The organism is Thalassotalea sp. Sam97, assembly GCF_041379765.1.
GTDB classification, from domain to species: domain Bacteria; phylum Pseudomonadota; class Gammaproteobacteria; order Enterobacterales; family Alteromonadaceae; genus Thalassotalea_A; species Thalassotalea_A maritima.
The window spans coordinates 1,671,721-1,729,391 of sequence record NZ_CP166919.1; the positions used below are offsets into that span (position 1 = coordinate 1,671,721).

At 42.4% G+C, this 57,671-nt stretch carries 55 protein-coding genes, 4 tRNA genes and 1 pseudogene (1 of these 60 running past the window's edge); 24 read left to right on the forward strand and 36 right to left on the reverse strand.

Going from position 1 to position 57,671, the window contains the following annotated elements:
* The 4 genes from yejK to ACAX20_RS07490 all read left to right on the forward strand — a co-directional run.
* Positions 1-934, forward strand: partial view of a nucleoid-associated protein YejK gene (gene yejK, locus ACAX20_RS07475; protein WP_371185075.1) — the 3' portion only. 218 nt of this gene lie to the left of the window's left edge; the window shows 934 of its 1,152 coding nt (coding positions 219-1,152); its start codon lies off the left edge, out of view; it ends in the stop codon at positions 932-934.
* A gap of 64 nt (positions 935-998) precedes the next feature.
* Positions 999-2,030, forward strand: coding sequence for a dihydroorotase (gene pyrC, locus ACAX20_RS07480; protein ID WP_371185077.1), 1,032 nt, complete (start codon positions 999-1,001; stop codon positions 2,028-2,030).
* 18 nt (positions 2,031-2,048) lie between these two features.
* Positions 2,049-2,927, forward strand: coding sequence for a 6-carboxytetrahydropterin synthase (locus tag ACAX20_RS07485; protein WP_371189608.1), 879 nt, complete (start codon positions 2,049-2,051; stop codon positions 2,925-2,927).
* A gap of 52 nt (positions 2,928-2,979) precedes the next feature.
* Entirely contained in the window at positions 2,980-3,807 is an 828-nt protein-coding gene (locus ACAX20_RS07490; RefSeq protein WP_371189609.1) for a M23 family metallopeptidase, read from the forward strand.
* Positions 3,808-3,892: 85 nt separating this feature from the next.
* Here ACAX20_RS07490 and ACAX20_RS07495 read toward each other — a convergent pair whose 3' ends face one another.
* The 14 genes from ACAX20_RS07495 to ACAX20_RS07560 form a co-directional block, all read right to left on the reverse strand.
* Positions 3,893-5,188 carry a site-specific integrase gene (locus ACAX20_RS07495; protein ID WP_371185079.1) on the reverse strand — a complete coding sequence of 432 codons (1,296 nt, stop codon included), beginning with the start codon at positions 5,186-5,188 and terminating at the stop codon, positions 3,893-3,895.
* Between the two features lie 518 nt (positions 5,189-5,706).
* A complete protein-coding gene (locus ACAX20_RS07500; RefSeq protein ID WP_371185080.1) occupies positions 5,707-8,709 on the reverse strand; it encodes an MlaD family protein in 3,003 nt (1,000 codons plus the stop codon).
* Positions 8,702-9,349, reverse strand: coding sequence for a paraquat-inducible protein A (locus ACAX20_RS07505; RefSeq protein ID WP_371185082.1), 648 nt, complete (start codon positions 9,347-9,349; stop codon positions 8,702-8,704). The genes ACAX20_RS07500 and ACAX20_RS07505 overlap by 8 nt, the downstream gene beginning before the upstream one ends.
* On the reverse strand, positions 9,346-9,945 hold the full coding sequence (locus ACAX20_RS07510; RefSeq protein ID WP_371185084.1) for a paraquat-inducible protein A: 600 nt from the start codon (positions 9,943-9,945) through the stop codon (positions 9,346-9,348). Before ACAX20_RS07510 ends, ACAX20_RS07505 begins: the two co-directional genes overlap by 4 nt.
* A 121-nt stretch (positions 9,946-10,066) precedes the next feature.
* Positions 10,067-10,633: a macro domain-containing protein gene (locus ACAX20_RS07515; protein WP_371189611.1), complete on the reverse strand. Its 567-nt coding sequence runs from the start codon at positions 10,631-10,633 to the stop codon at positions 10,067-10,069.
* Entirely contained in the window at positions 10,602-11,060 is a 459-nt protein-coding gene (locus ACAX20_RS07520) for a hypothetical protein (protein WP_371185086.1), read from the reverse strand. The genes ACAX20_RS07515 and ACAX20_RS07520 overlap by 32 nt, the downstream gene beginning before the upstream one ends.
* Positions 11,061-11,138: 78 nt before the next feature.
* Complete coding sequence (locus tag ACAX20_RS07525; RefSeq protein ID WP_371185088.1) at positions 11,139-11,702, reverse strand: phosphoribosyltransferase; 564 nt, start codon at positions 11,700-11,702, stop codon at positions 11,139-11,141.
* A 237-nt stretch (positions 11,703-11,939) separates the two neighbouring features.
* A tRNA-Ser gene (locus tag ACAX20_RS07530) sits at positions 11,940-12,030 on the reverse strand.
* Between the two features lie 187 nt (positions 12,031-12,217).
* A complete protein-coding gene (locus ACAX20_RS07535; protein ID WP_371185090.1) occupies positions 12,218-15,145 on the reverse strand; it encodes an FAD-binding and (Fe-S)-binding domain-containing protein in 2,928 nt (975 codons plus the stop codon).
* Between the two features lie 316 nt (positions 15,146-15,461).
* Positions 15,462-15,917, reverse strand: a complete 456-nt coding sequence (locus ACAX20_RS07540) for a hypothetical protein (protein WP_371185092.1) — start codon at positions 15,915-15,917, stop codon at positions 15,462-15,464.
* Positions 15,918-16,199: 282 nt separating this feature from the next.
* The gene (locus ACAX20_RS07545; RefSeq protein ID WP_371185094.1) at positions 16,200-16,373 is read right to left on the reverse strand and encodes a DUF3012 domain-containing protein; all 174 of its coding nucleotides are present in this window, start codon (positions 16,371-16,373) and stop codon (positions 16,200-16,202) included.
* A 156-nt stretch (positions 16,374-16,529) separates the two neighbouring features.
* On the reverse strand, positions 16,530-17,570 hold the full coding sequence (locus ACAX20_RS07550; RefSeq protein ID WP_371185096.1) for an alkene reductase: 1,041 nt from the start codon (positions 17,568-17,570) through the stop codon (positions 16,530-16,532).
* The gene (gloA, locus tag ACAX20_RS07555; protein WP_371185098.1) at positions 17,570-17,959 is read right to left on the reverse strand and encodes a lactoylglutathione lyase; all 390 of its coding nucleotides are present in this window, start codon (positions 17,957-17,959) and stop codon (positions 17,570-17,572) included. The genes ACAX20_RS07550 and gloA overlap by 1 nt, the downstream gene beginning before the upstream one ends.
* A gap of 29 nt (positions 17,960-17,988) precedes the next feature.
* Positions 17,989-18,738 carry a nitroreductase family protein gene (locus ACAX20_RS07560; protein ID WP_371185100.1) on the reverse strand — a complete coding sequence of 250 codons (750 nt, stop codon included), beginning with the start codon at positions 18,736-18,738 and terminating at the stop codon, positions 17,989-17,991.
* A gap of 90 nt (positions 18,739-18,828) precedes the next feature.
* Here ACAX20_RS07560 and ACAX20_RS07565 point away from each other — a divergent pair, with 90 nt between their 5' ends.
* Positions 18,829-19,740: a LysR family transcriptional regulator gene (locus ACAX20_RS07565; RefSeq protein ID WP_371185102.1), complete on the forward strand. Its 912-nt coding sequence runs from the start codon at positions 18,829-18,831 to the stop codon at positions 19,738-19,740.
* A 51-nt stretch (positions 19,741-19,791) separates the two neighbouring features.
* On the opposite strand, the gene ACAX20_RS07570 is transcribed toward ACAX20_RS07565, so the two are convergent.
* From ACAX20_RS07570 to ACAX20_RS07580, 3 genes are all read right to left on the reverse strand, one after another.
* Complete coding sequence (locus ACAX20_RS07570; protein WP_371185104.1) at positions 19,792-20,535, reverse strand: PhzF family phenazine biosynthesis protein; 744 nt, start codon at positions 20,533-20,535, stop codon at positions 19,792-19,794.
* A 95-nt stretch (positions 20,536-20,630) separates the two neighbouring features.
* Positions 20,631-21,479 (reverse strand): alpha/beta fold hydrolase, encoded by an 849-nt coding sequence (locus ACAX20_RS07575; protein ID WP_371185106.1) that lies wholly within the window; start codon positions 21,477-21,479, stop codon positions 20,631-20,633.
* A 92-nt stretch (positions 21,480-21,571) separates the two neighbouring features.
* Positions 21,572-22,168, reverse strand: a complete 597-nt coding sequence (locus tag ACAX20_RS07580) for a TetR/AcrR family transcriptional regulator (RefSeq protein ID WP_371185108.1) — start codon at positions 22,166-22,168, stop codon at positions 21,572-21,574.
* Between the two features lie 305 nt (positions 22,169-22,473).
* On the opposite strand from ACAX20_RS07580, the gene ACAX20_RS07585 reads away from it, so the two are divergent.
* A complete protein-coding gene (locus ACAX20_RS07585; RefSeq protein WP_371185110.1) occupies positions 22,474-23,562 on the forward strand; it encodes a hypothetical protein in 1,089 nt (362 codons plus the stop codon).
* Positions 23,563-23,615: 53 nt separating this feature from the next.
* Here the strand turns inward: ACAX20_RS07585 and ACAX20_RS07590 are convergent, their stop codons facing one another.
* The 4 genes from ACAX20_RS07590 to ACAX20_RS07605 form a co-directional block, all read right to left on the reverse strand.
* Positions 23,616-24,989, reverse strand: coding sequence for an L-cystine transporter (locus tag ACAX20_RS07590; protein WP_371185111.1), 1,374 nt, complete (start codon positions 24,987-24,989; stop codon positions 23,616-23,618).
* 320 nt (positions 24,990-25,309) lie between these two features.
* A tRNA-Ser gene (locus ACAX20_RS07595) sits at positions 25,310-25,400 on the reverse strand.
* An 83-nt stretch (positions 25,401-25,483) separates the two neighbouring features.
* A tRNA-Ser gene (locus ACAX20_RS07600) sits at positions 25,484-25,574 on the reverse strand.
* Positions 25,575-25,657: 83 nt separating this feature from the next.
* Positions 25,658-25,748 (reverse strand) — tRNA-Ser (locus tag ACAX20_RS07605).
* Positions 25,749-25,892: 144 nt separating this feature from the next.
* Here ACAX20_RS07605 and ACAX20_RS07610 point away from each other — a divergent pair.
* From ACAX20_RS07610 to ACAX20_RS07645, 8 genes are all read left to right on the forward strand, one after another.
* Positions 25,893-26,498, forward strand: coding sequence for a DNA-3-methyladenine glycosylase I (locus ACAX20_RS07610; protein ID WP_371185113.1), 606 nt, complete (start codon positions 25,893-25,895; stop codon positions 26,496-26,498).
* Positions 26,499-26,695: 197 nt separating this feature from the next.
* Entirely contained in the window at positions 26,696-27,364 is a 669-nt protein-coding gene (locus ACAX20_RS07615; RefSeq protein ID WP_371185115.1) for a Bax inhibitor-1/YccA family protein, read from the forward strand.
* Positions 27,365-27,500: 136 nt separating this feature from the next.
* Entirely contained in the window at positions 27,501-27,875 is a 375-nt protein-coding gene (gene tusD / locus ACAX20_RS07620; RefSeq protein ID WP_371185117.1) for a sulfurtransferase complex subunit TusD, read from the forward strand.
* Positions 27,872-28,240, forward strand: a complete 369-nt coding sequence (gene tusC / locus ACAX20_RS07625) for a sulfurtransferase complex subunit TusC (protein WP_371185119.1) — start codon at positions 27,872-27,874, stop codon at positions 28,238-28,240. Before tusD ends, tusC begins: the two co-directional genes overlap by 4 nt.
* 11 nt (positions 28,241-28,251) lie before the next feature.
* Positions 28,252-28,539 carry a sulfurtransferase complex subunit TusB gene (gene tusB / locus ACAX20_RS07630; protein WP_371185121.1) on the forward strand — a complete coding sequence of 96 codons (288 nt, stop codon included), beginning with the start codon at positions 28,252-28,254 and terminating at the stop codon, positions 28,537-28,539.
* The gene (locus ACAX20_RS07635; RefSeq protein ID WP_371185123.1) at positions 28,530-28,862 is read left to right on the forward strand and encodes a TusE/DsrC/DsvC family sulfur relay protein; all 333 of its coding nucleotides are present in this window, start codon (positions 28,530-28,532) and stop codon (positions 28,860-28,862) included. The genes tusB and ACAX20_RS07635 overlap by 10 nt, the downstream gene beginning before the upstream one ends.
* A 196-nt stretch (positions 28,863-29,058) precedes the next feature.
* Entirely contained in the window at positions 29,059-29,529 is a 471-nt protein-coding gene (locus tag ACAX20_RS07640; protein WP_371185125.1) for a (2Fe-2S)-binding protein, read from the forward strand.
* On the forward strand, positions 29,529-31,784 hold the full coding sequence (locus ACAX20_RS07645) for a molybdopterin cofactor-binding domain-containing protein (RefSeq protein ID WP_371185127.1): 2,256 nt from the start codon (positions 29,529-29,531) through the stop codon (positions 31,782-31,784). Before ACAX20_RS07640 ends, ACAX20_RS07645 begins: the two co-directional genes overlap by 1 nt.
* Positions 31,785-32,005: 221 nt before the next feature.
* On the opposite strand, the gene ACAX20_RS07650 is transcribed toward ACAX20_RS07645, so the two are convergent.
* Positions 32,006-32,896 carry a LysR family transcriptional regulator gene (locus tag ACAX20_RS07650; RefSeq protein WP_371185129.1) on the reverse strand — a complete coding sequence of 297 codons (891 nt, stop codon included), beginning with the start codon at positions 32,894-32,896 and terminating at the stop codon, positions 32,006-32,008.
* 132 nt (positions 32,897-33,028) lie between these two features.
* Between ACAX20_RS07650 and ACAX20_RS07655 the strand changes: the two genes are divergently transcribed.
* Both ACAX20_RS07655 and ACAX20_RS07660 read left to right on the forward strand, forming a co-directional pair.
* Complete coding sequence (locus ACAX20_RS07655) at positions 33,029-33,721, forward strand: type 1 glutamine amidotransferase domain-containing protein (protein ID WP_371189612.1); 693 nt, start codon at positions 33,029-33,031, stop codon at positions 33,719-33,721.
* Between the two features lie 149 nt (positions 33,722-33,870).
* On the forward strand, positions 33,871-35,019 hold the full coding sequence (locus ACAX20_RS07660) for an iron-containing alcohol dehydrogenase (RefSeq protein ID WP_371185131.1): 1,149 nt from the start codon (positions 33,871-33,873) through the stop codon (positions 35,017-35,019).
* Positions 35,020-35,283: 264 nt separating this feature from the next.
* Here ACAX20_RS07660 and ACAX20_RS07665 read toward each other — a convergent pair whose 3' ends face one another.
* On the reverse strand, positions 35,284-36,453 hold the full coding sequence (locus tag ACAX20_RS07665; protein ID WP_371185133.1) for a MerR family transcriptional regulator: 1,170 nt from the start codon (positions 36,451-36,453) through the stop codon (positions 35,284-35,286).
* Positions 36,454-36,762: 309 nt separating this feature from the next.
* Between ACAX20_RS07665 and phbB the strand changes: the two genes are divergently transcribed.
* Positions 36,763-37,485, forward strand: coding sequence for an acetoacetyl-CoA reductase (gene phbB, locus ACAX20_RS07670; RefSeq protein ID WP_371185135.1), 723 nt, complete (start codon positions 36,763-36,765; stop codon positions 37,483-37,485).
* 98 nt (positions 37,486-37,583) lie between these two features.
* Positions 37,584-38,054, forward strand: coding sequence for a GNAT family N-acetyltransferase (locus ACAX20_RS07675; protein WP_371185137.1), 471 nt, complete (start codon positions 37,584-37,586; stop codon positions 38,052-38,054).
* A gap of 13 nt (positions 38,055-38,067) precedes the next feature.
* Here the strand turns inward: ACAX20_RS07675 and ACAX20_RS07680 are convergent, their stop codons facing one another.
* From ACAX20_RS07680 to ACAX20_RS07690, 3 genes are all read right to left on the reverse strand, one after another.
* The gene (locus ACAX20_RS07680) at positions 38,068-38,568 is read right to left on the reverse strand and encodes an N-acetyltransferase family protein (protein WP_371185139.1); all 501 of its coding nucleotides are present in this window, start codon (positions 38,566-38,568) and stop codon (positions 38,068-38,070) included.
* Between the two features lie 279 nt (positions 38,569-38,847).
* Entirely contained in the window at positions 38,848-39,915 is a 1,068-nt protein-coding gene (locus ACAX20_RS07685) for a helix-turn-helix domain-containing protein (protein ID WP_371185141.1), read from the reverse strand.
* Between the two features lie 71 nt (positions 39,916-39,986).
* Positions 39,987-40,274: a hypothetical protein gene (locus ACAX20_RS07690; protein WP_371185143.1), complete on the reverse strand. Its 288-nt coding sequence runs from the start codon at positions 40,272-40,274 to the stop codon at positions 39,987-39,989.
* Between the two features lie 113 nt (positions 40,275-40,387).
* Between ACAX20_RS07690 and ACAX20_RS07695 the strand changes: the two are divergent.
* Positions 40,388-41,541, forward strand: a pseudogene (locus ACAX20_RS07695) (IS110 family transposase).
* 794 nt (positions 41,542-42,335) lie between these two features.
* Here ACAX20_RS07695 and ACAX20_RS07700 read toward each other — a convergent pair.
* The 10 genes from ACAX20_RS07700 to lrp form a co-directional block, all read right to left on the reverse strand.
* Entirely contained in the window at positions 42,336-43,256 is a 921-nt protein-coding gene (locus tag ACAX20_RS07700) for a hypothetical protein (RefSeq protein WP_371185145.1), read from the reverse strand.
* A 502-nt stretch (positions 43,257-43,758) separates the two neighbouring features.
* Positions 43,759-44,214 (reverse strand): hypothetical protein, encoded by a 456-nt coding sequence (locus ACAX20_RS07705; RefSeq protein WP_371185147.1) that lies wholly within the window; start codon positions 44,212-44,214, stop codon positions 43,759-43,761.
* Positions 44,215-44,885: 671 nt separating this feature from the next.
* Complete coding sequence (locus tag ACAX20_RS07710; protein ID WP_371185149.1) at positions 44,886-45,227, reverse strand: hypothetical protein; 342 nt, start codon at positions 45,225-45,227, stop codon at positions 44,886-44,888.
* A gap of 168 nt (positions 45,228-45,395) precedes the next feature.
* Positions 45,396-45,911, reverse strand: coding sequence for a GNAT family N-acetyltransferase (locus ACAX20_RS07715; protein WP_371185151.1), 516 nt, complete (start codon positions 45,909-45,911; stop codon positions 45,396-45,398).
* A 119-nt stretch (positions 45,912-46,030) separates the two neighbouring features.
* Complete coding sequence (gene serS / locus ACAX20_RS07720; RefSeq protein WP_371185153.1) at positions 46,031-47,311, reverse strand: serine--tRNA ligase; 1,281 nt, start codon at positions 47,309-47,311, stop codon at positions 46,031-46,033.
* Between the two features lie 13 nt (positions 47,312-47,324).
* Positions 47,325-47,708 (reverse strand): fluoride efflux transporter CrcB, encoded by a 384-nt coding sequence (crcB, locus tag ACAX20_RS07725; protein WP_371185155.1) that lies wholly within the window; start codon positions 47,706-47,708, stop codon positions 47,325-47,327.
* Positions 47,701-49,047: a replication-associated recombination protein A gene (locus tag ACAX20_RS07730; RefSeq protein WP_371185157.1), complete on the reverse strand. Its 1,347-nt coding sequence runs from the start codon at positions 49,045-49,047 to the stop codon at positions 47,701-47,703. Before ACAX20_RS07730 ends, crcB begins: the two co-directional genes overlap by 8 nt.
* Positions 49,048-49,073: 26 nt before the next feature.
* The gene (lolA, locus tag ACAX20_RS07735) at positions 49,074-49,712 is read right to left on the reverse strand and encodes an outer membrane lipoprotein chaperone LolA (protein ID WP_371185159.1); all 639 of its coding nucleotides are present in this window, start codon (positions 49,710-49,712) and stop codon (positions 49,074-49,076) included.
* A 9-nt stretch (positions 49,713-49,721) separates the two neighbouring features.
* Positions 49,722-52,451, reverse strand: coding sequence for a DNA translocase FtsK (locus ACAX20_RS07740; protein WP_371185161.1), 2,730 nt, complete (start codon positions 52,449-52,451; stop codon positions 49,722-49,724).
* Positions 52,452-52,676: 225 nt separating this feature from the next.
* Complete coding sequence (lrp, locus tag ACAX20_RS07745; protein ID WP_371185163.1) at positions 52,677-53,150, reverse strand: leucine-responsive transcriptional regulator Lrp; 474 nt, start codon at positions 53,148-53,150, stop codon at positions 52,677-52,679.
* 222 nt (positions 53,151-53,372) lie between these two features.
* Here lrp and ald point away from each other — a divergent pair, with 222 nt between their 5' ends.
* From ald to infA, 5 genes are all read left to right on the forward strand, one after another.
* Positions 53,373-54,488, forward strand: a complete 1,116-nt coding sequence (gene ald, locus ACAX20_RS07750; protein WP_371185165.1) for an alanine dehydrogenase — start codon at positions 53,373-53,375, stop codon at positions 54,486-54,488.
* Positions 54,489-54,720: 232 nt separating this feature from the next.
* Positions 54,721-55,683, forward strand: coding sequence for a thioredoxin-disulfide reductase (trxB, locus tag ACAX20_RS07755; RefSeq protein ID WP_371185167.1), 963 nt, complete (start codon positions 54,721-54,723; stop codon positions 55,681-55,683).
* Between the two features lie 9 nt (positions 55,684-55,692).
* Complete coding sequence (aat, locus tag ACAX20_RS07760) at positions 55,693-56,421, forward strand: leucyl/phenylalanyl-tRNA--protein transferase (RefSeq protein WP_371185169.1); 729 nt, start codon at positions 55,693-55,695, stop codon at positions 56,419-56,421.
* Between the two features lie 156 nt (positions 56,422-56,577).
* Complete coding sequence (locus ACAX20_RS07765; protein ID WP_371185171.1) at positions 56,578-57,294, forward strand: arginyltransferase; 717 nt, start codon at positions 56,578-56,580, stop codon at positions 57,292-57,294.
* Positions 57,295-57,407: 113 nt separating this feature from the next.
* Positions 57,408-57,626, forward strand: a complete 219-nt coding sequence (infA, locus tag ACAX20_RS07770; protein ID WP_011043571.1) for a translation initiation factor IF-1 — start codon at positions 57,408-57,410, stop codon at positions 57,624-57,626.
* Positions 57,627-57,671 lie beyond the last annotated feature (45 nt).

Here is a 57,671-nt window from a genome sequence, read left to right on the forward strand (position 1 = left end):
GCTAATGCAAGACTACTTAGATGACCAGACACAGTTTATTCCATTTTCAAATCAGGCGGTGATGCGTTTGAAGCAGGAGCTGGAAAAATATGACTTGGCTGAAACAGGGTATTTAGTGACCTGTCATTATGAAATGCTAGGTGGTCGCTATTTATTCGTTTGTTTGTTGCCGGTATCTGAGCATTATTATGTAGATGGCGAATTAAATATCGCTGCCGATAGTCACATTGACACCACAAAAATGCAATTGGCGGCCCGAATTGATCTGTTTGAATATCAACAGAACCCGCAATCAAATCGTTGCATTAGTTTTATAAAAGGTCGCGCGGGGCGCAAAGTCGCAGATTTCTTTCTAGAATTTTTGGGCTGTGAAGAAGGCATCGATGCCAAACAACAGTCTCAGTCCCTCGTTCAGGCGGTTGAAGACTTTGTCAATGTGAACCAGCTTAACCCTGAAGAAAAGCAAAATACCCGCAAAGAGCTTTTATCTTATTGTAAAGAGCAAAAAGAGCTGGGCCAGGACGTTAAACTTAAAGATGTTGCTGCCGCCATTAACGTTGATGACAACGGCGAAAATTTTTACCAGTTTTGCCAGCAAAATGATTATGCTTTGGAAGAAAGCTTTCCTCACGAGCAATCGGTCATTAATAAAGTAACTAAATATTCGGGTTATGGCGCTGGGATCAGTGTGAGCTTCGAGCGCTCACATTTTGGCAGTGATGTGATTTACGATGCCGATAAAGGCACGTTAACGATTCACAAAGTGCCACCAAACCTAAAAGATCAACTATTGAAGTTATTAGCGGAGCCTTCAGTTAACTCGCAACACGACGATGCGAGTCAGGCACCTGCATCAGACGATGCGAGTCAGGCACCTGCATCAGATGATGCGAGTCAGGCACCTGCATCAGATGATGATAGTGCACCGTTTTAACACAAACTTTTAAAGTTACAGTACGTCTGTAACTGATTTTAACAATAACGTAGTAGAGAGACCCATGACACAAACCTTAACCATTACCCGACCTGACGATTGGCATGTACACTTACGTGACGGCGAGGCATTAAAAGATACCGTTCGCGATATCAGCCGTTACTTTGGTCGAGCTATTGTTATGCCAAACTTAGTGCCACCGGTAATGAATGCAGAACAAGCAAAGGGTTACTATGACCGTATCCAGGCTGAGAATAACAGCGCACACTTTGAACCACTCATGGTGCTTTACCTAACCGACAATACCACCGCTCAAGATATTAAAGATGCGGCCGAAAGTGGTATCGTTTATGCGGCTAAATTATACCCAGCTGGTGCGACCACAAATTCCGCATCAGGTGTTACTGATGTGAAGAATATCTACCCAGTGCTTGAAGCAATGCAAACTCACGATATGCCGTTGCTAATTCATGGAGAGGTGACCGATCACCATATTGATATTTTTGATCGTGAAAAGCAGTACATCGAAACCATTTTAACGCCGCTAGTAAAAGCTTTTCCAAACCTACGTGTTGTGCTCGAACACATCACCACGAAAGACGCTGTCGATTTTGTAAATCAAGCTGGCGATAACATTGCCGCTACAATTACAGCACATCATTTAATGTATAACCGCAACCATATGTTAGCCGGTGGTATTCGCCCACATTTTTACTGTTTACCAATTCTTAAGCGCAATATTCACCAAAACGCGTTGGTAGAAGCGGCAACCAGTGGTAGCAAAAAATTCTTTTTGGGTACGGACTCTGCACCACATACGAAAGATAAAAAAGAAGCAGCGTGTGGCTGTGCAGGCGCTTATACGGCACATGCCGCTATTGAACTATACGCAGAAGTTTTTGAACAAGAAAATGCGCTAGAGTACCTAGAAGCGTTTGCGTCATTCAATGGTCCAGACTTTTACAAGTTACCACGTCATACAGAGACTATCACCTTAGTAAAAGAAAGCTGGGATGTACCACAAACCATGCCATTTGGTGGTGACGTAGTGGTGCCAATTAAAGCGGGTGAACAAATTCACTGGCAGGTAAAATAAGGTAACCTGATGAAAAACATGCAACTGTTCGTTAATGATCTAACGGTAATCGACTTTTCATATTTGTGTGAAAGCAGGGGCGTTGTCGGTGAAAGCTGGATCGTTGATGTGCTATTAGCGGGTGATTTAAACGCCGAAAGTATGGTTCTAGATTTTGGTATTGTAAAAAAACAAATAAAGGCCATTATTGATGACAGTGTTGATCATAAATTGGTTATTGCAGAGCAAAGCTCAGCCCTAACGGTGAGTAATTCTCATCGAGATGATCACCTATTTGTCGATTTTATTGATAATGACGTTCAGTTGTTTTTGCAATCTCCTTCTCAAGCATTTGTTTTTATCGATACCGACAAAATCACCGAAGAGTCAATAACGCGTTACTTGGAAAATGTTATAAAACAACAACTTCCAGAAAACGTTCAAGGATTAAAATTGACCTTGCGGGCTGAGAATATTGATGGTGACTACTACCATTACACCCACGGCCTAAAAAAGCATGATGGTAATTGTCAGCGTATCGCGCACGGACACCGCTCAACAATTGATATTTTTTGTGACGGTGAGCCGTCGCCACAATTAGAGCATTATTGGTGCCAGCGATGGCAAGATATTTACCTTGCCAGTGAAAGTGATACCGTAACTGTTAATGAAGTTGAGTTATCAGCACATGCACGTCAGCATTTAGCCGATGACCACCAGTTTTTCAGTTACTATGCTCCGCAAGGCCGTTTTGATATTGCTGTTCGTTCGGCGGTGTTGGAAGTGGTTGATTGTGATTCTACCGTTGAATTGTTAGCCGATTATATCGCACGGCAATTAAAACAGCGTGATTCAAAGCATAATTACCAAGTGGTCGCCTATGAAGGGGTTGGAAAAGGAGCCATTGCCTGTGCCTAAGAACCAATTAAAATCGTTTGTTAAACCACTCATTAAGCCATTAAGCAGTGTTATGCTGGCGTTATTGTGCTCTGCACAAGCGCTTGCAGACGTATCGTTGCGTTTAGAAGGTGAATTAACACAAGGCGGTTTATTGGTTGGCCAAACCGAGGCGGGTAATAAAGTATTCCTTAATGACAAACCATTAAAGGTTTCTCGCCACGGCTTGTTTGTCTTTGGTTTTTCTCGTGATGATACCGCGACACATGAGTTGAAAGTTATTGGCGACAATGGCGAGCAACGTGTTAAGTCGCTCACGCCAAGTGCTCGTCAATACAAGATCCAGCGTATCGAAGGCATTGATCAAAAAATCATGGAGCCAAGTAAGGAAGCATTAGCGCGAATTAAAAAGGATAATAAACAAATTCGCGCTGCTCGGGCAACAACGTCTAATCGCATTGATTTTGCTCATGGTTTTAAAGCACCCGCAACCGGGCCAATAACCGGTGTTTATGGTAGTCAGCGAATTTATAATGGTGTCCCGAAAAATCCGCATTATGGCATTGACTACGCAGGCCCCAAAGGCACGCCGGTATTGGCTCCAGCAGCTGGTGAAGTCGTACTTTGGGTACCCGACATGTTCTTTTCGGGTGGTACCTTAGTGATTGACCATGGTCATGGCATTACTTCGAGCTTTATTCATTTGAGTGCAGCTAACGTAAAAGTGGGTGATAAGGTTCTTCAAGGTCAACAAGTTGCTGAAATTGGTTCGACAGGGCGGTCAACTGGCCCGCATCTAGATTGGCGCATTAATTGGTATAATGTTCGTCTTGATCCGGCATTAGCACTGAAACTACCGAATTATCATACCTTTAAGCAAAAGACTGAACTATCTCAGTAGTATTAAGTTTACAAACATTGATATTAAAAACCGCCCAAGATAAGTAAATCATTTGAAGGCGGTTTTTTATGCCATTTATCGTCTGTTAGCGGCTTTCAATAATACGATTTTTACCGGACTTAGCACGTTCAAGATGATCGGACTGTACGTAAACTCGGTCAGTCGTGCCCATGCTGGCATGACCAAGCTCGTCAGCCATATGTTTTAATGGGCGAGAATCAATATCCATAGAGGCACCGGTGTGTCTTAACCAGTGGGTGGTGGCTTCTTTTAATGCTTGAGCTTCTTCTTTAAAGCCTTCACAAATCATTTGCTGGTAAGCATTATCAAAAGCCTTTTGGACGATACGACGTAATTGTCGAGAGGTCATGCCACCAGAGCCTTTTAATTTGTGCACTAAGGGATCTGTTTCGCTCGACAAAGGGTATCCAGATAAGCCACGACTATGGCGATACTGTTCTAGAAACGGTAAAAACGCTTTAGGAACCGTAACATCGCGTTGTTTTGCACCTTTACCAAACACTTTAAACCAGTGGTTTTTGTCTTTGTCTTGCCAAAAATGGCCCATAACAGGTGTCCAATTCGGGCGCTCAGATAATTCTGAAACACGTAAATACAAGGTTTTTAAGCAGGCTATGACAAATAATGTACGCTGGTGATCAGGGTTCTCCGCAGCCAATTTTTCTGTCGACTCCAAGATAAAATCCCATTGCAACGACGATAAGCGTTTAACTTCGGTATAGGAAGTATTTTTAATCAAATATGGACAATCTTTTTTAACTGAGGCGATGGCATTACCAAAAGCATAATCTTCAGTAACGAGATAATCGTAATACACGTTGAGTACCGAGAATGTAGCTTTTAAGGCATCTTGCGAGCACTGATAATTTTGCTTTTTTTTATTAAAATCAATGTCGTCAGCTCGCTGAGATTTCGGGATCTTAATCGTGAATGGTCGCCATAAGGGATTTATATCACGAATGCCGTTACGTTGTTCAAAGCGTCGATAGACATTATCCGAAATCCATTCAACCGGCGGTTTATGGATAAAATCGATATACGATTCTAAATCACGGCGCTTTAAATGCACCACAGATTTTTTACAGATCAACCAGCTCCAAAGTAATAGTTTTTCTGTTTCACCACGAAACAAATTATAGGTCGCTTCGTTACGACGTCCTTTAGACTGCAGGAACTCTTTGGTGGCGCGGTAATCTTCAAGTGCGCCATTTACTGAACAATCTATCTCTGTGACAAAGTGTTTAACATTAGGCGTGTCATCATTAAACAATTGGTTTTTAGTTAACAATTGAAAGTAGCGATGCGAGTCGAACAACGGCTCGGCGATAAACAGTTTGTTATCAGTTTTTTGATGAGACATAAAATAAGTTCGTTATAGTTATTAATATCGTAAAGAGATCACAATCCATACGCAAAATAATTAACGCGCATAGACGCATGATGAAAGACGTATCGTTAAGTTACTGATATCTGATAATCATCATCATAAACAGCGAACATGAACACAACGTGTAATAACGTCATAATAACAGCCAAAATCCAAATGTCCACTAATTAACATTAACGGAAATTTGATTGGGTGAAAGCATGCCCTGTGGCTATGTATATCACTAAGTCTGTGTTTGGCTGTTTATGCGTTTCTCTATAAATCAGCAAATTAAAATTAACCTCAAATATAACATGCATTTACGCGCGTCTGTGTAAAATCTGGGTGTGATGACAGCCAAAACAATTTTATTTTTTACGTACAAGCGCGCAAATTCATCCTAAAAAGCTCTTAATGTGTTGATTTTATTAGCCTACAGCAATATTTATAAAGATTTGAATGACCCTTTATTTAGGTCTATCCTGTCGATTACGTGGTTTAGGCGGCCATTATCAGTTAACGGGTTTGGTTAGTACTGGTTGCCACTCTAGCCATTGAGACTGCGGTTTGTCGTGTAACCAAAATTGATGACCAGAGTCGATTCCGTCTGTTTTACCATTTGGTGTGACAAAAGCAATGCCACCGGCAAGCAAGCTGTCGATACTTTCGGTTGACACTTGAACACCTGATATCAAGCTGGCATCAATGTCGATACCACTGACATTGTAGAATTTGCTTTGCAAACGCAACAAATGCGCATGTTCTTCATAAATATGCGCATAAATTCGCACACCGTCAGCAAAATGATTCAGCTCAACCCCGAGCACTTCGCCAACCTTGATTTGCCTATAGTATATTGGGCTTTCTCTGTCTATCGATCCTCGGTGCGACGCATTTACAACCACATTTAAGCCATGTGTTAATGAGGTAACAACAGGCTCTCGTAATAGTCCGGTAAACTCTATTGCAGTGTTGGCACCGTTACCTGGCAAAACTTTGATAAAGTTGCCAACAAAGTATGCGATGGGATCTTTTACTTTGGCAATATTCACTTCTGGTGTCACCAACCAATATTTAGCGCCATGGCGAGTGAGTCCTTGATATTTATCATTGATGAGCGCGGTAACTTTGGTCTTTGTTAATTGTTTATTGAGAACAACATCAATGACTTTACCTACCACATGATCTTGATATTGTATTTGCGCATTAGCTTTTACATCAACCACTTGGTCAAAGTTTATGGTGATTTTATTACTACCATAGCCAATCGAATCGAATGAGGAATACAAAGTAAACGACTGCATCTCTTGTGCAAGTTCGTTAGCGCTTTCGTTTTCACCGGAAACACTTGGCAGATATAACGCGATACCACCACGTATTATGGTATCTAAACTGTCAGTTTTCACATCGACACCTTGCAAGTTTGCATTGAATGAAATGCCGCTAGCATTATAAAAACTCGATGATTGTCGTACTAAATGTCGGTAAGCCTCATCTATTGTTAAAGAAATCACCACATTTGAACCGTCCTCATTCAGATCAACCTTATCTACCTGACCAATGACCATCGATTTATATGTGATAGGCGTTCCGCGTGTTAATCCATACGTACTTTCGGCGTGCAATATCAACTGCAATCCCGTATCACTCGGTTTATTATCGGGTACCTGGCTCAACAAGGAAAATTGTTGTTTTAATGCGCCGTCACCGGGTTTGAGTTGTAAAAATGCTCCTTCTATAAAGGCATTTAGTCCGGATATATTAGCGCTACTCAGCTCGGGTTCAACAATCCATATTTGACTGCCCTGCCGAAATAATGTTTTGTAATGAGGGCGATAACCCACCGTAACAAGGTTTGTATTTGCATCCTTGGCTTTGACATTGGTGACTATACCTATGTCTTTTTCACCGTATTTTAATTTGGTGATGCCTTTGATCAGAGGATATTGATTAGCCGCTTCTAGGGTTATATATTGTGAATTTAACGCGTCATCTAAGCTTGAACGCAATACAAATGTGTGACCATCATTGATCGATTTAGCCTGATTAAAATCAAGGGTTTGAAAGCCAATTCCGCCTGAAATTAATGACTCTAACGGTGCTGTTCGAAGCTTAAATGAACGAAGAGTACCTGACAATTCAACCCCCCCTTGCTCAAAAAATACGCTACTGGCATTGACTAAATGTGCGAATTTAGGCTGGATATGGATGTGTGTAGTAAATTGCTGTTTATCATCGTTAAGGCGATGTCCCTGAACCGTGCCAACAGGCATGTTGCGATAGTACACTGTAGCGCCAACCGGAACCGACTCAATATTATCAGTGAGCAAATTGACGTGTAAGCCTGGGGCATTGAATGTTAACGGCGGTTTCGTTGCTAATACCGTGAATTCTCGTCGTGGCTCGCCTTTACCAGTAAGTCGGAACGTGACGTAGGGACCACTCAATAAATGTTCTATATTTTCAATACCTTGCAGGCTTATTGTTGGTTTTTCTAACCAAAATTGCATCGTTGATAATAAATAAGGTTCTAACCGAGGATCGAGTAACACGCGTGCCGTCAAGCCCCCATGGGCTGCACTATAAGCAAAATCGACCACCTCACCGACATCGCCCCCTTCAAAAATAACTTTGGTAGACTCCGCTTTGATCCCCGAGTTTGGCGGAAAATGCATGGTTACTAATACACCTGCTTTTGCATCGTCAAAGTCTTTATAAAGACGAAAATCACTAAAATCCTCAACTTCATCAGCGCTTCTCGCTCGCGGCGTATGAAAGGCTATGCCACCACTGATCAGTGCAGAAAACGACTCTGTACGCACCTTGAACCCAGATAAATCGCCGCTAAACTCGACACCACTGGCGTGGTAAAATTTAGAATTAGCCGCCACTAAATGTTGATATTCCTCGTCAATTAACACATTGATGGTTAACAGATCGTTATCTTCTGATAATCGGTAGCCGTATACTTCCCCTACTTTAATTTGCTTATAAAAAACGCCGGTGCCGTGGGATATGGAGCCAAGTTCTCTGGCATATAGAGTCAAGTGCAGTCCCGGCGCATCGGCCGATCGTAGCGGTGGCCGTTTTAGTGCGTCATATTGGCGTACAGACTGAACACCATCGCCTGGCATAAATTCAAAATAATTCCCGGTTAAGACAGTGTCTAAACCAGAAATACCAGATAAACTGATCTCTGGCTTAACTAACCAAAGTTTGCTGTTTTCGGTTAAATAAGGTTTGGTTGAGGCGTCCATTTCAATGGTCACTAGTACGGTATCCAGATCTTCGAGCTTAAGTTTCTTAACGAGACCTACAGCGATACCCTTATAACGAACCTCGGTTTTATTTACGACGATTCCATCGGCACTGTGAACTCGAACTTGGATATCTATCCCCGCGTCACTGTATGATTTGAAAAGCAACCAGATACCAATCAACGCGGCAATACTTGGCAAAAGCCAAATTGCAGATAAACGCGATTTACTGGTGATGACGGCTTGTTGTTTACTCATAATTATTTTCTAGTGATTCGAGTCCATCTTGCTGATCCCAAAGTAATCGCGGATCAAAACTGTTTGCGGCAAATATGGTTAATATGACCATGATGCCGAACGCCGTTGCGCCAGGTCCCGCGACTACGTTAACCACGCTACCAATCTCTACTAGCGCAACCAATAATGCCACAACAAACACATCCAACATTGACCAACGCCCAAAAAATTCAATCAGTCGGTACAATATGGTACGCTGTTTTTGGCTTAGCCGGCTTGGTCGTTGTAGCGAAACGAGTAACATAAAAAGGCCTAAAATTTTCGCTAATGGCACAACAAAACTGGCAATAAATACAATTATAGCAATGGGATACATCCCTAGCTTAGTTAGTAACAAAATCCCTGATAAAATGGTGTCTGGTTGTCCTTGACCAAAATATAATATGGTCATAATGGGGTACGCATTTGCTGGGAAAAAGGCGATCAGGGAGCATATCGTCCATGCCCAGCATTTTTGCTCTGAATCGGTAATACGTTGCTGTACTTTTGTGTGGCAGCGGGGACAACGAGTCGCCTTAGATGATGGCGATTGAACCAATTGCTGACATACGTGACAACGAGCAAGCCCTTTTTCCATTGCTGAAGTACAGTGCTGGTTCATGCTACTTTATCCCAAATCAACTGTTTGTCTAATGTGACTTTCAACGATATGACACATAACATGACAGCGACGAAGCACACTAAGCCACTGTCGTAATGCAACTCGGCAAGATCCTTGAGTTTAAACACCGATACCAATATGCCGATAAGGAAGACTTCCAGCATTTCCCATGAATCAACATAGTGGTAATACACCATAAAATGATTAAACCAGGGCCGCTTAGTTTGTCGATACTTTACGCCTAAACTGACAACCAGTGCCGATAGTAATTTTACGAACGGGGTTAACACACAAAATAAGAATACCAACACCGAAACAAAATATAGCTCGCTTTGCCATAGCGCTTGGATACCCGCTAAAATACTCGCGGCATTCTCTACGGATAATACTTGTAAGGACATTAATGGATAGCCGATTGCGGGTAAAAATAGCATTAATCCGGCAATTGATAGCCCTATCGTTCTATTGATCGGATTATGCTTGCGATCAAGTATCAAATGGTTGCACCGCGGACACAACGCAACTTGCCCTTCTTCAAGAACGTCTATTTCGACTAATGCATCACATTGTTCACAGGCATATTGCGTTTGTTGCATCGTGTAGTTTGTTGATCATTTTCGGGCGATATATCTTCAGTGTGATGCAAAGCTTGACAATAGCAAGTCTGAGTCATTGGTATCACAAAACACTCCACACAAACCGACCACATAACTACAGTTAATATTGCCTCAACTGTTTGCACCATATCTCGTATACAGCTCTGTCAAAAAGATAAAAAGTACAGCGAATATGTTGATATTGTATTGCCGTGCATGCTTGAAAAGCGATATCTGCCGCCTCGTGTGCTGGGTAGTTATAGACGCCACAGGAAATAGCGGGCAAGGCAAGTGTTCGGCATTGATGTTGTAATGCTAATTCTAATGTACTGATGTAGGCTGAGTATAGTTGCTGCGCCACCCTATCATTTTGTCGATGATAAACAGGCCCTACGGTGTGAATAACAAACTTAGCGGCGAGGTTTCCCGCCACTGTGATCCGTGCTTGCCCCGTTGGACAGCGAACGCCTTGATCAACGTTTAGCTTTTTACACGCAGCCAAAAGCTCTGCGCCTGCGGCTTTGTGAATAGCGCCATCAACACCGCCACCGCCAAGCAATGTTGGATTGGCAGCGTTAACAATCGCATCGACTTGAGCCGTTGTAATATCAGCAAAGATCAGCGTGATATTGTGTCTTGTTGTTTCATGGTGGTCGTTAATTTTTATCCAAGCTCCTATTAACGTGATTTGGCGACAGGCTCAGCCAAACCTTTTGACCGTAAGCGATACCGTCAATGTATGGCGCGAGTACCTCAACGATATGAGCTGGATGAAAGTGAGCTGGTTTAGTTTCTGGATGCGGGTAATAAATAAGAGCTTGGTAGCATCGCTCGGCAAAAGCTAATGAACAATGACAGAAGCTAAATGTTTCAGGCTCAACACCTGGGTACCATGCTAATTTTTCAATTTGCTGATCGGGGTGTGTTAAAGCGAGTTGATAAGGCGAGATATCGATATTAATCGTACCTGAATAAAGACCCGTGATATCAATACCGATACGTTTAAAAAAGGGTAATTGCTGGCTAATACTACCGCCAATATAAGGGCAATCGCGAGCTTTTCCCGATGCGATTTGATGGCCTTTTACAATAATCCCAGGAATAACAAGGTTCACGTTATTTGCTAAGTCCTTTGTACATATTGTCGACTTATTTTAGGGTAATAAAAAAGGAGCCGAAGCTCCTTTTAATCATTATTCTTCAAATAATAAATCCATGATGTTGCTAACATCGGACTTACCTTTGGCAATCTCTTCGCGCGATAAACCTGATAGCTCATGCGGAAATACCAACCACTCATCAGATTCATGTACATAATAATCCGGTACTAAATCAACCTTGCTGTTTTGTGGCTTGTACCAAGGTGTTGCTACACGGATATCGGTTGGCGTGTTTAGGCGCATTAACTGTTGAATTTGTTCAATTAAGGCAACAACACTGCGACCTGAATCAAACACGTCGTCAACAATTAATAATTTATCGCCTGCGTTGGCATTTTCAACAAGATAGTGTAAGCCATGTACGCGGATTTCTTTTGATTGTTGGTTAATCCCATAGTACGAAGACGTGCGCACCGCAATGTGATCGGTTTCTATTTTACGAAAGTCGAAATACTCTTGAACAGCGATACCAATAGGTGCACCACCTCGCCAGATCCCAATAATAAAATCTGGTCGAAACCCGTCTTTATATACTTTGTGTGCTACGCGGAACGAGTCTTCTAATAATTCTTGTGCGGTAATAAAACGTTTATCCATCTTACTAATAACCTGTAACCTGATAAAACAAAATTTAATAAGCGAATTATAAACCATTTAGACAACAACGCTTGCTGATTAATGCGTTCGAAGTATTACCCGTTGAACTTACAACGAATGCGGTCGACTTATACTTCATAATCGAGCTAACTATTTAATAGCGTAATGTCTAATGCTTGTATGCGTGGTTAATTCGCTAAAAAAGAAAAAGCCTCGCAAATAGCGAGGCTTTCAATATGGCGGTGAGATAGGGATTTGAACCCTAGATACGCTACAAACGTATGCCGGTTTTCAAGACCGGTGCTTTCGACCACTCAGCCATCTCACCTGAGAAGTGCTGCGAATATTAAAGTCACTTTGCCTCGTTGTAAAGAGCAAAACGAAAAAAAAGTGTGTTTTTTTGTCCAAACCACACTGTTTGCACATTATGTAAGCAACCAATATTGTGGTCAGTATATTTATTATCCGTAATCCGCTCTCGAATACTCTTGTGACTTTCACAGTTCACAAAACATTTAATCTAATACGCGATCGAGCAAATAGAAAATCGACTGAAATGACATACCAGTATGCCGAGATAAGCCAATTTCACAACCGATATTGTTACTGTAGCCATGGTCACATACTGGATTAACATCAATATGTCGTAGCGCGTGGCGGTTAAGCTCAGGGTAATAAAAACCTTTATCTCCAGCAAACGCACAGCACGTGACATCTTCGCTAACTTGCACGTGTTCTGCACATGCACTGGCAACCGCCATTAAGCTATCTTGTGTATGCAGCCGTTTGCTACTACAACCAAGGTGTAACATGACGTCTGACGACCGTTTATTAATGGTCACATTAGGTAAAACGAGTTGCTCAATACACTGAGCTGGCTCGTAAACCTTGAAAGACCCGATATCAGCCAAACTTGCCTGCATAGACTCTATTATGTGCAGCGCGCACGATGCATTATCAATCAGTACAGGAAGTCGACCATGTTGGCTGGCTTGGTACGCGACCTGATGCATTTGCATGCCTTTTTGTTTAGCACTTTGTTCATCACCTTTACTATGAAACGATAAACCGCAACACAATGAAGCGCTTTCGGTTGGGATCACTACGTCATAGCCGGCTTTGTGCAGTACCCGAACAACCACTTCCGTTAACGAGCTTGCTTGATTTTGGCTACTAGGCGATAACATTCGCCCTGCACATGATGGCAAATAGACGATCGTTTTAGGTTTGTCATTTGCCTGACGGTACGGTGATACAAGCAATCCGTTACGGTGTGGTTTAGCCGCTTTGGGCCATGGTTTAAAATAAAGTGGCACGGTCCCCGCGGTTAAATGATTAAGCGCAGTTAATACTTTCTTTGTTCCTTCCTCACCTATCAATTGTTGCGTTGTACCCACCATATTAATGCCCGCTCGCGCTATTGCGGTTGCGCCATCAAAATGCTTAGCAAGGTAATTCATTGCTTTTGCCTTTAACGGCAATGATTTTAACCGTTGTTGACGAAGTTGCAGAATGAACTCACCAGTATTGATACCAACGGGGCATTGCAAGCCACATAATCCAGTTGCTGCGCAACTATCAATAGCTAAGTAATCAAAATCATTGAGCAACGCAGCTTGCTCTTGTTCAAGCTCGTCAAAATTCGAGTCAGTGATTTGTGTCGATAGTTGTTGGCTAGGTTGTTTATTTACCGGATCGTGCTTAAGGGCAACGATATTCTGCTCTAATTCAACAATACGACGCCAAACGGCAATGCGCTGTCGAGGGGTCATTGTTAAACCGTTCGACGGACACACAGCTTCGCAAAAACCGCACTCAATGCACGCGTCGATAACATCATTTGCCTTTGGTAAAGACTTTAAGTGTTTTAAATGGGCGTTAGGGTCATCGTTAATGATGACACCTGGATTAAGAATATTTTTGGGATCAAATAATTGCTTTATGTCGCACATGACTTGATACGCTTGCTCTCCCCATTCAAGCGCAACAAAAGGCGCCATATTTCGCCCTGTACCATGTTCCGCTTTTAATGAGCCTTGATATTGTTCAACAATCAACCGGCTCACGTCTGTCATAAAATGATTGTAGCGCTCTATTTGTTGCTGGTTGTCAAAGCGTTGCGTAAAGACAAAGTGTAAATTACCTGCCAGCGCGTGACCAAAAATAATTGCCTCTTTATAACCATGCTTATCAAACAAAGTGTGTAAGTCGGTGATAACCGCAGCCAAATGGTGTAACGATACCGCAATATCTTCGATAATCACGGTCGTGCCTACTTCTCGATTCGCTCCTACAGCCGGAAAGGTGCCTTTTCGTATTTGCCATAACTGCTCGTTACGACGCAGGTCACTGTCAAAACCAAGCGTTAAAGACGGTATGTATGAATAACGTTCAATCACTTCGGCGACACGATTTACTCGACTCGCCAGCTGTGAATCGCTGTCCGCAGTCACTTCTATCAGCAATGCCACGCCAGCGTCTGCTAAGTCGTTCATGTTAGCCGGCATAAGAGGTTGATCGGCAACGGCTAATAATGCTCGCTTATCGAGTAGTTCGACGGCGCTAACAAGATTATCCGTTAACTGTTGAACCAACTCACAGGCTTCACGAGTACTATCAAACATGAATATGCCGCTACTTTTGTGCTGCGCATCGGCCACTGTGTGATAGGTTATATCGGCAATAAAACCTAAAGTGCCCTCTGATCCTATTAGCACATGCTTAATAACGTCGACGGGATCGTTAAAATCAACTAAGGCATTGATGCCATAACCGGTGGTGTTCTTTAAGCGATATTTGTGTTGGATGAAATTTTTTAGCTGACTATTGCCAGTAACGCGCTCTTTTAATTGGTTAAGCCTATTTACCAATTGCGAATGGCTTGCTAAAAAACTCGCCCTGCTGCCCTCGTCTGCCGTGTTGAGCACACTGCCATCAGCAAAGATAATGGTCATATCTGCTAAGGTGTGGTAGCTATTATGCTTAACGCCACAACACATACCTGACGCGTTATTTGCGGCAATACCACCAATTTTGCAGCTATTAATTGACGCAGGATCTGGCCCAATTTTACGTTGATAAGGTTTTAATAACTGATTTGCTTTTGCGCCAATAACGCCCGGCTGTAAGGTTATTTTATGTCCTTGTTCACTGATAGTGTAACCTCGCCAGCCATCCGATAAGGTGATCAACACCGAATCGGTGATCGCCTGTCCTGACAAGCTGGTACCAGCGGCGCGAAATGTGACAGCGACCGAGGTTTGATGTGCCAGCGACAAAACTTGGCTCAGCTGCTCGCTGTTTTCGATGATTAATACCAGCTTAGGCGTAAGCCGATAAAAACTGGCATCGGTTGCGTACGCATAACGCTTTGCATAGTCGGTTATGATGGCATGTTGCGGTAAAAGCCTTGCCAGTTGTTGAGAGAATTGATCAAACGACATTTAAATTTGCATAGTTAACTATTTAGCTTAGAGCAATGATGACATTAACCAACTACCGAGATAACACTCTTGGCTAAGCGCACATTGTCGTATGTTTGTTTCAATATACGGGATGACAAGCTTACCCTGCAAGCTATTGTTTTATATGTTTATTGATGGAGGAAATAACGGGTAGGCACAAGGTGTTCGCAACGACTTTATACAGGTTAAAAAATCGCGCTAGAACATACGCCCCCTGAGAGGATAAACTGAGCATACAAAAAGGGAGGCTAACAGCCTCCCTCTCGGTATTTTTTACTGTTAAACATTACACGTATTATTGAGTCATGCACTCGGTTAGGCTTGCACCTTTCTCAACGGCTTGTTGTATTAGCGTAACAGCGTCTTCGTTTTTAACCTTTTCGATTAACGTACTGATTAACTCGCTTGCTTCCATATCTGACGACGCTTGCACTAAACAACTATATGCATTAGCAATTTTGTCTTTTACCGTTGCAACCGCATCAGCATCATCAAAGTCAACGTTAACAGCTTCTTGTGCCGATAAAACAAATGCTTTCGCTTGCTCTGTGGCGCTGCCAAACTGGTCTAAATTAAATTGGTCAAGATCAAACTCGAACGACTCTACGGCTTCTTGTACACTTTCAACCACATCAGATGCGGTTTCTACCGCGTCGGTTGCGGCTTCTTGTGCTTTGTCGACAGCTTTATTGGCTGTGTCACAGGCCGTAAGTAAAGCAATTAGTGTGAATGCGACAATATAATGTTTCATTTGATACCCCTACAGTCTACTCATTGGCTCCTTAAGAATAGCACCAAAGTAAAGATATGCTTGTTTTGTCTGGGCTACAGAGCGATTATTGAAGTAAAGGTACGCGACTAAAGTGCTCCGACTACATATGTAAGCGTAACTAACTATTTAGTTTATAACGTATTGTCTATTCGCATTAAGTTACCTCTGCAATCGCCAACAAGCTCAAACTATTTTCAACAAAAACGCCGTAAAAATAAAAAAAGCTTCCGAAGAAGCCTTTATAAGGATGACGCACGGTGGCTAATCATCACTGCGAAATACACAATGCTTAGCAAAATCGCCTGCTTCTTTTGCCGTCCAGTCACCTTTATCTTTCTCTTTCATTTTCTCACACCAGGCCTTGCTGCCAACTTCAGGTGCACAACCGGCTAGTGCAAAAGACAAAGTAACAATGATTGTTGCCAATTTTTTCATAATGATCCCCAGTTATTTGATATCACAGGGTTAAGTCTATCATCATTTTTAGATGATAACGCATAACATCACAGATAAACCGAGGATAACCGCCAAAAAATCAACACAATACAAGACTCAGGTACGTTAATGACGCGCACCTGAATTTAATGTGTACTAAGTCAATGTATCGAGCATAGTTACATCATACTCACACAGGTCTTGGTTATCAGCTAGTTTGTGCACATAGTCTGGGTTTGCAATTAGTGGGCGTCCGATCCCCATTAAATCAAACGCTTGTGTCGATATCGCCTGCTCAGCCATATCCGCTGTATAGCCACCACAGCCGATTAAGGTTTTGCGATACTGCTTGCGTAAATACGTTGATACTTGACCATCAAGGTAATCAAACGTCATAGAGTCATCAAACATGCCGGCGTGGACATAGGCAATATCTCTCTGTTCAATTTGCAAAAGTAAATAGTCAAATACCGCGCGGTCGTCATGACAACCTTCAATACCATGGTATGCTCCAGGTGATAAACGAATCGCCGTTCGCTCTTTACCTATGGCTAAAATAACCGCGTCAATAACCTCAAGAGCAAATCTCGCCATGTTTTGTGGCGTTCCACCATAGAGATCTTGCCTTGTGTTTGCACTGTAATGGAGAAATTGGTCGATTAAATAGCCGTTTGCACCGTGAATTTCCACCCCATCAAAACCTGCTTTTATGGCATTTTTCGCAGCTTTTTGAAAATCAAACACTAACTGAGCGATTTCAGAAAACGTCAAGCTACGCGGTTCTGTAAAACTTAACTCCCGTGCTCTAGGCACTGTCCCTTGCGCGGCAATAGCTGACGGTGCAAGCACTTCTTGACCATGAAAATGGCTGTGAGACATGCGTCCAGTATGCCAAAGCTGGGCAAAAATTTTGCCACCATTTTCATGAACTTTATCAACAACACGTTGCCAACCAGCTATTTGAGCATCGGTATAAATACCAGGTACATTCGGATGCCCTTGACCATCAGCACGAATGATTGTGCCTTCACTCACAATAAGACCAACACTTGCACGCTTGGCGTAATAGTCAGCCATAGCGTCGGTTGCAACCAAGTTGTCATCGGCCATGCAGCGGGTCATAGGTGCCATAACAATACGATTTGCTAGGGTTAAGCTGTCGTTTAATCGATATGTCGTTAATAACGGGTTTGTCATCACTGTTTACCTGCTGTTTGGATAAATTCTATCGCATAGCCATTCGGATCTTTAGCAAAGGCAATCACGGTATCACCACCAAGCACAGGGCCTGGTTCACGAGTAACTGTGCCACCGGCTTGACGAACACGGTCAATGGCGCCATAAATGTCATCAGATCCAATTGCAATATGACCAAACGCTGTACCATGTTCGTAGCTTGACTGGTCCCAGTTATAGGTTAATTCAATGGTCACTGACTGTGATTCATAACCCATAAAAACCAAAGTGTATTGATATTCACTGTTGTCAAAACGGCTGATCACTTGCATACCAAGCGCATCACGATAAAAAGCGATTGATTGCTCCAAGTTATTAACGCGAAGCATGGTGTGTAAAATCTGATTCATGTGTGTTATCTCAAAAAGACTAGCTAACTCTATTTTTCAAAGTCAAAGCCTTGTTGCAAAAGCACAGAGGCGACGTTAGGAAAATAAATGGACTTATAAAAACCAGCGATCGAACCGCTATAACTTGGCATATCTGTCATGTTTTGTGCATCCCACCAAGCTCTTAATGTTTTGTCATAGTCATGAACACCACGAACGACGGCGTCATTATCATACACTTCGTTCATGGCAAATGATGCCTTGCTTACGCGCGGCTTTACCTGTGCTAACTTAGCTTCATCGGCCACACCGAGGGTCATGCCCACAACTGGAAATGTTTTTTCCGGTAACTGAAGTAATTCGATCATCGCACTAGGGTTATTGCGAATGCCACCAATAGCCGTTGAGCCATAGCCAAGTGAATTGGCTGCTGTTTGCAACGCGTTTAACATAATGCCTGCGTCAACAGCACCGACAACCAATCCTTCGGCAGAGCGCTCAATCACATGTTGCTCACCCGCAAGTTGTGCAGCAATTGCTGTACGGTTGTAATCGATAACTATCGCAATGAATACCTCGGCACCGGCAACCTGTGGCTGGCCACCGGCAATCTTAGCGATTTCTTCAATTCGGCTTTTGTCTTTGATCACCACCAATGACACTTGTTGACCATTGATACTCGATGGCGCTTGTTGGGCGGCTTCAATGATTTTTTCTAAATCAGTCTCTTTTACCGATTCACCAGTAAAAGCGCGAACTGAACGACGCGTTAGCATTTGTGTTAAAACTGAATTACTCATGTGTATACCTCACAAAAAATTTATGTGGCTATACTATGCAAACAACAAACATTTATATATTGAATTTTATCAATAGTATTATTTCAAAAAATGAATATCGCGACGCGAGACCTAAACTTATTGTTGTTGTTTAAAATACTTTACCAGGAGCAAAAGGCGGTTATTGCCGCTGAAAAATTGGCTATTAGCCAACCCGCGCTGAGTCATCGGTTAGCACGATTAAGACAGGAGTTTAATGATCCTTTGTTTGTTCGCTCACCAAAGGGGCTTACCCCGACGCCAAAAGCCCATGCTCTCGCACCAAAAGTTATCGAGTTAACACAACAAATAGAGAGCTTTTATCAAGCTGACAGTAAGATAGAACTACGCGATGTTGAAGAAACCGTGTATATATACACAACCGATTACATGGAGAGTATATTGCTACCAGAGCTGATTCATGTCGTGCATCAGAGCATGCCTAAGCTCAAACTGGTAACACTGAATACCCGGGGACAGTTCCCTAAGACGGAATTGGAACAAGGTGACTGCGATATCGCTATCGCCGGCTTTTATGAAGATTTACCTGCGTCGTTTTTTCAACAAAAAATCAAACAAGAACAATTTAAAGTACTGGCCAATAGCACATGCAACTTTAGCAACGATACCTTGTGCTTAGAGGATTATATTAACGCCAAACATATCGTCACCACGCTCAATGGTAATTTAGATGGCGTGGTTGATAAATCGTTAAAATCGCTCGGTATGCAACGACAAGTAATTGCGGGGATCTCTAGCTTTGTCGTGCCGCCCTACATAGTGTCTAAGTCTGATGTGTTATTAACGTGCTTAGCGTCTATCGCGGACATCGCCCTTACACTGCACCCTAACTTACGGAGTTACGATGCGCCAATCGACTTACCTCACGTAAATATATATCAAATTTGGCACGAGCGAACTCATGTAGATCCCGTTAGAAAATTCATCCGCAATCAAATAGCTGCCCTGATGAAAAATCTATAATACCTGTATATTATCGACTGAAATTAGTGCTAATTAGCCTACTCTACAACCTTATGAAATCGTGTTAGTCCGCAACGTCGCTTGTGCATAAATCGTGATGCTACTAGCGGTTGTTTGTTCCACCTCAAAGTAGCCGCCTGCGTTCGACAATTGACGCACGGATAGTTTATCTACGCCGAGCTTTTCAAACCAATAAGGCGCAAGCGAGCATTGTGCAGACCCAGTAGCCCTATCTTCGGATAAGCCAATTTTGGGCGCAAAATATCTTAATACGTAACCATTATTACCATCTTGAGCAGTTACGATTAATGCGTGATATTCTTTGACCTTTTTCAATGAGACATCATCAGGCTGGAACTTGTTTACCGATTCTAATGAATCCATAACAAACACCAGATCTCTCGTTGCAAAAGTATCTTTCACATCAGTGAGCAACGGGGTTAACAATTTTGGTACGCTACAAGGTTCGCCACGCCAACTGGGTAACTGTAACGTGTACAAGCCGTCTTGTTGAGAAATTAGCACGTCACCGTATTTACTATAAAGAACGACTTTCTCAAGCGCATAGTGAGCCATAATGGCAGCGCCTGCGCCTAAACTTCCATGACCGCATAGATTGATTTCACCATCACATGCGAACCATCGAATATGAAACTGCTCGCCCGATTTAACAAAAAAAGAGGTCACAGGGAGCTCTGCTTTTCGAGTAATGGCAAGTAAATCGGCGTCTGACGGCCAAGAGCTAAGCTCTATAACACCGCAGGGGTTTCCAGCTGCTGCCTCACCGACAAACACATCGTAAACATCCAGTTTTATAAGTCACCTTCCTATCTTGCTACGGAATCAATACGCTATATTCCTATGGTTTAGCGCCTTTGCTCAATGTGAATTTATTTACATAGTTGATCAAATGCGCGGATCACATGTTGACTCTTCATGATACGCCCGTGACCTTGTCCTTGGGCTTTAATCAGCTGGACGTTGGCAATTTCCGTTTCAGCTCGCTCAGATTCACGGTAGTTGGCAAACCTGTCTGCGGGATCATGTACAATGATTGTGGTGTTTGCTCTCGTTTTTAATTTGTTAAACGGATCTATTGAGTCCAACGGATAGTCATATTGTTGCTCAACTCTTGCAACAACCGCATTAAATAAGCGCATTGAATAGCCTGAGCGTTTAATCGTCTCAAGTAAATTATCTAAATAATCTAACACCGGTGCGATGAGCATAAGCGGTTTATCTTGAAGTTTCGGATGTTGGCACTCTAATACACTTGCTGTCCCCATACTGTGTCCGACCACACCAGCAACATTGTCGATGGAATCCAATATAGTTTCTAATCCGTGTACAAAAGCTGGCATATGGCCTATGTCACCTTCACTGTGGCCATGACCTGGGTGGTCATACGAAATAGCCGTGTATCCTTGCTGCGCAATGTATTGCATCAGTGGAAAAAACTGATTCGCGCGACCAGACCACCCATGAACGAGTACCCAAGTAGGTCCAGAGCCAAGTTGATAGGTTTTTAACTCGCCTTCGTTACACAACACGGTGCCCTTAATTAATCCTGCGGGCTCTGGGTTTTTGGCCTTAATACGAACCGGCGTTAACAACAATTTTCGTGCTGTTTTTTCTGCGTGCGCCGGTGCCACTCGGTGATGTAAACGCGTGGTCAAGTTCACCATGCTCTTTTTAAAGCTGAACTTGTCACCCGTATTGAAATATATCTTGTCACTCATTTTGTTACCTTACTACTTACTGCTTTCATAATGCGAACGGTCGTACTATTTTCATGGTAGAAAAAACAAGCCTAGCTCAGTTTTATTGCTTATTAACGTATTTTCTTCCAGCTTGTGATCAATCGATCGACACCTTGCCAAAACATGCTATAGCTGATGTGAGGTCCATGAATCGAATCGTATAAATGCGCACTTAAATACAGCCCGTATAATTCAAATACCGCTAGCTTAGAATCTAACGACTGGTTAAATTCACCGTCGCTAACACCTTTACCGATCTGGATCTGCAAATACTCTAACCACGTGTTCACAATACGCTTTAATGTGTCTTGCGTATCACTCTGCTCTGAACAATTGTCTTTCCATGCATCTAAAAACATGCAACTGCCTTGGAACGCATGGTTCCAGCTCAACCAATTCTCTAATAACGCTTTGAGCCTGCTTTCACAATCGCCCAAATGCTGGCGTCGAACCGGCTCAATAACTTTGTTAATAAAGGTATCATTGGCATACTCAAGTACCGCAACTTGCAAATTATCTTTTGAATTAAAGTGCGCAAACAATCCGCTTTTGGACATATTACATTGCTTAGCAAGTTCACCAATCGTCAGGCTTTGTAAACCATTCTCACTCGCTAACATAAAAGCGCGGTTTAAAATATTATCTCGAGTTGCTTTGCCTTTACTCATACATCGCCCTATTCGTTGATAGCAATATAATAGCACGACCGTTCGTATTTGCCACAATTTAACGTTTCTATATGCAACAAACAGCTATCTATCACACCGGTTGCCGGTTGTCTCTTAACAAGTGGAAAAACACCGGCTCTTTTGGGCCCGATAGTGACTCTCATAATGTCGACTCTGATGCCGACTCAGCGTGGTTGGTCAATTCTAAAATGAGTACTAGATTTAACATTGTGGCATGTAAGCAAACCGTATGGCATTAAATTATGAGAATACAGTGTGATGATAGTTCGATTCAATTAAGCCCCTTGAAAAAAACACTGACGGCTAGTTTGGCAATGTGTTTATTTAGCGGATGCGTTACTGAAAGCTCGCCCGTAAGCGAAACTGAACCAGTAAATAGCGTTCCAAAAACAATAAAAATGGCAAACTCTCAATCAAAGTCTAAGGCGTCAAATACTGCAGTAGGTAGAACAGCGATAACGTCAGTGAAAGTAAAAAGTCCATTTCCACCTGATGATATACCCACCGACATCACTGCACAGCGTCCTTCAGGGAAAGTAAAAGACCCTTTTGCAAAAGAAGAACCGAAGACCGTAGTTCAGCCTGATGGCCCGAAAATTAATGCGCCGATAAAGCAGTTTGGTGCGTGTGGTGACGAACCCTTTACTATAGAGAATGTTCCGCAACTTGTGACAAACTTTCATTATGACTTTGAAGCTGATCTGCCTGCTCCTTATTGGGATTTTCAAGGTTGGACTGCAGAGGGCACATACAAATTACCTTTTACAATAGATCGGGTACCGCCAAATGGGTATCAAGTACCTGAGGGGTATTACGCTGATAGCAACTCAGAACGACTTACCGACAGTTTTAACAACCATGGAGGCTATGGTTTAGAAGGAGCTATTAGCTTTCAAATTTTGAGCGTCTCTTACCTTCATATTGATAGTGGATGGATATATACCGACTTCGTGTCTCCGCGGTTCACTGAAGCGGATCAAAGTTGGCTCAATATCGACAGGTTTGAATTTATAATACAAGGACCAGTATCTGGGTATGTGAGAACCAATGATAACGAGCTCGTTCCCTATCCTGGTGATGCATCTTTTTTAGCGCAATTGCTTATCGAGGTTGAAGAATGTGATGGTACAGACTCGTTTTTATGGCAGGAAAAACAACCTGAACAAGCTCCTGTCCAACCCGTCTTGTGCAGAATTAGTGACTATCAAACACAATGTACCGTCCAAATAAATTTAAGTGACACGGCTATACGCAAAATAAAGCAATTGCGGTTAAGGGTTTTTCAAGAGAAAAAATACGAATATACGCTCGATGATGAAACACAAGATCCTGTACCGGTGATCAGTCTACTCGACTTTAAAGGTATAGAATAACTACAAGCCACCATAAAGGGCTCATTTATAAGAGCCCTTTGATGATGCATATATTAAGCTTCTTGGCTTTGCATACCGTGCTGAGGTTTCTCTGACGGTAACAAGCGGCTGGTTATGGTGCCAGCTGTCATCGCACCTGACACATTGAGTGCTGTGCGCGCCATATCAATCAACGGCTCGATTGAAATAAGCAAAGCTACAACGGTCACAGGTAAGCCCATCGCCGGTAATACAATAAGCGCTGCAAACGTTGCCCCGCCACCAACACCGGCAATACCAAAAGAGCTAATGGTGATCATGGCAACTAAGCCAACAATAAACTGCATGCTCAACGGATCGATACCTACCGACGGCGCAATCATAACCGCCAACATCGCAGGATAAATACCCGCACAGCCATTTTGACCTATCGTCGCACCAAATGATGCCGATAAATTAGCAACGGCTGGTGGCACATTTAATTTGCTGATCTGGGTTTCAACATTCAACGGGATCGTTGCCGCGGAGCTTCTTGAAGTAAACGCAAAGCTCAGCACCGGTAAAATATTGCTAAAATATTCACGCGGGCTCATGCCTACCAATGACACCAACAAACCGTGCACGGCAAACATAATGATGATTGCCACGTACGATGCGACAATAAAGCTAAGCAAATTTAATACATCAGCAGCGCTTGAGGTTGCAACAACGTTGGCCATTAAGGCGGCAACCCCGTATGGCGTTAATGCCATGATCATTTTAACAAGACGCATAACGACAGATTGCATAGCGTCAACAAACGTACGAATGGGTGATTCTAGCTCCGCCTTTTCACTCATTACTTTTCGTGCGGCGATGCCCATTAAGACACCAAAAATCACCACAGCAATAATCGATGTAGAACGCACACCGGTTAAATCAGCAAACGGGTTGGTTGGGATAAAACTGACAAGCATTTGTGGAATAGTGAGACCTTGAATACCGGTGGCCTTAGATTCAAGCTCAGTCATTCGCGCAGATTCACGAGCCCCCTCTGTTAGCCCCTGAATAGACAGATCGAATACACTTGTCACCGATATACCAACCAGTGCCGATATGGCGGTCGTTAATAACAATACAAATATGGTTAAACTCGAAATCTTACCAAGCGAACCCACGTTATCCAATTTTACGACTGCCGCGATCATTGACACTAACACCAGTGGCATAATGATCATTTTTAGTAATGCGATATAGCCTTTACCAACAATGCCTATCCATTGTAACGACTGCTCAACGATACCCGGCGCGTTAACCAAAAGTAATTGCAGCCCAAGGCCAAATGCCGAGCCCAACACTAAGCCAAGCAGTACAAGACGTGACAAGGTACGGCCTTTTTGCTGTTGCCTAAAGAGAAACAACAACACAGCGGAAAAAATGATTAAAGAGCTGACAAATGCAAAACTCATTTTATTATCCTAAGAATCATGGCGTTAAATAAATTGACCGAAAAGGCTTAATGTAAAAGCTGCGAGAATAGTCGCTAGTGAACGGCTTGGAAAATACAAAAACGCTATGAGATAGATCAAAAATGCATGCCACAGCTTTAGCGACAGCTCTTTAATACGCCACGAGAGCAACTGATAATTGATAAGGTTTTGACTGGTAAGCCAATTTAACACGATGAGCTTCTATCACCTTTGACTCGTCGTATTAAAGGCTAGAGATATATTAGAGAATCCTGATTACAAAAAAGCCCCACTACGTATAGCGGGGCTTTCTCTGAATATGGCGGTGAGATAGGGATTTGAACCCTAGATACGCTACAAACGTATGCCGGTTTTCAAGACCGGTGCTTTCGACCACTCAGCCATCTCACCAAATATGTGTTGCAATAGAAATAAGCCACATTCAATTATTCAATCGTTAGGTTGGACGCGTTTACGTCCAACCTAACTGAATATGGCGGTGAGATAGGGATTTGAACCCTAGATACGCTACAAACGTATGCCGGTTTTCAAGACCGGTGCTTTCGACCACTCAGCCATCTCACCATATTTTATTGCATTACTTCAGCCGCTCATATTTTCCTTTAAGATATTAGGTTGGACGCATTAACGTCCAACCTAATTAAATATGGCGGTGAGATAGGGATTTGAACCCTAGATACGCTACAAACGTATGCCGGTTTTCAAGACCGGTGCTTTCGACCACTCAGCCATCTCACCTGAAGTTGATGCGCATATTAAGGACTCTTTCTGGCCTTGTAAAGCATTAATTTAAAAAAAACATTTGTTTGTAACTTTTTTAAACACATTGTTTGTCTTTTCTGCTAAATTGGCTGCTAAGCCCTTATTTTTAGGTGATTTGTTATGACAAAAAATGAACAAACAGCGGATGGTTTATGTCGTTGTCCTTGGTTAGATTGCTCAAAAGACGATTATGTTGCCTATCATGATCATGAATGGGGCGTGCCAGTGCATGACGATAAAACGATGTTTGAGTTTTTAACGCTTGAAGCGGCACAAGCTGGGTTAAGTTGGTATACGGTATTAAAAAAACGTGAAAATTATCGCCGACTGTTTGCCAATTTCGATGTACATAAAGTCGCTGCATTTGATCAGAATAAAATTGACGCCCTGTTAACAGATCCAGGTATTATTCGAAATCGTTTAAAAGTACAGGCGGCCGTTAATAACGCTCAGCGCTTTATTGAGGTGCAAAATGAGTTTGGTAGTTTCTGTAAGTATCTATGGGGATTTATAAACCACAAACCCGTTGTCAACACGCTAGAACGTTTACAAGACTACCCTGCCACCTCAGATGTTTCAGATGCCATAAGTAAAGATTTGAAAAAGCGTGGCTTTAAATTTGTCGGTTCAACCATTATCTATGCGCACCTAGAAGCGACGGGGTTGGTTAACGATCACAGTATGGATTGTTATCGCCGACAACAAATTATCGATAACTACGAGTAAACTTTTACAGGCTGACGTTGTCAAAGTAAAAAATCTTGTGTCATAATATGTCACATTAGTTTACCCTTGGGAGTCTTTAAGTTATAAACTTTCAAGGAGGGATAGGCATAAAGAACAATAACAATCATCACAGCTATTGAATTTTTCGCCAATATCCCAATCTAATTAACAGTAACTAAACGTACAAAGGAAACTTTATGCAATCACAAATGGGTTATTCAACAGCATCGCAAAGCTCTGCTATTGAAATCAACAAAGTTTTACGCAACACCTATATGTTGCTTGGTATGACGTTAGTCTTCAGTGCAGTAATCGCAGCGGCTACTATTGCCCTTCAATTACCAAGCCCTGGTTTAATCGTCACATTGATCGGTGTTTACGGTTTAATGTTTTTAACCTACAAAACAGCCAATACCAGTATGGGTATCGTTTCTGTTTTTGCATTCACCGGTTTCTTGGGTTACACCATTGCCCCAATGGTAGGCTACGCGTTAGGCTCTGGCGCAGGTGACTTAGTTGCTTTTGCATTAGGTGCTACCGGTCTTATCTTCTTTGGTTTATCAGCGTACGTGCTAACGACCAAGAAAGACATGTCGTTCCTAACTGGTATGCTTAATGTTGGTTTTTGGTTCTTACTAATCGCCATGGTTGCTAACATCTTTTTGCAGATCCCTGCTGTATCGTTAGCAATTAGTGCGTTGTTTATTTTCTTCTCATCGGCGATTATTTTGTATCAAACCAGTGAAATCATCAAAGGTGGCGAGCGCAACTACATTTTGGCAACCGTTACATTATTCGTTTCGCTATACAACATTTTCTCTAGCTTACTTCACATTTTAATGTCTTTAGCTGGAAGCGACGATTAATTTTTACAATTGAATGCTTTATAATACAAAGGCTCCCATCTGGGGGCCTTTTTTACAGGTATATTTTTAGAGCTAAATTTTATCGACTGTATCACAGTCATTACCTGAGCAGAATTTTTATAGGAACATTGTTAACTTGAGCAGATATGCCATCGTCGTCAGCACCGCACCGACCGACAATAAAACCCATACATCTTTAGCGTTTGCAAAAGCATTACTTGATGCTGGCCATCGTATCGATGGGATATTTTTCTATCAAGATGGTGTGCTTAACGCCAATACCTTTGTGCAAACACCATCTGATGAAGTCAATATGAAACAGCTATGGCAACGCTTTCACCAGCAAACGAAGACACCATTACATCTTTGTATTTCTGCCGCTGAGCGCAGAGGTTTAACGGACAGTAATGACGATGATTTTTATCACAACATTGTCAAAGAATTTACCATCTCTGGTCTTGGTGAGTTAGCCGTATTAACCGCAAAAGCCGATAAGGTTGTACAATTATGAGCCACCCAACGAAACACTACGCAATCGTTAACACCAGTGCCAGTTTTGATGTGCTAAAAGCTCGTGAGTCTCTCGATGCTGCCCTTATCTTGGCAAGTTATGATCTTAACGTCAGTTTATGCTTTATCGGCGACGGCGTGTTCCAAAGCCAAAGTCAACAAGAGCCCGAGCGTATTGGCGCTAAAGATTTCATCGCCTCGATGAAAGCCCTACATTTTTACGATATTGAACAAGTGTTTGTCAGTGAGCAATGCCTTATTGAGCGCGGCCTGTCAACGAACATGCCTTTTAATGACGTGACATTATGCGCCCTAAGCGATATTCGCGACGTCATAGATCAAGCAGATGTCACACTGGTGTTTTAAAGGAAGCAGCAATGAACATACTCCATATTGTCCGAACGAGTGCGTTTAGTGACAGCAAACTAAAAAACTGTATACAGCTTACCCAAAACGGTGACGCGCTATTCTTGATTGATGACGGTGTATATAATCTCGTGCATCCTCTGTTAACATCAGCTAAAACACGTCTATCGATATACGCATTAACCGACCATATTTTGGCTCGAGGTTTACGTATTGACAACACACAGGTAATAAACACAGATATGCATCAATTGGTTGTATTGACCGAGCAAGCAAAGAAGGTAGTAACATGGCAATAGAATTTAACGGCACATCCTATGAGACAGACAAACAGGGCTATTTGCTTGATTATACCCAATGGCAGGAAGAGATGGCGCCGTTATTGGCAGCAGATGATAATATCGAGCTAACCGATGATCATTGGGAAGTCGTGCGCTTTGTTCGTAATTTCTATTTACAGTACAAGACATCACCCGCGATTCGCGCGTTAATCAATGCGATGAAAGAAGAGTTTGGCGAAGACAAAGCCAATAGCCGTTATTTGCATCGTTTATTCCCTAAAGGCGCAGCAAAACAAGCCACTAAAATCGCTGGGTTACCCAAACCTAAACGCTGTTTGTAAATCCCCTCTTCGCTTTTAATAGCCTGACGTAAGCAATGCCCTAACGCAGGCTACGATGTCCTTAGCCAACATTCTAACCAGCCCTCATGATGACATGCTTCGTTACACTTAAATAACGGCTCTTAAGATATCGTATTGTTATTTTTCGTTTTGAACGTATAGTATTGATAGTAATCAATAAATGATGGGGAAGACAATGGCAAAACAACTGATAATAAACGGTCAAAAAGTCGATATTGATGTCGATGAAAACATGCCGTTATTGTGGTTTTTACGCGACCACCTAGCTATCACAGGTACCAAATTTGGCTGTGGTACTGGACTATGTGGCGCGTGCACCGTTCATATTGATGGCGTTGCCATGCGCTCATGTATTATGCCGGTCGGGACATTAGCGAATAAAGAAATCACCACCATCGAAGGATTATCAGAGCATGGTGATCACCCGCTGCAAAAAGCGTGGGTAGACAATAAAGTGCCACAATGTGGTTACTGCCAAGCTGGACAAATTATGAATGCCGCCAGCTTTCTTAACAGTAATAAAAATCCAACCGATGATGACATTGTCAATGCCATGCAAGGTAATATTTGTCGTTGTGGCACCTATCAGCGTATTAAAAAAGCCATTCGCCAGGCTGCCGACGAATTGGCTACGGAGGTACGCTAATGCACCCACACATAAAGCAAGAACTCGATCTGTTTTATCAAAAACAAAACACCAAACAAGATGAATTTTCGCAAAATGACGTTAGCACAGGTGTCTCTCGACGTGGTTTTTTAAAGTTAACGGCAGGCATCAGTGGCGGTCTATTAATCGGTTTGCATTTACCTAACAACGCCCTTGCCGATGACGCTAATTTCAAAGCTTCAGACGAGTTTAACCCCAATGCGTTTATTCATTTAAAGCCTAATGGTGACTTACTCATTTATTGTGGTCGATGTGAAATGGGACAAGGTATTTCCACTGCATTACCCGCTGCGGTTGCGGACGAAATGGAAGCAGATTGGTCACGCGTAACCGTAAAGCAAGCCGATGGAGACCAAGAAAAATATGGCCCTCAGGCGACCGGTGGCTCAGCCAGCATTCGAGTGATGTACGAACCGATGCGCAAGGCCGGCGCGGCCGCCAAAGAAATGTTAATGCTTGCCGCTGCACAAACCTGGGGTACGGGTATAGACAATGTTTATGCCGAAAACCATTTTATTGTCAACAGGCTAACGGCTGACAGGCTAAGTTATGGCGAGCTCGTTGATGCCGCAAGTGGGTTATCGATACCTGAAAACCCTACATTAAAAAATAAACAGCAATACCGTTATATTGGCACGGATTTACCTCGTCATGATCTTAATATGGTTGTTACGGGTCAACGCACCTACGGCGTAGACACCAAGGTCGACGGCATGAAGTATGCTGCAATCGTTCACTGCCCAGTGCTTGGCGGTAAATTAAAACGCGTCAATAAAAAGGCCGCGCTAGCGGTGTCTGGGGTTATCGATGTTGTCGAAGTCGCACCTATCAAGCACCCGTTTAGCTCCGTTGGTGGGGTCGCCGTTGTTGCCGATAACAGTTGGACGGCACAGCAAGCACTCAAACAACTCGAGATTGAGTGGGATTTAGGCGCCAATAAAGTCTATGACACCAAAGCATATCGCCAGCAACTCGTTACCAACGTGGAACAGCCAGCCGAGAAGATGGGTGAGCGCGGTGATGTCGATAAGGCGCTACAACAAGCCAATACACTAGTGAAAGCAACCTATACTGGTGGGCACTTATGCCATGCGCCTATGGAGCCAAACGCCAGCGTGGTTTCGGTAACTGACCATAGTTGCGAAGTATGGGCGTCGACCCAATCACCCGATGATATTCAAACGGTGTTAGCTACCCTTCTTGGCCGTGATAAAAAAGATATCATTGTCCATGTGATGATCAGCGGTGGCGCTTTCGGTCGTAAATTTAAGTGTGATTACGTTCATGAAGCCGCGGTGATATCAAAACACATCAAAGCTCCAGTACAGCTTATTTGGAGTCGCGAAGAGGATATGCGCACGGGCTTTTATCATTCAATTAATGCCCAACACATTCAAGCCTCAATTAATGCACAAGGTGATGTCGATGGTTGGCTGCAACGTGTCGCGTTTCCATCGATCAGCTCATTGTTTGTACCAGGCCTTGAGCGTGCACCTGAGCGTGCCTTTGCCGATGTGAACAGTCATCCGTTTAACGTCAGTAACTTTCGTAGTGAATCGGGCCTTGCACCGGCACACACACGGATTGGTTGGTACCGCGCTGTATATGCGATATTTTACGGTTTTGCTTATGGAAGCTTTGCGGATGAATTAGCGGTTGCTAAGGGCGTTGATACAGTAACCATGCTGCATCAGCTGTATGACGCCAACAAAGACCCCGAACAACAAGAGCAAGTGAAACGATCTAAAGCTGTTCTTGACACTGTTGCCAACAATGCGGGTTGGGGTAAACCATTACCAGAAGGCGAAGGCTTGGGCATTGCTGTTCACTATAGCTTTCAAAGCTATGTGGCGATGGCCGTTCACGTTAAAGTCGACGGTGATAACATTCGCGTGTTAAATGTTGACTGCGCCATAGATTGTGGCCAGATTTTAAATGTCGATGGTGCTCGGGCACAAATGGAAGGCGCTGTGGTTATGGGCATGTCGTTAGCCCTTTACACTGAAATAAGCTTTAAAGACGGTGCCGTTGTCAACTCCAACTTCCATGATTACCCTGTGTTACGAATCAATGAAATGCCAAATGTTAATGTGCACATTATTGACTCGGCTAACAGCCCAACAGGATTAGGTGAACCCGGGGTTGCACCATTTGCGCCAGCATTAACCAATGCCATTTATGCCGCATCAGGTAAGCGTTATCGCGACTTACCGATAAAAGGGGTATCGATATAAGGTCTACTAAAGCCCTTTGTATTTGATCAAGGGTTTGTCACATGGGCGAGTTTACGGTTGTTACCGCTAAGCTCGCTCATGTTAACCATACTGTGATGCACCACCTATTTACTCGCTCGTTCTATCGGTTAATTACACCACCGCCCCCTACTTCTATAATTCGTTTAAACAAGCTTGAATGAAAAGACAGATATCAAGTCGGTTAACCCCACAATAAAACGTTACTTAATTGATTCATCCCAATCGGAAAAGTATTGGATCAAAAAATCAATCGCCAGTCTAACTCGTTGCGGCATAAATCGCTTATTCGGGTAGATAATCCAACTTGTTGTACCATCTCCCCAATACGGCTCTAAAACTGGCACTAAAACTTGTTCGTCTAATGCGTCTTTAAAGGTACTTTTTGGCATATAGGCAATACCCAGCGCCTTGGTACATGCATGTAACACAACATTGGCATTGTTACTACGCCATGACCCTGTCACTTTAACCGTTTCTTTCCGGCCACCGACATTAAAATCCCAATTATTATTGTTTGCGATAATACAACGGTGATTTTTTAAGTCATGCGGATGCTTGGGAATACCGTGCTGTGTTAAATAATCTTTATGAGCCACAGCCATCATTGAGCGATTCACCAATTTACGGGCAATTAAGTTAGAGTCATCGAGCTCGCCGTAACGTATCGCAAAATCAAATCCGTCTTCAAGTAAATTCACGAACCGACTATTTAAATCAAGATCGACCCGTAACTCAGGGTGCTGTCTAACAAACTCCATCAATGCCGGCGCTACAAAGTGTTCAGCAAACCCTCCAGCGGCACTGACTTTCAACGTACCACTTAACTGAAACTGTTGCTGATTAACTTGTTCGTTCGCTTGCTGAAGGCCAACAACGAGTTCCTTTACTTGTTTATAATAAAGTACACCAGGCCTTGTGAGCGTGACCACGCGCGTGGATCTTGCCAACAGTGCACAGCCTAATCGTTCTTCAAGGCGAGAAATCTGACGACTGACGTGACTCGTACTGCAGCCTAGTTGTTTCGCTGCGGCAGAAAAGCCTTGGCTTTCAGCAACGGCGACAAATTCAATTATGCCCTCAAAACTTTCCATAACCCCAACTATTGTTGCTATACAGCAAAAGTATTTTATTGAAATGCCATATTATCATTCAAATGGTAATAACTTAAAGTACTCATCAGCTGTTAAGCATACCTAAACCAAATACAAAGCAGAGGACTTATGATGAAAAAAGTACTTATTCCAGTGACCAATCACGCCACGCTTGGTGATACAGATCAAGTCAATGGCACGTATTCTCCCGAACTGACTCACGTTGTCCATGTCATAACGTCAGCGGGTTTGGATTATGATCTGGCATCGATCAATGGCGGTAAAGCGCCAATATATGGCACCGATATTGAAGGTGATAACGTAAATGCCGACGTTATCGCGGATCAAGATTTTCAAACGCGTATAAATAATACAATTGCCGTAGAACAACTCAACGTCGCTGACTACGATGCGGTGTTTTATCCGGGTGGTTTTGGCTTGCTATCGGACTTGGCGACAAACGAAGCGTTTGCAAAACTGAGTGCCGAGCACTATGAACAAGGCGGGATCATCGCGGCAGTATGCCACGGTCCAGCCGCTTTATTACCAATAAAACTGAGTAATGGCGAATCATTATTGTCGACAAAATCGGTAACGGGCTTTACTCGTGAAGAAGAAATTGACTATGGCACCATCAACGATGTGCCGTTCTTGATGGAAGAAGCACTTACCCGCGCGGCCGCACGATTTAGCAAAGTACAACCTTGGGGTTCATTCGTTATTGAAGATGATCGACTGATCACAGGGCAAAACCCTGCCAGTGCGCATGCTGTAGGTGAAGCACTGGTACGAATGATCAACACAAACAACGAATACAAAACATAAACCTAAAGGCTAAACTTTACGTACCGACTGAGAGTGTCAAGACGCACCTATTTCTCCTAAATGAGGCTCGAGGTATCAGTGGGTACCGCTTAAATAGCGAAAAATTTCAATTAGCTTTAGTCGCATAACCAGAATTTAATGAGGTAAAAATGATTTTTTCTTATCACAACGCAACGGCGATCCATTTCGGCCAAGGGCAAATCGCGAGTATCAAAGAGGCCATTTCAGCCGATAAAAAGATTCTTATTCTTTATGGCGGTGGCTCAATCAAGCGCAATGGCGTGTATCAGCAAACCATTGATGCATTACAAGCACATGATTGGCTCGAGTTTTCAGGCGTTGAAGCGAACCCAACCAAGGAAACCTTAGATAAAGCCGTTGCTATCGTAAAAGAACAAGATATCGATTTTATTCTTGCGGTTGGTGGTGGCTCTGTGATTGATGGCGCTAAATACGTTGCCGCTGCAGCCCATTACGATGGTGATGGTTGGGATATTTTGACCGGTGACTATAGCCCTGAAGTAGCAACACCCATTGGCGCGATTTTAACGTTGCCGGCAACGGGCTCCGAGTCAAACACCAACTCGGTGATCACCAAAGCCGAAACACAACAAAAAATGGCCTTCTCAGTCCCTTGTGTATTACCAATTTTTGCGGTGATGGATCCGGATGTGATGAAGTCGCTACCAGAGCGACAACTGGCCAACGGTATTGTTGATGCGTGGGTCCATGTGTGTGAGCAATACTTGACTAAGCCACAAGGGGCGCTGGTTCAAGATGGCTACGCGGAAGCGTTATTGCGTGCATTACATACGTTAGCGCAAAGCTATGAGCAGCGTGACAACGACTTATGGCGCAGTAATTTGATGTGGGCTGCAAACCAAGCACTAAATGGCCTTATTGGTTGTGGTGTTGCCCAAGACTGGTCAACACACATGATTGGTCACGAGCTAACGGCTCTTTGGCATGTTGACCATGCGCGATCATTGGCTATCGTACAGCCTTCATTGTTACGCAACCAAATAAACTACAAACGCGAAAAGCTAGAGCAAATGGGCCAAAACGTTTTCAACCTATCACCAGGTGACGACTTAGCAGAGCGTACCATTGACACCGTAGAAGCTATGTATCATACATTGGGCGTAGCTACGCAATTAACTGAACATGGTAACGATAAACAAGGTGCGATCGAGGCAGTCGTTAAACGCTTAGAACAACATGGTTTTACAGCACTATCTGAAAACCAAAGCATTACACCAAGCGAAGTGCGAGAAATATTATCGGCGGCCATCGCCTAATTAGCCTACGTAAAGCACTGCATCGCTGTCCTTTAACATTAAAAGTACCTTGGTTTAAAAAACTAACGTACTGATACAGTAGGATTTGAACCTCTGCCCTAACTCTGAGTTGGGCACAAACTTAGTGTAATTGGTATTAGTACAACTACTAATCCAATGACACAGTATTCATCTACTCGCGTTATGTTTGCGCGGCGCGAGTAGATGCTTTCCAGCTGTCGACACAATTATCGCAAGATTTATCCATACGCGTTGTTTTACCAACTAGGCCTTCTGAGCGACAAAAAATTGGTAGCCAAACTCACCCAAATGACGTCGATACAGATCCACTTCATTTTGGATGTCACTCACTGCTTGCGAGTTTTTCATCTTACCTGCTACAACATTTAAGCGTGCTTGAAGCGGCTCATAGTAATTCTTCCAGGCTCGTTCCGATACCGTGAAGGTTTCTACAAGTTTGTAACCCGCTGTTTGAATTTGTGCGATACGTTTATCAACCCGTTGAATATCGGGATAGTCTCGTTTCCAATAAACTAAAGCGTCATTACTCGGTGCGTCGGTTAACCACACTAAGTCACTAAACACTAACACACCGTCTTCTGCTAGTAGCGGTTTCCAATTAACCAACGCATTTTCGACCCCCATGATGTAAGCGGATGCCTCGGCCCAAATCACATCAAATGTGGCCTTATCGAAATCTAACTCAGTCATACTCTTGCATTGCACCGATACTTGATGACTCAAGCCGTTCAGTGCCAACTTCGCTTTTAATCCCGCTAGCGCAGATTCTTCATTGTCGGTTGCTATGATCGTTGCATCCGAATGTTTTGCTAGCGTAATTGTTGAGTTGCCTTTGCCACACCCTATTTCTAGAATATGTTTAGCCGTTATCGGTAGCGCATTAAACGCTCTGATGGTGTCTTGCTCGCAACTCGGCCCCCACGCATCAAGCGCTTCAAAAACACGCATGAAATCGTGCATATATTTATCATGTTCATTCATATCTTTTGATAACCATTTTACTCGAAGGGCCTCTTTTTCATCGTACCCTTGCACCTTTAACCAATCTAAATGCGCATCGGGGGATATTTCTGCAAGTTTTTGGTGCCAAAACTTACTGGGGTTTTCGCCAAGCAGCGAAGATAACAAAGCCAGAGATGACTGTTTTTGTTCGATCTCCTGTTGAAGCTCACGATAGCGAGTGCGAAGTACTGTTTGATCTAGTTTTTGCTCGAGGCACGACTTGCATTCGGCCAATGTTAAGCCGCCCTTTTGCAATTGTTGAATCAAACGAACTTGTTGCACATCCCTATCACTGTAATATCGGTAGCCATTGTCTTGTCGCTTGGCCACAATTAAATTAAGCTTTTCGTAATAAAGTAGTACTGTCCTCGATAAACCGACCCGCGACGCTAATTCCGATATTCGATACACAGAAAACCCCACATATTTACCAGCTGATAGAGACTGTAAACTATAAAGTTATAGACAGGTCAAGGTATAACGTCGATAACTTTCGATGTACATCACACAAGGCTTTAGTGCCCCAGTCTATGACTAACGTAAAAGCGATGCGTTTTTTGACTTACGTTTTAGGCTGTCAATTCATACCTAATGCAAATGAATGTATATTATCTGCACAAAATAGAGTAAATATACTATGTAAATAGATATTTATCGAATGACAGGACGTTGTACGCTCTTTGCGAGACTGTCGCTAATACGCTTTTAAAGGAGAAAATAATGAGTAGAGTTGCGTTGGTTACTGGCGGTACACGAGGTATTGGTGAAGCGATATGCGTAAGTTTAGAAGAAAAAGGCTACACAGTTGTTGCCAATTACTTTGGCAATACTGAGGCAGCAGAAGCGTTCAGCAAAAAGCATGGCATCACCGCGTTGAAATTTGACGTTGCAGATTTTGATGAGACGCAGCGTGCGGTTAACGATATTGAAGCAGACTTTGGTGGTATCGATGTATTAGTGAATAACGCCGGCATTACTCGCGATGGTACCATGCACAGAATGTCACCTGAAAACTGGCAAGCAGTGATTAATACCAATCTGTCATCATGTTTTAATACCTGCCATGCGGTGATCGGTGGCATGCGTGCGCGTGGTTATGGTCGTATCGTCAATATCGGCTCAGTTAATGGCCAAGCGGGTCAGTACGGACAAGTAAACTACGCTGCAGCTAAATCGGGGATTCACGGCTTTACCAAAGCGCTTGCACAAGAAAATGCCAGTAAAGGCATCACAGTCAACGCAGTGGCACCGGGTTATGTTGACACCGACATGGTGCGCGCAGTTCCAAAAGATGTTCTTGAAAAAATCATTAAAACGATTCCTATGGGCCGTTTAGGTAAGCCGGAAGATATCGCCAGAACCGTTGACTTTTTAGTGAGTGAAAACGCCGACTTTATTACTGGATCAACACTGTCAATTAATGGCGGGCAGTTTATGTACTAAGGTTGATTCGTAGACTTTAGTGAATGGTCGACTTAGCCTAAAATAAACGAGTCATAGGCTAAGTCGGTATCAGTTTTATGCAAAGGCAATAAACAACCATGGCAAATATACTCGAAAACCAAATCCACCACCTTAATGACTTTATCCGCTTAAATGAGCAGTGGATAAGCGCGCATTTTCAGCTTGAACCTGTTGATATGAAGCTGGCGGACAACCCAAGAGTGATCATTGATGATGGCGGCTATGTATTTACCCTCGTAGATCAAGGCTTAGTGATCGGGGCCTGTGCTCTTTTTAATCAGGGAGGTGGCGTATTTGAGCTCGCTCGTATGGCGGTGGAGCCACGTTATCATGGTAAAGGCTATGGTCATAAACTTATTAATACCTGTCTGGATAAACTCGCCAAGATTAAGGCTAAGCACGTTTATTTGATATCAAACACTAAGCTAAAAGCTGCGGTACACCTTTATAAAAACCATGGTTTCATGGTTGAATGGCAAGGTTCACACCCTATATACGCTAGGGCCAATATAAAAATGTCTCGGCCTATCATCGCAAATATCTTATAAGATCCTTAAAATATTATTGCCCATTAAGATCAAAATGAACTGTCCAGTAACCAACATCTAGCCATTGTCCAAACTTCAAGCCAACCTCTCGAAAATGGCCTGATTTTTCCATGCCAAACTTTTCATGAATGGCCACGCTTGGTGGATTAGGTAAGGTGACAACCGCTATGGCACAATGAATGTTCAACGCCTGCAAGCGGTCGAACAACTGAGAATATAGACGGCTACCAACGCCTTTTAAACCCGCCGTTGGTGAAACATAAATAGTCACCTCGACCGTATGGCGATAAGCAGAGCGGTCGTGCCAAAATTTAGCATAAGCAAAACCACATACCCTACCGTCTTCTTCCGCTACAAGCCACGGCATACCGGATGAGATAATTTTATCAATCCGTGATGACATTTGAAAATCATCTACCAGTTCTTCTTCAAACGTCGCTGTGGTATTGGCAACATAATGGTTATATATTGCTGCTATGTCTGCTGAATCACTATCTGCTACGTCTCGGATCATATGTACAGCCTAAAATAATTTGTTAAATGAAATACTTTAAAAAGATCGTATACGTTTTTGCAACAAGAAGACAAGATAACCTTACAATAAATACGTGGGTAACTATCTGGTGCAATTAGGTTAATTGTTTCGTTGTGATTTATTAAGATGGAGTATGTGGTTTAGGATCGAGTTGTTGTCTTACCCCATTTTCATGGCATACTGTCATTGAAGCTGGGGATATATTTATGAAAGAGAACATATGACGTATGTTGGCATAATCACCCTTTCACCATAAACCTAATACTCTACCGAATCTTTGGTCAGTAAATCCATTAAACCAACCAGGGCAATATAAAGAACCGCTCCCACAGGCCACAAAATCCAAGTGGTGCCCCAATCCATTGTCCACAAACTCCAGCCTAAAAATATTGCCGTAAGTAAAGGCCAGTAAAATGTCGCAAAGCTTTCTATTCTCTTATCGCGCTCGGCCGTTTCATGTTTTAGCTTTATATCTGCCAAAATATTTTGATACGCTGTTGATCTCGCTGACACTGGTATCACCAGTACCAAACCGGCAGCAATGCAGAGCTTTAAGACAATCAGCATTAAAATGAGAATATCTGTTCCTTGATTAAATATGGCTGAAAATATTAAGGCCAATGGGCTGAGAATGAATAGACCGACACCAATAGAGAGTTTTTTGTTGTAAATTGATTGGAATTTGCTTAGTTTTTCACTGAACACACTGTGAACGCCATAAGCCAAGTCAAACGATTTATCATCTACAATCGCTGTCTTAGCTTTAAAATTATTGGCTTTAATAAAGTAGCTAACGGCAATAGAGACCATAACCAAAAGGCCAACAATGCCAAACGCTGCCGCCGTAGTTGTACTGATATTTATGCGTTGATTTTGCGCCATCGCCAACAAAAATAATAACGGGATCACACTACACAAACACAAAATAACCCCTTTAGTGACTAAAGCAGATACCGCCAATTTGCTTTCGACATAGACGTTTGCTTGGTCTAAGTTAATAACGGGTGTCTCTGATGCGGTATCAGTCCTATTGTTTTGGAACACCTCGTTTTCATCAAGTAAGAGAAAGTCTGTTGATACATTGAAAATTTTTGCAAGTGCGATAATTTTATTAAGTTCAGGAATGCTGTTAGCACTTTCCCATTTTGAAATTGACTGACGAGATACACTCACTTTTTCTGCTAGTTCTTCTTGCGACCAACCCAACTGCTTCCTTAACCGGATGATTTTTTCTGCCAAGATCATAATATGTTTCCTTTTCACTTTATTGAACTTTGAGCATAAAAGATAGAGCAGTTGCAAAGTATATAAATGAATGAAATACATACAAATTGTGAGGAAAGAACATCAGCCAAGTTTTAGACGTCCAATCCTTTAACTGCTTGTTATGTTGACTATTAGCTTAAATGGGTAATTATTTTACTAGCCCACTTATCCATTGTTTTGTTTGGTGTCAAAGATAGAACCATTCCAAATAATGGAACTATGGCAGCAAATAAAACGGCAATTATTTTAGAAATTTGGTCAGTAGTGGGTACGCCATTAATTTCAATAACTGCATTTGGGTAAAAAGCAGATTGAAAAAAAAAGAATACCAATATAGACCCTATTATTATTAATGTGCCACCTGCAAGCCTCGCTAAACCGACAACAGCATCTATTTTTTTCTGTAATTCTTCATCCATACGCTTGTAAACATAGACATAATGACTCCCCACGAGGTGCTAGCCTCCAATCGTGGGTTAGCTTAAAGCCAGAGCCATAATTAGTTTGTTAAATAACTAAAGCGGAGGCTAGCATGAATAAACATAGCATACTTTTCATAGAGTTAGATACTCATAAAGAATTTTCTCAAGTCGCACTACTTGAAGATGGGCGTGGTGTGAAAGCTGTTAATTACGGCAAAATAAAAAGCAACAAACAATCCTTTATTAAACTCGCTAGAATACTTCAATCAAAATACCCAATGGCAACACTTCATTTTGTTTATGAAGCAGGTCCCTGTGGCTATTGGGTTTATCGGTTGCTAACAAGCCTTGAACACTGTTGTTATGTGGTAACCCCTTCTCTCATTCCCAAAAAACCTGGCGAGCGAATTAAAACCGATAAACGCGATGCACTGAAATTAGCTAAATTACTCAAAGATGAAGAGCTAACCGCTATCTATGTGCCTGAACCAGATGATGAAGCTATCCGCGACTTATCTCGCGCAAGAGACCGCGCTATGAACGATTTAAAAGATGCCAAATATCAACTCAAGGCGTTGTTTCTGCGCAATCATATTCAATGCAAGGTAATGATAATTGGAGCAATCAACACTTACGTTGGTTAACCGAATTGGTTCTGCCTCACCCGAGTCAGCAAATCGTCCTAACAGAATACATTAGCACTATTACAGAACGGTTGAAGCGTTTGTAGCGACTAGATAATGAACTTCATCATCAAATCAAAAATTGGCGCTTCTATCCTGTAGTAAAAGCCATTCAAGCTATGCGAGGTATTCGCATTGTTGCCGCCACTGGGATCATTGTTGAGCTTGGCGACTTACGCCGCTTTGATCATCCACGAAAGTTAATGGCCTACTTAGGTCTTGTTCCATCAGAGCATACCAGCAGCGACAAGCGAAAACTTGGTAGCATTACCAAAGCTGGAAACATCCGCGCAAGGCGCTTATTGGTGGAATGCGCGCATTCCTATAAACACAAACCAAACGTATCGACAGAGCTTAAAAAACGGCAAGAATCCATCAGTAAAGAAGTTAATGATATCGCTTGGCAAGCTCAATTACGTTTATGCCGTCGATACCAACGATTGATGGCAAGAGGCAAACACCGAAGTGTGGTGGTAACGGCTATCGCCAGAGAGCTGATTGCTTATATTTGGGCAATATCTAGGGAAGTCGCCGTAGCGCCAGTAAAACCTGAACTGCGTATTTCTAGGGTTCCGGCATGATTGAAAGATTTGAGATAGCACATTGGATCAAGCATCGGCTGTGGCACAACCACCGAGGGCGTTAGGCTGGCAAGTTTAACCCATTAACCTTGAACCGCGAACATAGACTGAAGCACGGTGCCACGACGAAACAAGTAAGGTAGGCTCTGTTAATCAACAGATTAATAATCCACGAATACCAGCAAGATAACCGACGAAATTACTGGCTTCATTCAATGTGTTAACTCATTTATTTGAAAGTAAATAAGCAATGGCGTGAAAATAAATGCTAGGGAACAGTGTGATTTTTCTTGACGTGGGGAGTCATACCAACGCCCTAATAATGGGCAAAAAATTGTTGGCTAAAATGTTGAGGAACGAAAACAGCCAACTGTTTTTTGTCCTTGTTTATTAGCTTGTTATATTGCTTTACGTCTTAACAACTTTCCAGAGAAATTTACATATAAATAATAAAGATAAGATCCCTAGAAACATTAAAGGTACAGATATACCCGTAAAATATAGCCACATTTTTCCCAATTCTTTAAGTGACGTACAACCCCAACAAGAAGCTGTTTTTACGACAAAAAGAAGCAAATACATTGCTTGGCTTGTGATAATAGAGCCAATGAGGACTACTTTACACAGATATTTAAAATCTGGGAATTCATCACTTTTGGGGGACATTAGGACTGTTTAACCTCGAGCAATATAACGCCTCGTTAAGAGGCAATAAAATAGTTGGCTAAAATTAGCGACGAATGAGCAAAAGCCAACTGTTTTTTGTCCTTTTAAACGACTTGTTAGGCAATTTTTTAACTACTACTAAAAAAGAATGTCTTTCTAGCTTCATCGTCATGTAGATTATATTTGGCTAAATGATGATGAGTTGCAGGAGCCGATTCTGAGTACAACTGGAAAGGTAATTCATCTATACATATTTCTGAAAATACAGCTGAAAAATCCTTTTCATAACAATCTTGTAAAAGTTTTAAATTAGTGGATGGAAAACTATCCTTAAACTCTTTATTAAAATCAGGATAGAAATACCGGATCAGAGAAGCCTCAAACAAGGATATTCGTTCAGGTTCACTTGTATCAAAAAGTTTGTCTAAACCAGCCTTTATTCTTGAGCCATCATCTTGCTTTTGCGCTCTAGGGTTTAACATTGTAACTAATTGATTATTTGATTCTACAGATAAAAGCAATAGTGATAGCTTGTAGTTTTCAGGAACACCTTTGAGAGATATCTTTTGCAAAGTTTCATGTTTCTTAAGACGATCAAGAGCATTTCTTGAGCCGTCTTTTCCATATGCTTGACCAATGTATTTTACTTCAAAAAACATACTGTCAGAAACAAACTGAAGTAGTGTTTCTTGTGATATGGAAAACTTTTCTCCATCACTCCGCTCAAGGTAACTATATCCGTCTAGTTGGACTAATTTATGATCTTCAGGAATTGGTAATTTTATCACCTTGATTTCATTCGCTACTTTGAAGGTGATTTCTAATTCACTATCTTGCTCAATGATATTTTCAATAGCTACATTAGGTAAATAACCTATTAAATAGATATGGCAATCTTTAATCACATGCTCATATTGCGCTAAAAGTTCTTTGTCATATATAAACTCAGCTGGAAGTGTACAATAACTTGAAGCATAGAGGCTTAAAGCGTGCTCTACATCGAACTCTTTTTGATCGAGCCAATTGTTAAAAGAATCTTCCTTTACCATTGTGAATCCTTATGCGAAATGTGACGAATTGCCTAACGTCCAATACAAAGGTTACTTATAGCATTTAGCGTAGCGTTTATAAATAACCCTTTGATATTTCTTGTTATCTGGCAGTCAGACCTTAGTCTGCTTTGGCTGCGAACTGAAGAAAACGGCGAAAATTTAGCACTTGAGAGGGAGTTCGATTCCTTAAGTATTGTTTCGGTCTGTCTGTAAAGAACCACCGACTCTTTCAGCAGCCTAAACAATACTTAAGGGGAATAGAAAACAGTATAGTCCCTGTCAAATTTCCTATTAGATTTTGTCGTTCTATAAACAGGCTTAATTATACTGAATAAATATACAGTATAATTATCTTTAGCCTACACTGTATATGGACTCGTCAGTTTTCGATTGCAGATAACGCCCGCCTATGGGGCAAATTGAGTGGGCTAAACTTGAGCGAAGCGAAAAGCCCGCGAAAATTTGTCCCAGCGAGTTTACGAGCAACATAAGGCGCTTGTTAGTTGCCATATGTCCTAGCTGCCATTTTTAATAGATGCCAACATATAAACGCAACTCCCCCCATAATAGCGAGCCTAAACTGCCAGTTAGCGTGACTACTAGCTGAGTCTTGGTTGCTTGATATTGCTTCCATTAACCCTTCGGACGCAGCCTTAATAAAGTTAGGACTATTACCTACTTCTGGATGAGTACCATTTTTTATACGCAAATATTCAGTATTAGAATATAAGATTGAATTTACATATTGGATTTGACGGCAGCCACAAAAAAAGCTCCATGCCCAACAAACAACAGCTACCCCAAGCGGTAGAAGGGTAAGAGAAAAAACACTATCTTTCGTTATTTGTACCGAGAAAGCTATTGCAGAAGCCGTTACGGCTAACAGAAAATAGACATATTTATCTTGAGAGGTTCTCAGCTGGTTATGTAGTTGTCTAATTTCTTCTTGTGACACGATGACTCCCTTGGCAACTAACGTCCAATACAAAGGTTACTTATAGCATTTAGCGTAGCGTTTATAAATAACCCTTTGATATTTCTTGTTATCTGGCAGTCAGACCTTAGTCTGCTTTGGCTGCGAACTGAAGAAAACGGCGAAAATTTAGCACTTGAGAGGGAGTTCGATTCCTTAAGTATTGTTTCGGTCTGTCTGTAAAGAACCACCGACTCTTTCAGCAGCCTAAACAATACTTAAGGGGAATAGAAAACAGTATAGTCCCTGTCAAATTTCCTATTAGATTTTGTCGTTCTATAAACAGGCTTAATTATACTGAATAAATATACAGTATAATTATCTTTAGCCTACACTGTATATGGACTCGTCAGTTTTCGATTGCAGATAACAGCTTATTATGTAGACGTCTCAGTAATGTCAGTCTACGATTAGTTAATTAAATTAACAAAAATCTGCATTAATTCAATCCGTTACCAATAAAACACAACCTCTGATCTACCTCTAGTGGGATATTACTGATACTTCATAGTAATATCCCGTTATAAATACCATTTTTATAGCGCTATTTCATGATGTTAAAGGTAGGGATTTGACATTTTGGGTATTTACTGAGAATTCTCAGTAATATCGAGGACGTTTTATGCAAAGGTCGGTAGTCATCACATAACAGCCTAATCGATTTCTAAAACTTGATATTGGGCGTTATGGATTGATATCTCTTTTAAATGATGCAAAACAACGACCACACCCTTCATATCTGTTTTTAATTCGGCGTGCCTACCATAAATAACTTTAAACTTGTTGTCGGCTAGTTCGCCATTCAACACTTTTTTTACTTCCAACTCATATAAGTAAAATGTGGCCCACGTATCACACTGGTCATCAATGCACATTACTGTGGATTCAACACCAGTATCTGCAAGGAATTTCAAATCAGCTAGGGCTTCCAATGGCTCTGATGAATGCGAACTTAATGATATTGAGGTGCTAAACAATAGTGCAATAAATTTCATTGACCTCTCCATACTAACAATGACCGCCGCTCGCCACCGCATTTATTATCAATAAATTACGCTATTTAACCAACTGGCGCAAATGCAGTACATTAAGCTTAAGTTAGCGTAAATAATAAGGTAAGTACTAACGGTCGGCGATATAGCAAAATAGATCACTCATCAACCTTACTCACCCGTCGCTGAAAACGCCTCATGATAAAACACTTCACCTTGTGGTATATCGCCTTTTAGTAATAATGCTTGAAAGTACTCACTCGGCACATCAGCAAGCACTAAGCCTGCTTTTGGTAAAAAGCCGAATCGTTGGTAGTAGTTTGGATCGCCAAGTAATACGCAGCCTTTGCCAGCAATCTTCTTCACTTCTTCTATAGCGGTATTCATCAATTGCGATCCGATACCTTGGTGCTGATGATCCGGGTGGACAGATATTGGCCCTAGCCCATACCAATCACTTGTGCCATCGGTGATGGTTACCGGTGACAGTGCGACGTGGCCGATAATCTCACCGCTCGGCACCTCTTCGGCAACGAGAGAAATTGTTAACGCACCAGATTGTCGAAGAGCCTTAACGATAAATTGTTCGGTATGGCCAGTATGCGGTGCATGTAAAAATGCGGAAGTCGTCACATCATGAATAGCCTCAATATCATTACTATTCTCATGGCGAATACGAATTGTCATATTTTACTGTTCCTGAAATTGAATATTGATTAATTATAGTTGCCAAGATCATGCCGTGAATTCAACTCGGCATAAAAAAGGCACCTGTTGGTGCCTTTTAATGAACGGTGCGGAACGGATTAACCGATGTGGGTTAAGCCACCCATGTAAGGTTGCAATACCTTAGGGATCTCAACACGACCGTCTGCTTGTTGGTAGTTCTCTAAAATGGCGACCAAGGTACGACCTACTGCTAAGCCTGAGCCATTTAAGGTGTGCAATAGCTCTGGTTTTTTCGCATCTTTGGCGCGGAAACGTGCTTGCATACGACGCGCTTGGAAGTCACCCATGTTTGAACATGATGAAATTTCACGGTACGTGTTCTGTGCTGGTAACCATACTTCAAGATCGTAGGTTTTGGTTGCACTAAAGCCCATATCACCAGTACATAGCGTCACTTTACGGTACGGTAGCTCTAATAATTGCAATACTTTTTCAGCATGCGATGTTAACTCTTCTAATGCATCAAATGATTTTTCTGGATGCACTAATTGAACTAGTTCAACTTTATCAAACTGATGTTGGCGAATTAACCCGCGAATATCACGACCTGATGAGCCCGCTTCTGAACGGAAACATGAAGATAATGCAGTGAGTTTAATTGGCAACTCGTGTTCTTCGATGATTTCATCGCGCACCAAGTTGGTTAGTGGTACTTCTGCCGTTGGAATTAACGAGAACTTTTTGCTGCCGAGATCGGTGTGGAACAAATCTTCACCAAACTTTGGTAATTGACCGGTACCATATAACGACTCGTGGTTAACCAATAACGGAACATTTGCTTCGGTGTAACCGTGTTGATCGGTGTGAAGGTCTAACATAAACTGACCAATCGCACGGTTTAAACGCGCCATTTGACCTTTCATTACCACAAAGCGAGTACCACTTAATTTTGCACCGCTTTCAAAATCTAAGCCTTTATCAAGCGCTGTGGCGATGTCAACGTGGTCTTTTACGTCAAAATCAAACTCACGTGGCGTGCCCCAACGGGTTACTTCCACATTATCGTCTTCATTAGCGCCTGCAGGTACTGAATCTGCAGGTAAATTTGGTACTGACGAAACGATGGTATCTATTTTAGCTAACAATGTTGCTAATTCTTCTTTGGCTAAGTCTAGCTTAGCGCCAAGTTGACTTACTTCATCTAGCAAAGGCTTGATGTCTTCACCACGGGCTTTGGCTTGACCAATAGACTTGGAACGTACATTACGCTCATTTTGTAAGTTTTCGGTGCGTACTTGCAATTCCTTGCGTTCTTCTTCTAAGGCATTGAATGTAGCAACATCCAATTCAAACCCACGGCTTGCCAACTTGGTAGCAACCGCGTCGATGTCACTTCTTAGTAATTTTGAATCTAGCATCTTCTATCACGTGTTATTTGTTAGTTACCAGTATAAGACCCAAAGCCGCTGCGCCGATGCACAACAGAACATTGAGTATTACATTTGCCATCGCTTTAATTAAATCCCCCTGCTGAATTAACAGCACGGTATCTAATGAAAACGTTGAAAAGGTCGTAAATGCGCCTAAAAAGCCAATACCAAGCATAGTACGATAGACTACAACGTCAATTACACCTTGTTCGATTAATCCGTATAAAACACCCATAATGAGCGAGCCCGTTATATTAACGATCAAGGTGGCAAAAGGGAATCCCTTTCCTAACCAAATTAATGCCATATGGGACATAAAAAACCGTAAACAGGCACCTAATGCACCGCCAATGGCGACGAATAAATACAATTTTAGACTAGTCATAGCGTCGCCTTTTTGCCATCAAATCGAGGCTGTGCAGGTACTCCAACTTTTCTTTGAGTTTAATTTCCATGCCCCGTTCATTGGGATGGTAAAACGCAGCGTCTGCAATGTCTTCAGGAAAATAGTTCTCACCGGCGGCATAAGCGCCATGTTCATCGTGAGCGTAGCGATACTCTTGGCCATGCCCCAGGCTTTTTGTGAGTTTTGATGTGGCATTACGCAAATGCAACGGCACCGTTAAGTGCCCGGTATCTCTTGCCAATTGGCGAGCCGCTTTAAAGGCGGTATAAACTGCATTACTTTTTGGTGCGAGGGCTAAGTAAACGGTGGCTTGGGCAATCGCCCGCTCACCTTCAGCCGGACCGACTCGGTGATAGGTATCAAAGGCGTTAACGGCCAATTGCAAAGCGCGCGGATCAGCATTGCCAACATCTTCACTCGCAATCGCTAATAATCGTCTTGCAACGTAGAGGGGATCGCCACCACCTTCTAAAATTCGGCAATACCAATATAACGCCGCATCGGGATCTGAGCCACGCACCGATTTATGAAACGCGCTGATCAAGTCGTAGAAATGATCACCGCCCTTATCGTACAACGCTTGCTTTTCGCCGGCGACCATATTGATGATATCAAGGCTGATATGAACCTTGTTGCCTTCATGCTCAGCAATATCAACGCAATTTTCAAGTAAGTTAAGCAAACGCCTCGCATCACCATTAGCAAGTCCCATTAACGTTAATCGCGCCTTGTCATCAAAACTGATCTCTAACTCGCCCAAGCCATCAACCTTATCGGTTAACGCACGTTCAAGAACTTGTTCAAGCTCTTGCTCACTGTGAGTTTTCAGTAAATAAACACGAGCACGCGACAACAACGCTTGATTCAGCTCAAACGACGGGTTCTCTGTTGTGGCACCAATAAAGGTAATGGTGCCATCTTCGATAAACGGTAAAAATGCGTCTTGTTGCGATTTGTTAAAGCGATGCACCTCATCAACAAACAAAATGGTGCGTCGATTTTGAGCTTGGGCAACCAGTTTTGCTTGCTCTATGGCGCTGCGGATCTCTTTCACCCCAGAGGTAACCGCGGAAATACGCTGAATTTCAGCATCGGCATAACGGGCAATCAGCTCTGCTAAGGTGGTTTTACCCGTACCAGGTGGTCCCCAAAAAATCAGTGAATGACATAAACCCTGCTCAATGGCTAAGCGCAGTGGTTTACCCGGCGCAAGCAAATGCTGTTGGCCAATATATTGCTCGAGCGATGTTGGCCGTAATCGAGCAGCCAACGGAATAAACTGATTTTGGTGGTGAAAGTCTAAATCAAGAGAAGCCATAATACCTATGAGTATACCAACAAGGTTTAGCGTTGATCGTCTAAGTCGACACCTTCAGGCAACTCAAACATAAATAGGCTCGGGCTCGGCTGTGGTGTGGTCACCATATCTGTTAAACGAAACTGGCTTAATTGCCCTGTCGCGTCAGTCACAGTAAAGGTGGAAATAAGTCCATTAGCAAAGGTTAATTGCAACGAGATAACTTGTGCATTCTCATCTTTAGAAACGATAAGATAACGATCGTCTAGTTGCTTTTCAACTCGGTAGTCATCCCATGCCTGCTCATTAAGACCGGTTAACAGCAAAATGGGGGTGTTCGCGACCGCGTTATTAATGGCATACGCCGATACCTGCTCAACGAATGGGTTATAAAACCACAGTGTTTGGCCATCACTGATCACCAAGGTTTCATCCGGTGCTAACGTTTGCCAATGCAAAAAGTTTGGTCGTTTAACAGCTAAGTGACCATTAGACTGTTGAATTAGGTTACCGTCTGCATCAATCACATCTTGATTAAATTCAGCTTTAAAGCCAGCCACGCTCGCTAATTTTTGCTGTAACTCGTGTTTAATATCGCTAACTTGTGACGCCACTGTACTGGCACTGCACAACAACATTGCACTGACGGCGGTTGTGATGACGGTATTTTTGAATTTTTTTAACATATTATTTATCTACATTTTAACCGGTGGTGGTGCAAGGACTTCGCGTTGCCCATTGTGAGAAGGAGAACTTACAACGCCTGCTGCTTCCATATCTTCAACGATACGGGCAGAGCGATTGTAACCAATGCGGAATTTACGTTGAACGCTAGATATCGATACGCGACGTGATTCAGTAACAAACGCCACGACTTCATCAAATAAAGGATCGGTTTCTGCATCATCGCTTTCGGCAACCTCACCAGGTAACAGCGTATCTTCTCCACCCTCTCCTGATAAGATGTCTTCAATATAATTTGGTTCCCCACGTGATTTCCAATCGTTAACCACGGCGTGTACTTCGTGATCGTCAATGAACGCACCTTGAGCACGTACAGGTACGCTAGTGCCTTGTGGCAAGTACAACATGTCACCATGACCTAGTAATTGTTCAGCGCCTTGTTGATCCAAAATAGTACGTGAATCAACTCGTGACTGCACGGTAAGCGCCATACGAGTTGGAATGTTTGCTTTGATCAAACCCGTAATAACATCAACCGACGGGCGTTGTGTTGCCAAAATAAGGTGAATACCCGCTGCACGTGCCTTTTGTGCAATACGCGCGATAAGCTCTTCCACTTTTTTACCAACAATCATGATCATGTCAGCGAACTCATCGACCACAACTACGATAGAAGGCAGTTTTTCCAATACAGGCGGGGTTTGATCAAAACCATCAGTCGGTTGCCATAATGGGTCAACTAGCGGTTCACCAGCTTCAATCGCTTGTTTAATTTTTTGGTTGTAGCCTTTTAAATTACGAACGCCTAATGCAGACATTAGTTTATAACGACGTTCCATTTCACCCACACACCAACGCAAAGCGTTTGCCGCATCTTTCATATCGGTTACGACTTCCGATAATAAGTGCGGTATTCCTTCATAGATTGATAGCTCAAGCATTTTCGGGTCAATCATGATAAAGCGCACGTCTTCAGGTGTCGATTTGTATAGCATCGACACAATCATCACGTTAACCACGACCGATTTACCCGATCCCGTGGTACCGGCAACTAAGATATGCGGCATTTTTGCCAAGTCTGCGACAACCGGATCACCCGCAATATCTTTACCTATCACCATCGCCAGTGACGATTTAGCATTATTAAAATCATCACATGAAATGATTTCCGACAAACGTACCATTTCACGATGTTTATTCGGTATTTCTAAGCCAATAACCGATTTTCCAGGAATTACTTCTACGACGCGAACACTTGCAGCAGATAATGCGCGTGCTAAGTCTTTCGACAAGTTGGTGATTTTACTCACCTTTACTCCTGGCGCTAAATCAAGCTCAAAACGGGTAATAACAGGGCCTGGATATACGTCCGTCACCTTGGCTTCAACAGCATAGTCAAGCAACTTAGCCTCAACCAAGCGGCTGACTTGGTCGAGCTCTTCTTGGGTAATTGGGTTTTGAGCCTTGTCTACTCGATCCAATAAATCAATGGTTGGCATACCATCGTATTTATCGGCTAATAGCTCCGATGGTAATTTTTCGCGTTTAGCGGCAATCGCCTGCTCAATAACATTAGGCTCCACGAATGTATCGTCATCAGCAACATCTACCTTGGTCACAGGAGCCAGAGCAACATCTAATGCCTCTTCTGTTAAGCTATCGTCTAGATTGCCAATCGATGGTTCATCAATCAATTCATCGATATCAATAAAGCCGTCGTCACTGACTTGAGGGATTTTTGTCGTGTTATCATCACCAATAAATGGTGCTTTATCTTTTTCGCTAACACGTTCAGCATTTGCATTATTTGATTGACCAAAGAGTTTGGCTGCTAAATCTTGCTCAGCCTCTATGGTGTTATCATAATTTTCAGTGGCTGCGTGTTCAGGCTCTACATTAGCTTGCGCGAATTGAGCGTTGGTGTCTTCGTTAACACCTGTTGTTATTGTCGGTTGTGCCGTCTGCTCAGCCAAACTTTTTTGTGCTTTGTTTTTATCGGCACGTTTATCGACAGTCTCAACCTGGGCACTGGCAACAACTGGGTTGGCGGTCGCCTTGTCTTGTTTTGGCGGTTGCTTCTCTTGATTCGCTGACTTGCTTGGCGCAACGCTGCTGTAATGGCCAACAACCCGACTAACCCCCGACTTAACCATATTAAATATGTTAATGGCTACCTCGCCAACAAAGTCAATCATGGTAAATAAAGATATACCGGTAACTAACACAATACCTGTGGCGATCATAATGATGTATAACAATGAGCTACCGTGAATGCTTAAATAAGGCAATAAGCTGTCGGCGATAAAGGTACCGACTAAACCACCGGAGGAAAAGCCATGAAAATCGTCAACATTCATGGCAAAACTTGCTGTCATGGCAACGAGCAACATGATTACACCAAGCAACTTAAGTGCTAATGTAAAAAAGTCTACTTTAAGTAACACGTGAATGCGTTGAAACAAAAGCCAGCCACCAACGGCAAGTGCAAATGGCAAAACATAGGCGATGGCACCAAAAGTAAATAGCAATATATCCGATAAATAGGCACCGATTGTGCCACCTTTATTTTGCACTGTGGCATGATATGCCGTTTGTGACCAACCAGGGTCGGACGGATCAAATGAAAATAAAGCTACGATCAAATACAAGGAGAACACGGTAGTAAAAATCAATCCCGCTTCTAATAAGCGTTGACTACCGGATAGTTTAGAAGACTCTTTAGCGCTCAAGGTTTGGCCCATCGAATATTATTGTTATACAAATGTACTTTTTATAAATGTATCTGCTGTTCACTTCATATTTCTTTAATCGATGCTCGAAACATTGTTGTTAAATGCTCCTGCAACATCGACAGCGCGGTCCAATTTCTTAACCGATCTCGCAACAGCGCTTCATTAAAGCAGATTATTCCCCTAAATTAGCAGAAATCAGCAAATGATAAAACTGTTTGTCTGGTGTTATTCTCATTAAACAAACTGAATGGGTAATTTATTATCAGTTTTAACCTCTTGCATCACCACATAAGTGCGACTTTCGGCAACAGACGGTAGTTTCAATAAGGTATCACCTAGCAGATCTCGGTAGGCTATCATATCGGATACACGAGTCTTTAATAAAAAATCAAAGTTACCGGATACTAAGTGACACTCTTGAATTTCGTCGAAACGCATCACCGCTTTCGCAAAGTCATCAAAAACATCTGGCGATGTACGCGTTAGTTTGATTTCGACAAAGACTAATAACGCGGCATCTAGGTACTTAGGATTTAAATTAGCACTGTAGCCAGTGATCACCCCATCGTTTTCCAATTTCTTAACTCGCTCTAAACACGGCGTAGGACTTAGCCCTACCCTCTTAGATAACTCAACATTAGATAACCGACCGTTTTTTTGTAACTCTTTTAAAATGTTTTTATCGATACGATCAAGCTTTCTGTTCATAAAAAAAGCACCCTAGATAAATAATCTAAAAATACAGTTTACTACGATATTTTCATCTACAAAACTAAAAATTACAATAACTTCCCCCAAGAAAACACCGTTATAATGCACAGATTATAAAACAGTAGGCAAATTGCTTATTAATCAATACTAGGTAGATTTTGTCGTTGATGAATTTATTGACATTTCTGCCATAACTTAAACCAAGTCGAGAGAAAAATTATGATTATTGGTGTACCAAAAGAGATTAAAAACCACGAATACCGCGTAGGTATGGTACCTGCTAGCGTTCGTGAATTGATCAACCATGGTCACGACGTGTACGTTGAAACTAATGCTGGCGCTGGCATTGGCTTTACCGATGCTGATTACGTTGAAGCCGGTGCATCTATTTTAGATACTGCTGCTGAAGTATTTGCTAAAGCAGAAATGATCGTAAAAGTTAAAGAGCCACAAGCTGTTGAACGTGCGATGCTACGTGAAGGTCAAATTCTATTCACCTACTTACACTTAGCACCTGATTTACCACAAACAGAAGATTTGATTAAGTCGAAAGCAATTTGTATTGCCTATGAAACAGTGACCGATGCGAACGGTGGTTTACCACTATTAGCACCTATGTCAGAAGTTGCTGGTCGCATGTCAATCCAAGCTGGTGCACAAGCTCTTGAAAAATCTAACGCCGGTCGCGGTATGCTACTAGGTGGCGTTCCGGGTGTAGAGCCAGCCAAAGTGGTTGTTATCGGTGGCGGTATGGTTGGTAACAACGCGGCACAAATGGCTGTTGGTATGGGCGCTGACGTTGTTGTGCTTGACCGTAACATCAATGTATTACGTCGTCTTGACGCACAATTTGGTAATCGTATCAAAGCGGTATACTCAACCGCTGATGCATTAGAGAAGCACGTACTGGAAGCAGACCTTGTTATCGGTGGCGTATTGATCCCAGGTGCAGCAGCTCCAAAACTTGTAACCGCTGAACACATTAAAAACATGAAACCTGGTTCGGCGATTGTTGATGTTGCAATTGACCAAGGTGGTTGTATTGAAACGTCTAAGCCAACAACGCACGCAGAACCAACCTTCATCGTAGATGACGTTGTTCACTACTGTGTAGCTAACATGCCTGGTGCTGTACCTCGTACATCGACGTTTGCATTAAACAATGCGACCCTACCGTACATCATCAAGTTAGCAAACTTAGGTTACAAAGATGCCCTATTAGCAGACGAGCACCTACTTAACGGCTTGAATGTAATTAATGGTCAAGTAACTGTAAAAGAAGTTGCAGAAAACCTTGGTTTTGACTACGTAGAACCAAAACAAGCTCTAGCGTAATTGATTGATAAACATGCACTAACTGGCGAACGTTCGGTCATGTCAGTAGCGTAGAGTTTACAAAATTGATACTTTTAAAAACGCAACCATCAATGGTTGCGTTTTTTTATGGTTGTCGCACTTGTGATCTTGTCATATCATCCCAATCATTAAACATATCGTATTAACAGCCTAATGGCCGTTTTGTGCACAGGCACAACAAATTATCGACGAAAATATTTTGGAGTAATTCATGAGTGATGTAAGACATTGCCCTCTTTTGATTCTTGGTTCTGGTCCTGCTGGTTACACAGCAGCGGTTTATGCAGCACGCGCAAACTTGAAACCAGTACTGATCACCGGTATGCAACAAGGTGGTCAATTGACCACAACAACAGAAGTTGAAAACTGGCCGGGCGATGCGTCTGACTTAACAGGCCCAGACTTAATGGTTCGCATGCAACAACACGCTGAGAAGTTTGATACTGAAATCGTATTTGATCACATTGATGACGTCGATTTTTCGAAAAAACCATACACGCTTAAGGGCAGTGTTGGTACCTATACGTGTGATGCGCTTATCATCTGTACCGGTGCGTCGGCACAATATCTCGGTTTAGAGTCAGAGACTGCATTCATGGGTAAAGGTATCTCGGCCTGTGCAACGTGTGATGGTTTCTTCTACCGCAACCAAAAAGTTGCTGTAGTTGGTGGTGGTAACACGGCAGTAGAAGAAGCTTTATACTTAGCGAACATCGCCTCTGAAGTTCACTTAATTCACCGTCGTGATACGTTCCGCAGTGAAAAGATCTTAACCAAGCGTTTAATGGATAAAGTAGAAAATGGTAACATTATTCTGCACTTAGACCGTACACTTGATGAAGTATTGGGTGACGAGTCAGGCGTAACAGGTTTACGTTTACAAGACACCAAGTCTGACGCAACCGAAGAAATCGATGTAGCAGGCTGTTTCATTGCCATCGGTCATAAGCCAAATACTGACATCTTCCAAGGTCAGCTAGAAATGAAAGATGGCTACCTAACCATTAACAGTGGCACCAATGGTAATGCGACGCAAACCAGCAAAGAAGGTATTTTCGCCGCTGGTGACGTAGCAGATCATATCTACCGCCAAGCGATCACCTCTGCAGGCTCAGGCTGTATGGCAGCGCTTGACGCCGAACGCTACTTAGACGCGTTAGCTAGCGAAAAGTAAGGAAAGTAAGTGAGCCAACCGTTGTGTGTACTTGATGATACCGTGTTGGCTTTCCCTCCTGTGCATTTGGCGCTTAATGAGCCTAACGGTCTATTGGCCGTGGGAGGCGATTTAGCGCCAGAGCGCATTATCACTGCTTACAGCAATGGTATTTTTCCCTGGTTTAGTGATGGCGACCCTATCCTTTGGTGGTCTCCCGATCCGCGTGCTGTGATCAACATAGACCAGCTTCATATAAATCGAAGCTTACGTAAGTTCTTGAAAAAATGTGATTATACAGTCAGTGTTAATCGCGCGTTTAATGATGTTATTGGCAAATGCAGTAACGCACCGTTTCGTAATGACGACACGTGGATTTTGCCATCAATGCAGCAAGCCTACCAACGCTTACATCAATTAGGCTATGCTCATTCGATTGAAATCTGGCAAAACAATCAGTTGGTTGGTGGTCTTTATGGTGTGGCCATTGCCGGCCTATTCAGTGGCGAGTCGATGTTTTACCAACAAACCAATGCCTCTAAGCTGGCACTCATTGCGTTAGCTGAGCATTTGCAATCGATTGGTGTTAATTTTATCGATTGTCAGCTGCAAAACCCGTTTTTAGCGTCAATGGGCGCTGTCGAGATCTCACGTCAAGCGTTTCTTAGCCTCAAGCAACACGCTCTTGCAGCACAAATACCTAACGACTTTTGGCAATCTAAGGCCTTAGCGACAAGCGTTTTAGAACAATATTGCTAAACTCTGCTGGCGCTGAAAGACAAACTTAATAGAGCGTTGTCTCTGGTCTTTAGATCAACGATACTAACAACCGCCCCATCATTGACGAATTTATGATAAAATCAACAAGGTATGGTTATGATTTTTAACGTCACCAAATGAATATTGCAGTAACTTATGTCAGAATCGAAAAAGTTTTTTCAGTTTGGTATTACCCGTCCGTTTGATTGCAATTATCTAAACGACAAACAAGAGCGGTTGATTGTCGTCACTAACGTTGATGATATTAACAGCGAAAACTATCAACGTTTAATGCTCAACGGATTCCGTCGCAGTGGCGATCAAGTATATCGCCCCCATTGCGTTAATTGCCGAGCGTGTGAGTCATTACGGATACCGGTCTATTTGTTTAAGCCGAGCCGTAGCCAAAAACGGCTATTAAATAGCAACAAAGATCTTGATGTTCGTATCGCTTTACATCCTAAAGAAGAATATTTTGAACTGTATCAACGTTATATTGATACCATTCACCGTGATGGTTCAATGTACCCTGCCAATAAAGAGCAATACGAATCCTTTATTTTTTCACACCATGTTGAACAACTGTTTTTAGAAGTACACTTACATAATCAGTTGGTCTCTGTCGCCGTTTGCGATAACTTACCTCATGCATTATCGGCCTTGTACACGTTTTATGATCCGCAGCTACAAAAACGCTCATTAGGAAAGTTTTCAATTCTTCAGCAAATTGTATTAGCGCAAAAGCTTAACAAACACTATCTGTATTTGGGCTATCAAATTGATGCATGCGCGAAAATGAATTATAAGAATCAATACTATCCGCACGAACGCTTAGTCGGTCAAACATGGCATAGATTCACCGAAAAATCGTAGAAATAATGAATAATATTAAAATTGTTTGCGCTATTCCTTTACAAATTGACCAGTTTTCGGCATTATCTCGTCAGCAAAATTTATCCATTTATATGAATGAGGTTTAACGCCCAATGGCGAAAGAAGAAAATATTGAAATGCAAGGTACGGTGTTGGACACACTACCAAACACTATGTTCCGTGTAGAACTTGAAAACGGTCACGTTGTAACAGCTCACATTTCTGGCAAAATGCGCAAAAACTATATCCGTATTTTGACAGGCGATAAAGTAACCGTTGAATTAACGCCTTACGATTTATCAAAAGGCCGAATTATTTTCCGCGCTAGATAATCTCGATAGAGCCAATTGGTCACACTGACTAGCTTTATCGGTTAC

What these genes read in the sequence shown, in the direction of transcription:
- ACAX20_RS07550 (WP_371185096.1), bottom strand. Translation starts at nt 17,570, where the DNA reads ATGACAAACCCGTTATTAACGACATATCGATTAAACGACAGCTTAACC.
- ACAX20_RS07545 (WP_371185094.1), bottom strand. Translation starts at nt 16,373, where the DNA reads ATGAAAAAATTGGCAACAATCATTGTTACTTTGTCTTTTGCACTAGCC.
- ACAX20_RS07610 (WP_371185113.1), top strand. Translation starts at nt 25,893, where the DNA reads ATGACAAAAAATGAACAAACAGCGGATGGTTTATGTCGTTGTCCTTGG.
- ACAX20_RS07640 (WP_371185125.1), top strand. Translation starts at nt 29,059, where the DNA reads ATGGCAAAACAACTGATAATAAACGGTCAAAAAGTCGATATTGATGTC.
- ACAX20_RS07590 (WP_371185111.1), bottom strand. Translation starts at nt 24,989, where the DNA reads ATGAGTTTTGCATTTGTCAGCTCTTTAATCATTTTTTCCGCTGTGTTG.
- ACAX20_RS07505 (WP_371185082.1), bottom strand. Translation starts at nt 9,349, where the DNA reads ATGAACCAGCACTGTACTTCAGCAATGGAAAAAGGGCTTGCTCGTTGT.
- phbB (WP_371185135.1), top strand. Translation starts at nt 36,763, where the DNA reads ATGAGTAGAGTTGCGTTGGTTACTGGCGGTACACGAGGTATTGGTGAA.
- tusC (WP_371185119.1), top strand. Translation starts at nt 27,872, where the DNA reads ATGAGCCACCCAACGAAACACTACGCAATCGTTAACACCAGTGCCAGT.
- ACAX20_RS07715 (WP_371185151.1), bottom strand. Translation starts at nt 45,911, where the DNA reads ATGACAATTCGTATTCGCCATGAGAATAGTAATGATATTGAGGCTATT.
- ACAX20_RS07730 (WP_371185157.1), bottom strand. Translation starts at nt 49,047, where the DNA reads ATGGCTTCTCTTGATTTAGACTTTCACCACCAAAATCAGTTTATTCCG.
- ACAX20_RS07660 (WP_371185131.1), top strand. Translation starts at nt 33,871, where the DNA reads ATGATTTTTTCTTATCACAACGCAACGGCGATCCATTTCGGCCAAGGG.
- ACAX20_RS07700 (WP_371185145.1), bottom strand. Translation starts at nt 43,256, where the DNA reads ATGGTAAAGGAAGATTCTTTTAACAATTGGCTCGATCAAAAAGAGTTC.
- pyrC (WP_371185077.1), top strand. Translation starts at nt 999, where the DNA reads ATGACACAAACCTTAACCATTACCCGACCTGACGATTGGCATGTACAC.
- ACAX20_RS07495 (WP_371185079.1), bottom strand. Translation starts at nt 5,188, where the DNA reads ATGTCTCATCAAAAAACTGATAACAAACTGTTTATCGCCGAGCCGTTG.
- crcB (WP_371185155.1), bottom strand. Translation starts at nt 47,708, where the DNA reads ATGACTAGTCTAAAATTGTATTTATTCGTCGCCATTGGCGGTGCATTA.
- ACAX20_RS07685 (WP_371185141.1), bottom strand. Translation starts at nt 39,915, where the DNA reads ATGTATTTCATTCATTTATATACTTTGCAACTGCTCTATCTTTTATGC.
- trxB (WP_371185167.1), top strand. Translation starts at nt 54,721, where the DNA reads ATGAGTGATGTAAGACATTGCCCTCTTTTGATTCTTGGTTCTGGTCCT.
- ACAX20_RS07565 (WP_371185102.1), top strand. Translation starts at nt 18,829, where the DNA reads ATGAATATCGCGACGCGAGACCTAAACTTATTGTTGTTGTTTAAAATA.
- ACAX20_RS07765 (WP_371185171.1), top strand. Translation starts at nt 56,578, where the DNA reads ATGTCAGAATCGAAAAAGTTTTTTCAGTTTGGTATTACCCGTCCGTTT.
- ACAX20_RS07690 (WP_371185143.1), bottom strand. Translation starts at nt 40,274, where the DNA reads ATGGATGAAGAATTACAGAAAAAAATAGATGCTGTTGTCGGTTTAGCG.
- ACAX20_RS07645 (WP_371185127.1), top strand. Translation starts at nt 29,529, where the DNA reads ATGCACCCACACATAAAGCAAGAACTCGATCTGTTTTATCAAAAACAA.
- ACAX20_RS07635 (WP_371185123.1), top strand. Translation starts at nt 28,530, where the DNA reads ATGGCAATAGAATTTAACGGCACATCCTATGAGACAGACAAACAGGGC.
- ACAX20_RS07490 (WP_371189609.1), top strand. Translation starts at nt 2,980, where the DNA reads ATGCTGGCGTTATTGTGCTCTGCACAAGCGCTTGCAGACGTATCGTTG.
- ACAX20_RS07535 (WP_371185090.1), bottom strand. Translation starts at nt 15,145, where the DNA reads ATGTCGTTTGATCAATTCTCTCAACAACTGGCAAGGCTTTTACCGCAA.
- ACAX20_RS07710 (WP_371185149.1), bottom strand. Translation starts at nt 45,227, where the DNA reads ATGAAATTTATTGCACTATTGTTTAGCACCTCAATATCATTAAGTTCG.
- lrp (WP_371185163.1), bottom strand. Translation starts at nt 53,150, where the DNA reads ATGAACAGAAAGCTTGATCGTATCGATAAAAACATTTTAAAAGAGTTA.
- ACAX20_RS07560 (WP_371185100.1), bottom strand. Translation starts at nt 18,738, where the DNA reads ATGAGTAATTCAGTTTTAACACAAATGCTAACGCGTCGTTCAGTTCGC.
- gloA (WP_371185098.1), bottom strand. Translation starts at nt 17,959, where the DNA reads ATGAATCAGATTTTACACACCATGCTTCGCGTTAATAACTTGGAGCAA.
- infA (WP_011043571.1), top strand. Translation starts at nt 57,408, where the DNA reads ATGGCGAAAGAAGAAAATATTGAAATGCAAGGTACGGTGTTGGACACA.
- ACAX20_RS07485 (WP_371189608.1), top strand. Translation starts at nt 2,049, where the DNA reads ATGCAACTGTTCGTTAATGATCTAACGGTAATCGACTTTTCATATTTG.
- lolA (WP_371185159.1), bottom strand. Translation starts at nt 49,712, where the DNA reads ATGTTAAAAAAATTCAAAAATACCGTCATCACAACCGCCGTCAGTGCA.
- ACAX20_RS07740 (WP_371185161.1), bottom strand. Translation starts at nt 52,451, where the DNA reads ATGGGCCAAACCTTGAGCGCTAAAGAGTCTTCTAAACTATCCGGTAGT.
- ACAX20_RS07540 (WP_371185092.1), bottom strand. Translation starts at nt 15,917, where the DNA reads ATGAAACATTATATTGTCGCATTCACACTAATTGCTTTACTTACGGCC.
- ACAX20_RS07675 (WP_371185137.1), top strand. Translation starts at nt 37,584, where the DNA reads ATGGCAAATATACTCGAAAACCAAATCCACCACCTTAATGACTTTATC.
- ACAX20_RS07615 (WP_371185115.1), top strand. Translation starts at nt 26,696, where the DNA reads ATGCAATCACAAATGGGTTATTCAACAGCATCGCAAAGCTCTGCTATT.
- serS (WP_371185153.1), bottom strand. Translation starts at nt 47,311, where the DNA reads ATGCTAGATTCAAAATTACTAAGAAGTGACATCGACGCGGTTGCTACC.
- ACAX20_RS07575 (WP_371185106.1), bottom strand. Translation starts at nt 21,479, where the DNA reads ATGAGTGACAAGATATATTTCAATACGGGTGACAAGTTCAGCTTTAAA.
- tusB (WP_371185121.1), top strand. Translation starts at nt 28,252, where the DNA reads ATGAACATACTCCATATTGTCCGAACGAGTGCGTTTAGTGACAGCAAA.
- ACAX20_RS07650 (WP_371185129.1), bottom strand. Translation starts at nt 32,896, where the DNA reads ATGGAAAGTTTTGAGGGCATAATTGAATTTGTCGCCGTTGCTGAAAGC.
- ACAX20_RS07510 (WP_371185084.1), bottom strand. Translation starts at nt 9,945, where the DNA reads ATGCAACAAACGCAATATGCCTGTGAACAATGTGATGCATTAGTCGAA.
- ACAX20_RS07500 (WP_371185080.1), bottom strand. Translation starts at nt 8,709, where the DNA reads ATGAGTAAACAACAAGCCGTCATCACCAGTAAATCGCGTTTATCTGCA.
- ACAX20_RS07680 (WP_371185139.1), bottom strand. Translation starts at nt 38,568, where the DNA reads ATGATCCGAGACGTAGCAGATAGTGATTCAGCAGACATAGCAGCAATA.
- ACAX20_RS07525 (WP_371185088.1), bottom strand. Translation starts at nt 11,702, where the DNA reads ATGGATAAACGTTTTATTACCGCACAAGAATTATTAGAAGACTCGTTC.
- ACAX20_RS07580 (WP_371185108.1), bottom strand. Translation starts at nt 22,168, where the DNA reads ATGAGTAAAGGCAAAGCAACTCGAGATAATATTTTAAACCGCGCTTTT.
- ACAX20_RS07655 (WP_371189612.1), top strand. Translation starts at nt 33,029, where the DNA reads ATGAAAAAAGTACTTATTCCAGTGACCAATCACGCCACGCTTGGTGAT.
- ald (WP_371185165.1), top strand. Translation starts at nt 53,373, where the DNA reads ATGATTATTGGTGTACCAAAAGAGATTAAAAACCACGAATACCGCGTA.